General features: G+C 71.0%; 45 protein-coding genes and 4 tRNA genes (1 of these 49 only partly in view). 29 read left to right on the plus strand and 20 right to left on the minus strand.

Features of this window, described 5'->3' with window-relative positions; genetic code table 11:
* Positions 1 to 8: 8 nt before the first annotated feature.
* The 3 genes from disA to B3G12_RS09880 all read right to left on the minus strand — a co-directional run bounded on the left by disA (position 9) and on the right by B3G12_RS09880 (position 3887).
* The gene (gene disA / locus B3G12_RS09870) at positions 9 to 1085 is read right to left on the minus strand and encodes a DNA integrity scanning diadenylate cyclase DisA (protein WP_055082912.1); all 1077 of its coding nucleotides are present in this window, start codon (positions 1083 to 1085) and stop codon (positions 9 to 11) included.
* A gap of 101 nt (positions 1086 to 1186) precedes the next feature.
* Positions 1187 to 2671 (minus strand): DNA repair protein RadA, encoded by a 1485-nt coding sequence (radA, locus tag B3G12_RS09875; protein ID WP_055082910.1) that lies wholly within the window; start codon positions 2669 to 2671, stop codon positions 1187 to 1189.
* Positions 2672 to 2729: 58 nt separating this feature from the next.
* Complete coding sequence (locus tag B3G12_RS09880; protein ID WP_144943099.1) at positions 2730 to 3887, minus strand: FUSC family protein; 1158 nt, start codon at positions 3885 to 3887, stop codon at positions 2730 to 2732.
* 197 nt (positions 3888 to 4084) lie between these two features.
* Between B3G12_RS09880 and pstS the strand changes: the two genes are divergently transcribed.
* From pstS to pstB, 4 genes are all read left to right on the plus strand, one after another.
* The gene (pstS, locus tag B3G12_RS09885) at positions 4085 to 5191 is read left to right on the plus strand and encodes a phosphate ABC transporter substrate-binding protein PstS (protein WP_290500151.1); all 1107 of its coding nucleotides are present in this window, start codon (positions 4085 to 4087) and stop codon (positions 5189 to 5191) included.
* A 142-nt stretch (positions 5192 to 5333) separates the two neighbouring features.
* Complete coding sequence (gene pstC, locus B3G12_RS09890) at positions 5334 to 6281, plus strand: phosphate ABC transporter permease subunit PstC (RefSeq protein ID WP_144943101.1); 948 nt, start codon at positions 5334 to 5336, stop codon at positions 6279 to 6281.
* Positions 6281 to 7411: a phosphate ABC transporter permease PstA gene (gene pstA / locus B3G12_RS09895; protein WP_126874642.1), complete on the plus strand. Its 1131-nt coding sequence runs from the start codon at positions 6281 to 6283 to the stop codon at positions 7409 to 7411. Before pstC ends, pstA begins: the two co-directional genes overlap by 1 nt.
* Before the next feature lie 37 nt (positions 7412 to 7448).
* A complete protein-coding gene (gene pstB, locus B3G12_RS09900; RefSeq protein WP_144943102.1) occupies positions 7449 to 8228 on the plus strand; it encodes a phosphate ABC transporter ATP-binding protein PstB in 780 nt (259 codons plus the stop codon).
* Positions 8229 to 8391: 163 nt separating this feature from the next.
* Here pstB and B3G12_RS09905 read toward each other — a convergent pair whose 3' ends face one another.
* The 4 genes from B3G12_RS09905 to glsA form a co-directional block, all read right to left on the minus strand.
* The gene (locus B3G12_RS09905; RefSeq protein ID WP_144943103.1) at positions 8392 to 9420 is read right to left on the minus strand and encodes an inorganic phosphate transporter; all 1029 of its coding nucleotides are present in this window, start codon (positions 9418 to 9420) and stop codon (positions 8392 to 8394) included.
* 4 nt (positions 9421 to 9424) lie between these two features.
* Positions 9425 to 10042, minus strand: a complete 618-nt coding sequence (locus B3G12_RS09910) for a DUF47 domain-containing protein (RefSeq protein ID WP_144943104.1) — start codon at positions 10040 to 10042, stop codon at positions 9425 to 9427.
* A gap of 452 nt (positions 10043 to 10494) precedes the next feature.
* Complete coding sequence (locus B3G12_RS09915) at positions 10495 to 11115, minus strand: hypothetical protein (protein ID WP_055082896.1); 621 nt, start codon at positions 11113 to 11115, stop codon at positions 10495 to 10497.
* Between the two features lie 54 nt (positions 11116 to 11169).
* Positions 11170 to 13011 (minus strand): glutaminase A, encoded by a 1842-nt coding sequence (gene glsA, locus B3G12_RS09920; RefSeq protein WP_055082894.1) that lies wholly within the window; start codon positions 13009 to 13011, stop codon positions 11170 to 11172.
* A gap of 322 nt (positions 13012 to 13333) precedes the next feature.
* On the opposite strand from glsA, the gene B3G12_RS09925 reads away from it, so the two are divergent.
* The 3 genes from B3G12_RS09925 (at position 13334) to B3G12_RS09935 (ending at position 17572) form a co-directional block, all read left to right on the plus strand.
* A tRNA-Lys gene (locus tag B3G12_RS09925) sits at positions 13334 to 13406 on the plus strand.
* Positions 13407 to 14005: 599 nt separating this feature from the next.
* Positions 14006 to 16162, plus strand: coding sequence for a RecQ family ATP-dependent DNA helicase (locus tag B3G12_RS09930; RefSeq protein WP_144943105.1), 2157 nt, complete (start codon positions 14006 to 14008; stop codon positions 16160 to 16162).
* A 276-nt stretch (positions 16163 to 16438) separates the two neighbouring features.
* Positions 16439 to 17572, plus strand: a complete 1134-nt coding sequence (locus B3G12_RS09935) for a glycosyltransferase (RefSeq protein WP_290500158.1) — start codon at positions 16439 to 16441, stop codon at positions 17570 to 17572.
* Positions 17573 to 17590: 18 nt separating this feature from the next.
* On the opposite strand, the gene B3G12_RS09940 is transcribed toward B3G12_RS09935, so the two are convergent.
* Together B3G12_RS09940 and B3G12_RS09945 are read right to left on the minus strand one after the other, a co-directional pair.
* The gene (locus B3G12_RS09940) at positions 17591 to 19093 is read right to left on the minus strand and encodes a lipopolysaccharide biosynthesis protein (protein ID WP_290500159.1); all 1503 of its coding nucleotides are present in this window, start codon (positions 19091 to 19093) and stop codon (positions 17591 to 17593) included.
* A gap of 10 nt (positions 19094 to 19103) precedes the next feature.
* Positions 19104 to 20225 carry a glycosyltransferase gene (locus B3G12_RS09945; protein WP_290500161.1) on the minus strand — a complete coding sequence of 374 codons (1122 nt, stop codon included), beginning with the start codon at positions 20223 to 20225 and terminating at the stop codon, positions 19104 to 19106.
* Positions 20226 to 20410: 185 nt separating this feature from the next.
* Here B3G12_RS09945 and B3G12_RS09950 point away from each other — a divergent pair.
* A tRNA-Ser gene (locus B3G12_RS09950) sits at positions 20411 to 20500 on the plus strand.
* Between the two features lie 133 nt (positions 20501 to 20633).
* Here the strand turns inward: B3G12_RS09950 and B3G12_RS09955 are convergent.
* Positions 20634 to 22124: an MDR family MFS transporter gene (locus B3G12_RS09955; RefSeq protein ID WP_290500162.1), complete on the minus strand. Its 1491-nt coding sequence runs from the start codon at positions 22122 to 22124 to the stop codon at positions 20634 to 20636.
* 332 nt (positions 22125 to 22456) lie between these two features.
* On the opposite strand from B3G12_RS09955, the gene B3G12_RS09960 reads away from it, so the two are divergent.
* Together B3G12_RS09960 and B3G12_RS09965 are read left to right on the plus strand one after the other, a co-directional pair.
* Positions 22457 to 24433, plus strand: coding sequence for a S8 family serine peptidase (locus B3G12_RS09960; RefSeq protein WP_290500163.1), 1977 nt, complete (start codon positions 22457 to 22459; stop codon positions 24431 to 24433).
* 106 nt (positions 24434 to 24539) lie between these two features.
* Entirely contained in the window at positions 24540 to 26543 is a 2004-nt protein-coding gene (locus B3G12_RS09965) for an FAD/NAD(P)-binding protein (RefSeq protein WP_290500165.1), read from the plus strand.
* A gap of 255 nt (positions 26544 to 26798) precedes the next feature.
* On the opposite strand, the gene B3G12_RS09970 is transcribed toward B3G12_RS09965, so the two are convergent.
* Entirely contained in the window at positions 26799 to 27734 is a 936-nt protein-coding gene (locus B3G12_RS09970; RefSeq protein WP_290500166.1) for a sugar-binding transcriptional regulator, read from the minus strand.
* A 114-nt stretch (positions 27735 to 27848) separates the two neighbouring features.
* Positions 27849 to 29066, minus strand: a complete 1218-nt coding sequence (locus tag B3G12_RS09975) for a NupC/NupG family nucleoside CNT transporter (protein WP_145011549.1) — start codon at positions 29064 to 29066, stop codon at positions 27849 to 27851.
* A gap of 174 nt (positions 29067 to 29240) precedes the next feature.
* On the opposite strand from B3G12_RS09975, the gene B3G12_RS09980 reads away from it, so the two are divergent.
* The 3 genes from B3G12_RS09980 (at position 29241) to B3G12_RS09990 (ending at position 32990) form a co-directional block, all read left to right on the plus strand.
* Positions 29241 to 30536 (plus strand): thymidine phosphorylase, encoded by a 1296-nt coding sequence (locus tag B3G12_RS09980; protein WP_144943113.1) that lies wholly within the window; start codon positions 29241 to 29243, stop codon positions 30534 to 30536.
* Positions 30537 to 30630: 94 nt separating this feature from the next.
* Positions 30631 to 31287 (plus strand): deoxyribose-phosphate aldolase, encoded by a 657-nt coding sequence (gene deoC / locus B3G12_RS09985; protein WP_144943114.1) that lies wholly within the window; start codon positions 30631 to 30633, stop codon positions 31285 to 31287.
* Positions 31287 to 32990, plus strand: a complete 1704-nt coding sequence (locus B3G12_RS09990) for a phospho-sugar mutase (RefSeq protein WP_290500170.1) — start codon at positions 31287 to 31289, stop codon at positions 32988 to 32990. The genes deoC and B3G12_RS09990 overlap by 1 nt, the downstream gene beginning before the upstream one ends.
* A 78-nt stretch (positions 32991 to 33068) precedes the next feature.
* On the opposite strand, the gene B3G12_RS09995 is transcribed toward B3G12_RS09990, so the two are convergent.
* Positions 33069 to 33156: transfer RNA gene (locus tag B3G12_RS09995), tRNA-Ser, on the minus strand.
* 193 nt (positions 33157 to 33349) lie between these two features.
* On the opposite strand from B3G12_RS09995, the gene B3G12_RS10000 reads away from it, so the two are divergent.
* The 5 genes from B3G12_RS10000 to B3G12_RS10020 all read left to right on the plus strand — a co-directional run bounded on the left by B3G12_RS10000 (position 33350) and on the right by B3G12_RS10020 (position 40557).
* Entirely contained in the window at positions 33350 to 34333 is a 984-nt protein-coding gene (locus B3G12_RS10000; protein WP_290500172.1) for an NAD(P)H-quinone oxidoreductase, read from the plus strand.
* 202 nt (positions 34334 to 34535) lie between these two features.
* A complete protein-coding gene (locus B3G12_RS10005) occupies positions 34536 to 36821 on the plus strand; it encodes a carbon starvation CstA family protein (protein ID WP_290500174.1) in 2286 nt (761 codons plus the stop codon).
* Positions 36821 to 37045 carry a YbdD/YjiX family protein gene (locus tag B3G12_RS10010; protein ID WP_144943117.1) on the plus strand — a complete coding sequence of 75 codons (225 nt, stop codon included), beginning with the start codon at positions 36821 to 36823 and terminating at the stop codon, positions 37043 to 37045. The genes B3G12_RS10005 and B3G12_RS10010 overlap by 1 nt, the downstream gene beginning before the upstream one ends.
* A gap of 51 nt (positions 37046 to 37096) precedes the next feature.
* Positions 37097 to 37630 carry a hypothetical protein gene (locus B3G12_RS10015; RefSeq protein ID WP_290500175.1) on the plus strand — a complete coding sequence of 178 codons (534 nt, stop codon included), beginning with the start codon at positions 37097 to 37099 and terminating at the stop codon, positions 37628 to 37630.
* Between the two features lie 356 nt (positions 37631 to 37986).
* Positions 37987 to 40557: an HAD-IC family P-type ATPase gene (locus tag B3G12_RS10020; protein ID WP_144943119.1), complete on the plus strand. Its 2571-nt coding sequence runs from the start codon at positions 37987 to 37989 to the stop codon at positions 40555 to 40557.
* Positions 40558 to 40723: 166 nt separating this feature from the next.
* Here the strand turns inward: B3G12_RS10020 and B3G12_RS10025 are convergent.
* The 4 genes from B3G12_RS10025 to tmk all read right to left on the minus strand — a co-directional run bounded on the left by B3G12_RS10025 (position 40724) and on the right by tmk (position 44254).
* A tRNA-Thr gene (locus B3G12_RS10025) sits at positions 40724 to 40796 on the minus strand.
* Between the two features lie 91 nt (positions 40797 to 40887).
* The gene (locus B3G12_RS10030) at positions 40888 to 42456 is read right to left on the minus strand and encodes an alpha/beta hydrolase (RefSeq protein WP_144943120.1); all 1569 of its coding nucleotides are present in this window, start codon (positions 42454 to 42456) and stop codon (positions 40888 to 40890) included.
* A gap of 17 nt (positions 42457 to 42473) precedes the next feature.
* Entirely contained in the window at positions 42474 to 43601 is a 1128-nt protein-coding gene (locus tag B3G12_RS10035) for a DNA polymerase III subunit delta' (protein WP_144943121.1), read from the minus strand.
* Positions 43598 to 44254 carry a dTMP kinase gene (tmk, locus tag B3G12_RS10040; protein ID WP_144943122.1) on the minus strand — a complete coding sequence of 219 codons (657 nt, stop codon included), beginning with the start codon at positions 44252 to 44254 and terminating at the stop codon, positions 43598 to 43600. Before tmk ends, B3G12_RS10035 begins: the two co-directional genes overlap by 4 nt.
* A 115-nt stretch (positions 44255 to 44369) precedes the next feature.
* Between tmk and B3G12_RS10045 the strand changes: the two genes are divergently transcribed.
* A complete protein-coding gene (locus tag B3G12_RS10045) occupies positions 44370 to 45500 on the plus strand; it encodes a trans-sulfuration enzyme family protein (protein WP_126874655.1) in 1131 nt (376 codons plus the stop codon).
* A 9-nt stretch (positions 45501 to 45509) separates the two neighbouring features.
* The gene (locus B3G12_RS10050; RefSeq protein ID WP_055084115.1) at positions 45510 to 45860 is read left to right on the plus strand and encodes a DUF2516 family protein; all 351 of its coding nucleotides are present in this window, start codon (positions 45510 to 45512) and stop codon (positions 45858 to 45860) included.
* An 18-nt stretch (positions 45861 to 45878) separates the two neighbouring features.
* On the opposite strand, the gene B3G12_RS10055 is transcribed toward B3G12_RS10050, so the two are convergent.
* Positions 45879 to 46670 (minus strand): class I SAM-dependent methyltransferase, encoded by a 792-nt coding sequence (locus B3G12_RS10055; protein WP_144943123.1) that lies wholly within the window; start codon positions 46668 to 46670, stop codon positions 45879 to 45881.
* Between the two features lie 79 nt (positions 46671 to 46749).
* Between B3G12_RS10055 and B3G12_RS10060 the strand changes: the two genes are divergently transcribed.
* Positions 46750 to 47508: a phosphoglyceromutase gene (locus tag B3G12_RS10060; RefSeq protein WP_179229848.1), complete on the plus strand. Its 759-nt coding sequence runs from the start codon at positions 46750 to 46752 to the stop codon at positions 47506 to 47508.
* Positions 47509 to 47693: 185 nt separating this feature from the next.
* On the opposite strand, the gene phoU is transcribed toward B3G12_RS10060, so the two are convergent.
* Entirely contained in the window at positions 47694 to 48392 is a 699-nt protein-coding gene (gene phoU, locus B3G12_RS10065; RefSeq protein WP_055084109.1) for a phosphate signaling complex protein PhoU, read from the minus strand.
* Between the two features lie 223 nt (positions 48393 to 48615).
* Here phoU and B3G12_RS10070 point away from each other — a divergent pair, with 223 nt between their 5' ends.
* On the plus strand, positions 48616 to 49803 hold the full coding sequence (locus B3G12_RS10070; RefSeq protein ID WP_055084107.1) for a sensor histidine kinase: 1188 nt from the start codon (positions 48616 to 48618) through the stop codon (positions 49801 to 49803).
* Complete coding sequence (locus tag B3G12_RS10075) at positions 49800 to 50480, plus strand: response regulator transcription factor (RefSeq protein ID WP_094393525.1); 681 nt, start codon at positions 49800 to 49802, stop codon at positions 50478 to 50480. The genes B3G12_RS10070 and B3G12_RS10075 overlap by 4 nt, the downstream gene beginning before the upstream one ends.
* Positions 50481 to 50559: 79 nt before the next feature.
* On the opposite strand, the gene B3G12_RS10080 is transcribed toward B3G12_RS10075, so the two are convergent.
* Positions 50560 to 51096 carry a hypothetical protein gene (locus B3G12_RS10080; protein WP_055084103.1) on the minus strand — a complete coding sequence of 179 codons (537 nt, stop codon included), beginning with the start codon at positions 51094 to 51096 and terminating at the stop codon, positions 50560 to 50562.
* 207 nt (positions 51097 to 51303) lie between these two features.
* Here B3G12_RS10080 and B3G12_RS10085 point away from each other — a divergent pair, with 207 nt between their 5' ends.
* The 6 genes from B3G12_RS10085 to glgX form a co-directional block, all read left to right on the plus strand.
* Positions 51304 to 51789, plus strand: coding sequence for a CarD family transcriptional regulator (locus B3G12_RS10085; RefSeq protein ID WP_035960700.1), 486 nt, complete (start codon positions 51304 to 51306; stop codon positions 51787 to 51789).
* A 19-nt stretch (positions 51790 to 51808) separates the two neighbouring features.
* On the plus strand, positions 51809 to 52582 hold the full coding sequence (ispD, locus tag B3G12_RS10090; protein WP_055084098.1) for a 2-C-methyl-D-erythritol 4-phosphate cytidylyltransferase: 774 nt from the start codon (positions 51809 to 51811) through the stop codon (positions 52580 to 52582).
* Between the two features lie 4 nt (positions 52583 to 52586).
* Positions 52587 to 53087, plus strand: coding sequence for a 2-C-methyl-D-erythritol 2,4-cyclodiphosphate synthase (gene ispF / locus B3G12_RS10095; RefSeq protein WP_055084096.1), 501 nt, complete (start codon positions 52587 to 52589; stop codon positions 53085 to 53087).
* Positions 53088 to 53253: 166 nt separating this feature from the next.
* Positions 53254 to 54696, plus strand: a complete 1443-nt coding sequence (gene cysS / locus B3G12_RS10100) for a cysteine--tRNA ligase (RefSeq protein WP_094393526.1) — start codon at positions 53254 to 53256, stop codon at positions 54694 to 54696.
* An 84-nt stretch (positions 54697 to 54780) separates the two neighbouring features.
* Positions 54781 to 55749 (plus strand): 23S rRNA (guanosine(2251)-2'-O)-methyltransferase RlmB, encoded by a 969-nt coding sequence (gene rlmB, locus B3G12_RS10105; protein WP_055084092.1) that lies wholly within the window; start codon positions 54781 to 54783, stop codon positions 55747 to 55749.
* On the plus strand, positions 55736 to 57671 hold the 5' portion of the coding sequence (gene glgX, locus B3G12_RS10110) for a glycogen debranching protein GlgX (protein WP_144943125.1). The gene runs 284 nt beyond the window's last position; only the first 1936 of its 2220 coding nucleotides appear in the window; it begins with the start codon at positions 55736 to 55738; the stop codon falls past the right edge of the window. Before rlmB ends, glgX begins: the two co-directional genes overlap by 14 nt.

Below are 57671 nucleotides of genomic sequence, written 5' to 3' on the forward strand. Positions count from 1 at the left end.
GCAGCGGCTCACATGAAGCGGTCGAGCAGGCTCGTCTCTGCCATGCGGGAGAGGGACTCGCGGACCGTGCGGGCCCGCTGCTCGCCGATGCCCTCCACGGACATCAGGTCCTCGAGGTTCGCGGCCATCAGGGACTGCAGCCCGTCGAACTGCGCCACGAGTCGCTTGGCCACCGCGCGCGGCATGGACTTGATCCCCTCGAGCAGCCGGTAGCCGTGGGGGTGGAGGTCTGTCTCCAGGCTCCCCTGCGGTGCCGTGAGACCCGCGGCGGAGGCGACCTTCTGCAGGTCGATGAGGTCCGCGGAGGACAGCTCCGCCAGTCGCTCCAGGGCCGCGTCCAGCTCCTCGGCGGGGGTGGGGTCCGGGAGGTAGTCCCGCAGGACGACGTCCGGACCGGGACCGGTGCCGGCGGTGAGCTCCTCGAGCTGCAGGGAGATCAGCCGCCCGTCCTCGCCGAGCTCCAGCACGTACCACCCGATCTCCTCCGAAATGCGCCGGACCATCTCCATGCGCTGCAGGGTGAGGGCGACGTCCCGTGCGGTCACCGCCGCCTCGATCTCGAGGGCCGAGAGGGCCCCGAGCACCTGCTCCAGACGGTGGCTGTAGTGCTCGAGGGTCTGCAGCGCCTGGTTCGCCCGGGCCATGATGGCCTGCGAGCCCTCGATGACGTACCGGTAGTCGTCCACGTAGATGGTGATCACGCTCATCGACTGGCTCACCGAGATCACGGGCAGGCCGGTCTGCTTGGCGGTGCGCTCCGCGGAGCGGTGCCGCGTGCCGGACTCCTGAGTGGTGATTCGTGCATCCGGCATGAGCTGGACCCCGGCCTTCAGGAGGCGGGAGGCGTCCCTGTCGCACACGATCGCACCGTCCATCTTGGCGAGCTCGCGCAGCTTGGTGGGGGTGAAGTCCGTGTCGATGTCGAAGCCCCCGGAGCACAGCGACTCCATGGAGCGCTCGAAGCCGAGGACGATCAGCGCACCCGTGCGACCCCGCAGGATGCGCTCCAGCCCGGTCCGCAGCTCGGTCCCGGGGGCGACCCGCGCGAGGGTCTTCCGCAGAGCGGTTTCACGTGTCTTCACCACGACACCATTCTATGTACGGGTCTCTGTACGGGCCGCGCACAGCGTGGTGCAGGCTCTGCGGCCAGCCCGCGGCCCGTCCTCGCCCGCCGCGGCCCACGGGCTCAGCCGGCCCGCGGCGGGAAGAGCAGCTCCATGGCCTGGTTCACCGTGGTGACCTCCCGCACCGAGAACCCCGGCGGGATCTTCCCCGGGCCGCTGGGCGAGGCGGGGACGACCGCGTGGGTGAATCCCAGGCGGGCGACCTCCTGGATCCGACGGTTGATCTCCGGCACCGGCCGCACCTCCCCGGCCAGCCCGATCTCCCCGAAGCACACGAGCCGCTGCGGCAGCGGGCGGTCCTGCGCGGCGGAGGCCAGGGCCATGCACACGGCCAGGTCCGTGGCGGGCTCCGTGAGCCGCACCCCGCCCACCGTGGAGACGTAGCAGTCCATGGAGGCGAGGGCCACGCCGGCCCTGCGCTGCAGCACGGCCAGCAGCATGGCTACGCGGGAGCCGTCCAGCCCGGCGGTGGCCCGCCGCGGCTGCGCGGTGCTCGACTTGTCCAGCAGCGCCTGGACCTCGGCGAGCAGGGGTCGGCGGCCCTCCACCGTGACGCTCAGGCACGTGCCCGCCACCGGCACGGGGGTGCGGGAGACGAACAGTCCCGAGGGGTCCGAGACGGAGCGGATGCCGTTCTCCTCGAGGTCGAAGCACCCCACCTCGTCCGTGGGCCCGAAGCGGTTCTTGACGGCCCGCAGCAGCCGGATGCGCGAGTGCTTGTCACCCTCGAACTGGCACACCACGTCCACGAGGTGCTCGAGCAGCCGGGGCCCGGCGATCGAGCCCTCCTTGGTCACGTGGCCCACGAGCAGGGTGGTCATGTTCCTGGTCTTCGCGGCGTGGATGAGGCTCGCGGCCACCTCCCGCACCTGGCTCACACCGCCGGCGGAGCCCTCGATCTCCGAGCTCGCCAACGTCTGCACGGAGTCCACGACCAGCAGGTCCGGGGACAGCGCCTCGACTTGCGCCAGTGCCGCCGAGAGGTCCGACTCCGCCGCCAGGTACAGCGTGTCTGAGAGTGCGTTGATCCGCTCGGCTCTCAGCTTCACCTGCGCGGCGGACTCCTCCCCGGTCACGTAGAGCACGGTGCGAGGGGAGGCCCCGGACGACGTTGCCCGCGAACCGGACGCGCGTTCCGCGCCCTCGCCGGTACTGGCGTTCGGCCCCGCGGTGCGCATCGCCTCACCCGCGGCGCCCGCGGCAACCTTCGCGGCGGCGTCCAGCAGCAGGGTGGACTTGCCCACGCCGGGTTCACCGGCGAGCAGGATCACGGCGCCCGGGACGAGCCCGCCCCCGAGCACCCTGTCCAGCTCGGGAACCTGGGTGGGGGTGAACCGCGCGACGGAGGAGTCCACCTGGGAGATGGGCCGTGCCGGAGTGGCCACGGAGGACGCCGCTCGGGTGCGACCGTGCTCCTGGCTGCCGCCCATCTCCTGGACGGTTCCCCAGGCCTGGCACTCACCGCAGCGCCCCACCCACTTGGCGGTGGTCCACCCACACTCCGTGCAGCGGTAGGTCACGGAGGGCTTACGGGTCTTCGTGCTCATGGCCTCACCATAGGGGGCGGCTCCGACGCGCATAGGCGACCGGGCCGGCCCCGCCGCCTCACTGCCCGCCGAGCGCCGGGAGGCTCTTGGCGGCGGTCTCGTGGGAGACCCCTGCGGCCTCGAGCAGGTCCACCACCATGGGACGCAGCAGCAGCACGAGCGCCTCGCCCTCCATAGTGCGGATGCCCATGGCACCAGGTTCCAGACGCTGGGCCACGGAGAACAGCTCGTTGCGCGTCTGGCGCAGGTAGCTCTCCCTCGTCTGCTCGTGGCTCTCGGCCAGGGCGTGGCCCAGGCTCAGGACGGCGTCCGAGAGGTCGGCGAGGGCCCCGGAGAGGGAAGTCACGGCGTCGTCGGCGAGCGTGACCCTGTTGAGCACGGACGCGAGGCGGCGTGCGAAGACCCGGGAGTTGCGCACCGCGAGGTCGAGGTAGCGGATGCTCTCACTCAGCTCGTCGATCTCGTGGCGGTGGCGCCGGTAGAGGGGGGACGCGTACGTGATCTCGCGCGAGCCCATGAGCCCCGTGCGCACCGAGTCCACCAGCGGCTGGGTCTGGCGTCCCCGGACCAGAGCGTGCCACGCGAGCCGGGAGTCGGTGTCCGCGACGGCGTGCGAGCAGTCGGTGAGAATGCGCGTGAACTCGTCAATGAGCTTGCTGAGGTCCTGGCGGGGTTCGCGGCGCGGGTCCTGCGGCACGATGTACGCGAGCACGAGCGCGCACAAGCAGCCCACGACCGCGTCGAGCGAGCGGGCGAACACGCCGTCCTGGGAGGGTGGCAGCAGCACCACGAGCACAGACTGCAGACCCATCTGGGTGGTGAAGATGGCGCCGTTGTCCAGGAACCGGGCGAGCAGCAGGGACACGAGCAGGACGACGGCGGCCTGCCACTCCCCGGGACCCAGCAGGTGGATCAGGAGGTCGCCCACGACGATCCCGAGCGTGCAGCCGATGGAGACCTCGAGCACGCGGCGGTAGCGCAGCCCTCCCTTGGCGTAGCCGAGGGAGACGAGGGCAGCGGTGGCGGCGAAGATGGGGCCGTGGTGGCCCAGCAGCCGCTCGGCGATCACGTACGCCCCCACGGCGGCCACCGTCATCTGGACCGCCTGAAAGTAGCCTGCGGTCATCCGCACCCACCCGGTGCGGCCGCGACGGCCCGCGATCTCGGGGACACGGCGGAGTCGGGAGCGGTGGGTAGCTGCTTCCGAGGAGGCCATGAGGCCATCCTAGGCTCTCCCTCCGACAGCCCCTGTGCCAGTTGTTAATCGCCCGTTCACCTTCGTGGCCGACGCTGTCCACGTTCGATGCCTACGGTGAGCGCTGGGCGCACTGAGAGCGCTGCGGTGGTGCACGCCGAGACCCGTTCGGCCCCGTTCACCCGCTCCACCGGTACATGCTTTCGAAGGGAAAAACTGTGAAGCTTTCGCACGTCGGCCGCTCGGCCGCAGTCCTGGCCATTGGTGCCCTCGCCCTGACCGCTTGCGGCTCCGACAACCCCACCGGAAGTGCCGGGGGCGGCTCGGGGGAGCAGAGCGGGGTCTCCGGGACCCTGACCGGCATCGGCGCCTCCTCGCAGCAGGCCGCCATGACCGCGTGGCAGAACGGCTTCCAGTCCGCGAACAGCGGTGCCACGGTGCAGTACTCGCCGGACGGCTCCGGCGCGGGGCGCAAGGCGTTCCTGGCGGGCGGGGCGAACTTCGCCGGTTCGGACGCGTACCTCTCCGAGGACGAGGTCTCCCAGGCGAAGCAGCAGTGCGGGGACGCCGGGGCCATGGACCTGCCGGTCTACGTATCCCCGATCTCGGTGGCCTTCAACCTGCCGGGTGTGAAGTCGCTGAACCTGGACGCGCCCACGATCGCCAAGATCTTCAAGGGCGAGATCAAGAAGTGGAACGCGGACGAGATCAAGAAGCAGAACCCGGACGCCGACCTGCCGGACACCGCCGTGACCGTGGTGCACCGCAGCGACGACTCGGGCACCACCGAGAACTTCACGGACTACCTCTCCAAGGCCGCGCCCCAGGACTGGACGGACAAGCCAGCCCAGGCGTGGCCCACCAAGTACGCGGCCGAGAACAACAAGGGCACCTCCGGCGTGGTTTCCACGACCTCCAGCACCGAGGGCGCCGTGACGTACGCGGACTCCTCCGCCGTGGGGGACCTCGGCACCGCGGCCATCAAGGTGGGTGAGAAGTACGTGGCCCACTCCGCGGACGCCGCCGCCAAGGCGGTGGAGGTCTCCAAGCAGGTCGAGGGCCGCGGCGAGCACGACATGGCCATCGACATCGACCGCGCCACCACGGAGGCCGGGGCCTACCCGCTGGTGCTGATCTCCTACCACGTGGTGTGCTCCACCTACGACTCCCAGGAGACGGCGGACCTCGTGAAGTCCTTCGAGAAGTACGTGGTCTCCGAGGACGGCCAGAAGGCCGCCGCGGACTCCGCCGGCTCCGCCCCGCTGTCCCAGTCCCTGCGGGACGAGGCCAAGGCCGCCGTGGAGTCCATCTCCGCGAAGGGCTGACCCGCCCGCAGCGCACGGACGCGGCGTCGGCACCTCATGGGGAGCCGACGCCGCAGCCACGCCCCCCGGGGCCCACGAGCCCCTAGGCTGGGCGGTGGCCTTCGCCCAGCACGCACCAGACCTTGATCGAAGGGACTGTTCCATGTCCACCACCCTTAGCGCACGCAGACCCGGGACCAGCTCGTCCGCGGGCGGGCGTGCCGGTGACGCCGTCTTCTCCGGGCTCAGCCTGGCCGCGGGGATCCTGATCTTCGCGGTCCTGGCGGCCGTGGCGCTGTTCCTGCTGCTGCAGGCGCTGCCCACGTTCACCGCCCCCGCGGCCGAGATCACCGGGGGCGCCGGGTTCTTCAGCTACATCGGCCCGCTCGTGGTCGGAACGCTGATCGCCTCGGTGATCGCCCTGCTGATCGCCACGCCCGTGGGCATCCTCGTGGCCCTCTACATCTCGCACTACGCACCGGCGCGGATCTCCACCCCGGTCGGCTATGTGATCGACCTGCTCGCGGCGATCCCCTCCGTGATCTACGGCGCGTGGGGCGCCACCGTGCTCGCCCCCGCGCTCGTGCCGCTGTACACCTGGCTCAGCGAGCACGCCGGGTTCATCCCCTTCTTCACGGGCCCCGCGTCCCAGACCGGCAAGACCATGCTCACCGCGGGCATCGTGCTCGCCATCATGATCCTGCCCATCATCACGTCCATGTCCCGCGAGATCTTCTCCCAGACCCCCAAGCTGCACGAGGAGGCCGCGCTCGCCCTGGGCGCAACGCGCTGGGAGATGATCCGCATGTCCGTGCTGCCCTTCGCGCGCCCGGGGATCGTCTCCTCGATCATGCTCGCGCTCGGCCGCGCCCTCGGCGAGACCATGGCGGTGGCCCTGGTGCTCTCGTCCGGACCGATGATCGCGTCCCTCGTCAAGTCCGGCAACCAGACCATCGCGGCGGAGATCGCCCTGAACTTCCCGGAGGCCTACGGCCTGCGGCTGTCCGAGCTGATCGCCGCCGGGCTGGTGCTGTTCCTCATCACCCTGGTGGTCAACATGATTGCCCGCGCCATCATCGCCCGCTACAAGGAATTCTCGGGGGCCAACTGATGTCCACGTCCACGCAGACCTCCCAGCCCGGCCCCGGCGTCTCGCCGGTGCGCCGCTCCAAGCTCACGCGCGGGCAGCGGCCCCGCTGGCTCGTGCCCGTGGTGGGCGTCGTCGCCGTGGTGGCGGGTGCCGCGCTCGCCGCGCTGGTGGGCTTCGGCATCGCCCTGTGGGCGCTGTTCGCCGCGGTGATCTTCCTGGTGGTGGGACCGCTCGCCGTGGGGCTCATCGAGGGCTCCCGCGCCGGGAAGGACTCGCTGATGACCTTCCTGGTCTACACGGCCTTCGTCCTGGCGGTCATCCCGCTGGTCTCCGTGATCTGGACGGTGCTCGTCAACGGCGTCCCCGGGCTGACCGGCAACATGCTGTGGACCTCCATGAACGGGGTCACCGGCCTGCAGGACAACACCGCGGGATCCTCCGGCGAGGTGGTGGGCGGTGCGTACCACGCGATCGTGGGCACGGTGTCCATCACCTTCTGGGCCACGGTCATGTCGGTGCCGGTGGGCCTGCTCACCGCCATCTACCTGGTCGAGTACTCCCAGGGCGGCTGGCTCGGCAAGGCGATCACGTTCTTCGTGGACGTGATGACCGGCATCCCGTCCATCGTGGCCGGTCTCTTCGCCGCGGCCCTGTTCGGGATGATCTTCGGGCCCTCCACCCGCACGGGCTTCGTGGCCGCCGTGGCACTGACCGTGCTGATGATCCCCACGGTGGTCAAGAACACGGAGGAGATGCTGCGGATCGTGCCCAACGAGCTGCGCGAGGCCTCCTACGCGCTGGGCGTGCGCAAGTGGCGCACCATCCTCAAGGTGGTCATCCCCACCGCGATCTCGGGCATCGCGTCCGGCGTGACGCTGGCGATCGCGCGCGTGATCGGTGAGACCGCGCCCCTGCTGGTGACGGCGGGCTTCGCCACGGCCATCAACTGGAACTCGTTCTCCGGCTGGATGACCACGCTGCCCACGTTCATCTACTACCAGATCATGAACCCGACGTCGCCCACGAACCCCGACCCCTCGCTGCAGCGGGCGTGGGCCGCGGCCCTGATCCTCATCATCATCGTGATGCTGCTGAACCTCGTGGCGCGCCTGATCGCCCGGGCGTTCGCCCCCAAGACCGCCGGGCGCTGAGCGCGGCCCTAACCACCTGAGCGAAGGACTGACACCCATGTCGAAACGCATCGACGTCGAACACCTCAACGTCCACTACGGCGACTTCCTGGCCGTGCAGGACGTCAGCATGAACATCGAGCCGCGCTCCGTGACCGCCTTCATCGGCCCCTCCGGCTGCGGCAAGTCCACGTTCCTGCGCACCCTCAACCGCATGCACGAGGTCATCCCCGGGGCGCGCGCGGAGGGCAAGGTGCTCCTGGACGGGGACGACCTCTACGGCAAGGGCGTGGACCCGGTCACCGTGCGCTCCATGGTGGGGATGGTCTTCCAGCGCCCCAACCCGTTCCCCACCATGTCCATCCGGGACAACGTCCTGGCGGGCGTGAAGCTGAACAACAAGCGGATCTCGAGCAGCGACGCCGACGACCTCGTGGAGAGCTCCCTGCGCGGCGCCAACCTGTGGAACGAGGTCAAGGACCGGCTGGGCAAGCCGGGATCGGGGCTCTCCGGCGGGCAGCAGCAGCGCCTGTGCATCGCCCGCGCGATCGCGGTGAAGCCCGAGGTGATCCTCATGGACGAGCCGTGCTCCGCGCTGGACCCCATCTCCACGCTGGCCATCGAGGACCTCATCAACGACATCAAGACCGACTACACCGTGGTGATCGTGACCCACAACATGCAGCAGGCCTCGCGTGTCTCGGACAAGACCGCGTTCTTCAACATCGAGGGCACCGGCAAGCCCGGGCGCCTGATCGAGTACGCGCCCACGTCCGAGATCTTCAACACGCCGCAGAAGCAGGAGACCGAGGACTACGTCTCGGGGCGCTTCGGCTGATCCTCTGGATGGCGCGGCAGGGCACGACGACGTCGCATGGCCCCCGGGATGGGGCCGTGCCGCTATGGGTGCGGGGCCGGGTCACCCGTGGCTCGGGCTCAGGCTTCGGGCACGGGGACAGGGCAGTGGCGTCCGGACGTGGCCGTGCAGCGTCGTCGTCGGCTCAGAGCAGGGCGGGGAGAAGGGGAGACAGCGCGAGGAAGAGCATCCCCGAGACCAGCCCGCACAGCGGGGCGGTGACGATCCACGTGAGGAGCAGGCGCACCACGGTCTTGTGGTAGACGGTGCGGAACTTCTGGGTGGAGCCGGCGCCGAGGATCGCGCCCGTGCTCGTCTGCGAGGTGGACAGCGGGATGGGGGAGAGGAAGCCGCCCACGAAGAGCAGGGCGCCGGAGACCGTCTGGGCGATCGCACCGCGCAGGGGGTCCAGGGTGACCACGCGCGAGGAGAGCGTGTAGGCGATCCGCCACCCGCCCAGCAGCGTCCCGAAGCCCAGGCAGAGGCCCACCAGCAGGACCAGCCACACGGGGATGCTGCCGCGGGAGAAGCCGGAGCCGAGCACGAGCATCAGGACCATGAGGATCCACAGGGTGCGGCGGGCGTGCTGGATCCCGTGGCCGAAGTGGATGGCCGCGGCACCCGTGGCCTGCACCACGCCCGAGCGGAAGTTCACGCGCCCCGGCGTCTCGTGGCGGACCAGGTGCACCAGGGGCGGCACCAGCAGGTAGGCGGCAGTGAACGCGACCACCGGGGAGACGACCAGGGGCACCAGCACGTTCCACGAGAGGTAGGGGCCCACCGGCAGGGGGCCGTGGAGCAGCCCCACGGCGCGCGCCCCCAGCAGGGCACCCACCACCGCGCCGCCGATCGCCGCGGTGGAGGAGGACGGCATCCGCCACCACCAGGTGGCGAGGTCCCAGCCGATCGCGGTCACGAGCGAGCACAGCAGCGCCACGACCCCCACCACGTCCAACGGCACGGGGATCTCGAAGGTGATCATCCGGTTCAGCACCAGCCCCACGAGCAGCGCGCCCACGAGGTTGAACACCGCTCCCAGCCACAGCGCCACGCGCGGGGTGAGGGCGTTGAAGCGCACGGGCAGCGCCACGGCGTTGGAGGCGTCGTGGAAGCCGTTGACCACCGTGAAGACGAGCGTGAGGAGGATCCCCAGCAGGGCCAGCAGCTCGGTCACGGGCTCAGGACTCCGTCACGAGGATCCGGCCCACCTCGGAGGAGACCTGGCCGAGGGCCTGCGCGGCGTCGAAGAGCTGCTGGGCGGTGTCCATTCGGCGGATGGCCTGACCGGCCTTGAACTCGTCCAGCAGGCTGGCCCGGTAGCTGCGCTGGGTGCGCTCGGCCTGGCGGGTCAGCCGGATCATCTCGAACCAGTAGTCGTCGAGCTCCTCCAGGCTGGTCAGGCGGCCCATGGCCTTGAGCGTCATGTGGGCCATGTGCTGGATTACGGCGAGCTGCTCGGTGGCGTGGGAGCTGGGCCGTTCCACCTTGTACTGGCGGTGGAGCTCGGCGCACGCCACGAGGCACTGCACGGCGCGCAGCAGCCAGTGGCCCAGCACGTAGACGTCCTGGCGGGGGATGGGCACCACGTAGGAGGAGCGCGTGGTGGTCATCAGGGAGAAGTAGAGGTTGGTGCAGCGGTCCTCGGTGTCCAGGAGGTCCGGGATGGGCAGCTCCCAGACCTTGTCGATCTGCCCGAGGTGCTCCGAGAGCTGCTCCACCGCCGTCAGGACGCACTGGGCCATCTGGACCAGCAGGTCCGTGACGCGCTCGTCCTCCGGGAAGATCCGAAAGGCCATCCGTCCGTCCTCCCGCGTCCTGGGCTCCGTCAGCCTCGTTCTCGGCTTCGTGTCGGCGCAACTGTACCGAACGAAGGTTACAGGTGGGGAGTACCGTGACGGGGCACGGGTGGAGGCGCGCAAACCCGCGCGAAGAGAGGGGGAGAAGTAGGCGGTGCCGGACCGGGAGCGCCTCTCGGCGGAAGGCCGCTCGAAGCGGCTAAATGATGGAGCCCGGGGCTGCCACGGCCCGACACCTACACCCATCGTAGCGCGAGCCCCCGGGGCCGCCTCAACCCCGGTGGGGCGAGGCCCGATCCGCCGCACCGCGGCACCCCGTGGGCGGCACCAGGCGCGGCCCGGCGTTGCGGCCCGGCAACGTGGGCGTGGTGGGCGACGACAGCACGGCGTCGACGACGGCGTCCCCGGCGAGGCCGACGGCGCGGGCGCGGTGGGCGACGACGCCGCGGTGCCTACTCGAGCGAGCCGGCCCGCCAGGCCTGCGCGGCGGCCTCCAGGTCCTCGGCCGTGCGCAGCAGCCGGGGGATCCGCTCCCACGGATCGCGCACGCTGAGACCGGGCACGTCCAGTGTGTGCTCCTGGCCCGCGGCGACCACCCGGGCGAACGCCGCGAAACGCTCCAGGGCGACGTCGAACTCGCCCTCGAACGCGCCAGAGAGGATGGTGTCCGCGACGTCGCAGATCTCCTGCGCACCCGGCGGGTCCGCGACCCCGGCCACGACGTTCGGCACCTGCGCGGTGTACCGCCCGGCGGCGAACCAGCGGCTCATGCGGTCCGGGTCCTTGCGTGCGGAGGCACGCAGCGCGTAGAGGCGCCAGAGCGTGCCCGGCAGGGACACCGCGGGGGCCTCGGACCACATCTCGGCGATCCCCTCGAGGCCCTGCTCGTCCGTGAGGCGCACCAGGCGTTCCCGGACCGCAGGGTCCTGGGAGTCCCTGCCGCGGGAGACGAGGGCCTGGGCGGCGAGGTGCGCGGCCTCGGAGACCCGAGCGGGATCGGTCCCGCCCTCCTGGGCCTCGAACATCTGCGGTGAGAACTTCACGGGTGAGTGGTGAGTACGGCGTTCGGGCATGCGCCCGAGTGTACGCCCGGGGTCCCCGGCCGGTTCATGACCGCGGTCACGAGCTCAGCCGGCCGTGTGGGTCTCCCCGGCGCGCTGGCGCCAGCGCTCCTCGATGCGCAGCATCGCCTGCTGGCCTACGGCTCGCCACCAGCGCAGCGCCAGGCGCGGGTCCTCCTCCTCGATCTGCGCGATGGCCTCCGGGGACAGCCGCTGGGCGGTGACGTCCGACAGGGCCGTGAAGCTCACCAGGTGGCGCAGCCCGGTGCCCATGGCGATCTCGCCGAAGCTCATTCCCGGGCCGATGATCTCCAGCTCCACCCGGTCGCCCTGCGGGGAGCGGCGGGAGACCTCCACACGCCCCGAGGTCACCATGAACACGCCGTTGAACTTCTGGCCGGCGCGTAGCACGGTGGCGCCGGCGTCCCACGACACGGGCTCGGTGTGCGCGCGGATGCGGCGGACGTCCTCCTCGTCCATGGTGCTCAGCAGCTCGGAGCGGGTGGAGGCCACCTTGTCCGGAGTGCACTCGCCTCCGCCGAACTCCTCGAGGATCCGGTCCTCAGCCCAGGTGAGGGCCTCGGCGCGCGTGGTGAACACCGGCATGGGGTGCTCCAGATGCCCGGCGTGCTCGTTGCCCTTCTCCGCGATCAGCACCACGTGGTGGCCCGTGTTCTCCACCTGCTCCGCCGCGCGACCGAGCATGGGGATCACGAACCGAGCCATGTCGTCCACCTGGCGGATGTCCACGAGCACGTAGCGGGACTGCCGTGCGGCCTCCCGCACCGTGCGGACGGCGGTCTCCGCACCCGCGAAGCGCAGGTCCCCCTGCAGCTCGATGATCCGTGCGTCCTCACCGTGCTCCTCGAGGACCTCCGTGGCGGCCTCGTTGCGACGCACGAGGGACGGCGCCTCCGCGAGGGTGTACTCGGCGCGCACGGTGGAGTGTCCGTTGCGCTCGGTGCGCGCGAAGTGCAGGTCCAGGTCCTTGGTGAGCCGCTCGCACGCCGCCACGCCGCGCACCGAGTTTCCGTGCCGGTCCAGCGGCGGGGAGAACACCGCCACCGCGAGCTGGCCGGGCAGCACAGCGACGACGCCGCCGCTCACACCCGACTTCGCGGGCAAACCCACGCGCAGCGCCCAGCGCCCGGCGTCGTCGTACATGCCGCACGTGCTCATCACGGACAGGACGTCCGAGACCACCGGGGGCTCCAGCACACGCTCCCCGGTCACCGGGTTCCTGCCGCCCGCGGCGAGCGTGGCACCCATCCGGGCCAGGTCCACGCAGTTGAGCATCACCGCGCACTGGCTGAAGTAGTCTTCCAGGGCGCGTGTGGGATCGCCCTCGATGATCCCGCGGGAGGTCAGCAGCCAGCCCAGGGCGCGGTTGCGGTCCCCGGCCCGGCGCTCCTGTGCCTGCACGGTCTTGTTGATCCGCAGCTGCCGGCCGGCGCAGCGCGAGTACAGCCGCAGGATGCGCTCCATGCGCGAGCCGTGGGACGTGTTGCGCACCAGCGAGGTGGACGCGATGGCCCCGGCGTTGATCATGGGGTTGGAGGGACGTCCGGTGTCCGGCTGCAGGGATATCTCGTTGAAGGCGTCCCCGCTGGGCTCCACGTCGATCTTCTCGAAGACACCCTCCACACCGCGGTCCGTCAGCGCCTGCGCATACGTGAAGGCCTTGGAGATGGACTGGATGCTGAACTCCTGCTTGGTGTCACCGGCCTGGTACAGCGCGCCGTCCACGGTGGCCACGGCGATGCCCACGGTCGAGGGGTCCGCGTTCGCAAGCTCCGGGATCGAGGTGTTGACGGCGCCGCCCTCCACCTCGCGCAGGTCCGCCACGACGCGGCGCAGGTACTCCGTGACGGGCGAGGGGCCCAGCTTGGTCATGGGAACGGTGCTCACGGATCACTCCTGGGGATTGGGGGTCGGCCCGGGTACGGCGGTGGCGCGGCGGGCCGGGGCTGGCAGGACCCCGGTGGCGGGGCCTGCACGGCGGGTTCGGATGTTGCCCCAAGGATCCCACACCGTGCGGGTCCCACCGCGGGTTCCCCGCCGCCGGGATCCGCACTGCCTGGCACTTCCCACTGCCGCGCACCCCCACTTTAAGGCCCGTCGCAGCCGGAGGCACGAGGAGCGACGACGCCGCGCGGACGGGCGGAGCGAATCCGCGGCGTGCCTGCGGTAGAGTGGCGGTGCCCGATCGCCGCACCGCGAGATCGGGCACGCGCCTTTAGCTCAGTTGGTAGAGCAGTGGACTTTTAATCCATGGGTCGTGGGTTCGAGCCCCACAGGGCGCACCCTCCAGCCCCGTCCCGGTTCCGACCGGCGCGGGGCTTCTTCATGTGTGGCCTCCGGCGTCCTGCAGCGGGCCCACCGGTCGTTCGGTCTGTCCCCATTTTGCGGTACGTGCGCCGGGTCGGGCCGCCGCGGTGGCGGGGTTCGACCGCCTATAAACGGCTTCTGACATGCGTGAATATGCTTTGTAAGTGGCTTGTCCACAGAATTGTGATGGGTCTGCAGGTGCTTCCGCAGCGGTGGAAATCCCGGGAGTGACGTGTCAGCATGAAGTCATCGCACCACGGGAGAACGAGCGACGCGCGGTCATGACCGGGGGGAATACGGGCCGCGCAGATCGTCGTGATCCGGTCCCCTGACACGCTGGGGGCGTGACAGGACCGGGACGTCTTGTGGAGCGTTGCAACGGGGTCCACGCCGGGGGGCGTGTGCTCCGAGCGGATCTGATCCGCGCCGGTTACCGGCGTGTGCGTCCGCTGCACCGAGAGGACCGCTTCGGGGGAAGGGTCCGGGTGCAGCGGACGTATCACGTTAACGGGCAGCCCCGCGCCGGCACCGCAGGCCGCTTATTCGTGTCCGAGGCACCTGCGAGACTTCGCCCATGACCGAGACGGCGGAACACGGCACCACTTCGCTGCGCGAGCGCGCGCAGCGCCACCTGCGGGACCTCACGGGCAGCCCCGCGGCGGACTTCCACCCGGGGCAGTTCGAGGCCATCTCGGCGCTCGTCCAGGACCACCGCCGGGCGCTCGTGGTCCAGCGCACAGGGTGGGGGAAGTCCGCCGTCTACTTCCTTTCGGCGCTGCTGATGCGCGCCCAGGGCTTCGGGCCAACCCTCATCATCTCTCCGCTGCTGGCGCTGATGCGGGACCAGGTCTCCGCCGCGCAGCGCGCGGGTGTGCGCGCCGCGGCCATCTCCTCCGCCAACCCCACGGAGTGGTCCGAGATCAGCGCGGCACTGGACCGCGGGGAGCTGGATGTCCTGCTCGTCTCCCCGGAACGTCTCAACAACCCGCGCTTCCGAGACGAGCAGCTCCCGCAGCTCGTCTCCCGGCTCGGCCTGCTCGTGGTGGACGAGGCACACTGCATCTCGGACTGGGGACACGACTTCCGCCCGGACTACCGCCGGATCAAGGACATGCTCGCGGACCTGCCGGAGTCCGTGGCAGTGCTGGCCACCACGGCCACCGCGAACGAGCGCGTGATCGAGGACGTCCGCGAGCAGCTCGGCGTGGGCTCCGGATACCAGCAGGAGGTCTTCATGCTGCGCGGTCCCCTCTCCCGGGCGTCCCTGCGGCTCGGCGTGCTGAAGCTGCCCTCCGCCGCCATCCGGCTCGCGTGGCTGCTCCAGCACCTCGAGGAGCTGCCGGGCAGCGGGATCATCTACGCCCTGACCATCGGTGCGGCGGAGGACACCGCGCGGGCGCTGTCGGACGCCGGGCACGCCGTCGCCTCCTACACCGGCCGCACGGACGCCGCGGAGCGCGAGGAGCTCGAGGCCGCACTCAAGGAGAATCAGGTCAAGGCCCTCGTGGCCACGTCCGCGCTGGGCATGGGCTTCGACAAGCCGGATCTCGGCTTTGTGGTGCACCTGGGTGCGCCGTCCTCACCGGTCGCCTACTACCAGCAGGTGGGACGAGCCGGGCGTGCCACGGACAGTGCGGACGTCCTGCTGCTGCCCGGAGCCGAGGACCGGGAGATCTGGGAGTACTTCGCCACAGCCTCCATGCCCACGCAGGAGAAGGCCATGGCGGTGCTCACGGCGCTCGCGGAGCACGGCGGGCCGCTGTCGGTGGCCGCGCTGGAGCCCCGGGTCAACATCAAGCGCTCGCCCCTGGAGCTGCTGCTGAAGGTGCTCGCGGTGGACGGCGCCGTGGAGCGCGTGGCCGGCGGCTGGCAGAGTACGGGCAGGCCGTGGAGCTACGACGCCCCGCGCTACGAGCGCGTGCGGCGGGCTCGGGAAGCCGAGCAGCAGGCCATGCTGGACTACCAGGCCACCACCGAGTGCCGCATGCGGTTCCTCACCCGGCAGCTGGACGATCCCACGGCGCAGCCCTGCGGGCGGTGCGATGTGTGCGCGGGGCCCTGGTACGCCACGGGTGTCGACGCCCAGGCCTCGGACGCCGCGGACGCCGCTCTGCACCGGGCAGGCCTGCCGGTCGAGCCGCGTGCCCAGTGGCCCACGGGCATGGACAGGCTTGGGCTGCCGCTGAAGGGGAAGATCCCGGAGACGGAGCGGGCCGAGCGTGGCAGGGCGCTGGCACGGCTCACGGATCTCGGCTGGGGCCAGCGGCTGCGGGAGGTCTTCCGGGCGGGGGAGGACGGTGCACCCGTGGACTCCGAGGTCACGGCGGACCTCGGGCGGGCGAGCATCTCCGTGCTCGCCCAGTGGGACTGGCAGCGGCGGCCCACCGCTGTGGTGGCCATGCCGTCCGTGTCCCGGCCGCGGCTCGTGGACTCTCTCGCCCGCGGGATCGCCTCCGCCGGGCACCTGCCGTACTGGGGTGCGCTAAATCTGAATCCGGACATCCCCCGGGGCAGCCACGGCGGCAACAGCGCCTACCGGCTGGCAGAGGTGTGGGACCGTTTCGTGGTCCCGCCGCAGCTTGCCGAGCAGCTCGGGTCCGCCCCACAGGCGAGCATCCTGCTGGTGGACGACCTCGTCGACAGCCGGTGGAGCCTCACCGTCGCGGCCCGGGAGCTGCGGAGAGCGGGGGCGGAGGCGGTCCTGCCGTTCGTGCTCGCGTCCCAGGGCTGAGTCGAGCCAGGCTCCCTCGGCACGGGACGCCCCGCGCGGAACCGAGGCGCACAGAGGCTTGGATGTTCAGGCGCCGACGCGGCAGGCGAACGACGTGCCCGGGCGTCCTGGGGCAGACGCCCCACGGGGTAGACCTGCCCGTGTGCCCGTGTGCCCGTGTGCCCGTGTGCCCGTGTGCCCGTGTGCCAGGGGTCAGATGTGCCGAGGCGCCCTCCCGAAGGGGTCCACGAGGATCGGCTGGCGGTTCCCCGGACGGGGCTCAATTATCCTGGTGGCATGCTCGAACACCCGGCTCATCCGCTCGTGGACATCGTGATCCCCGTCCACTCCACCTCGCGACCGCTCGCACGCGCCGTGGCCTCAGCATGGCTGGCCGCCCGAGGGGCTGCGCCGGGTCAGTGCCGCGTGACCGTGGTGGCCCACCACCTCACCGGGGACCAGGTCCGAGAGATGCTGCCCCCGGAGCACCGTGCGGCCGTGCAGGTGCTGGAGTGCGAGGACCGGGGAACCACCGCCGCAGTCCCGCGCAACGAGGCGCTGCGCCGCACCACCGCCCGCTACGTCAGCTTCCTGGACAGCGACGACACCCTTGACCCGGGCGCCGTGACCCGCTGGATCGGGATCGCGGAGCACCGGGGAAGCGACCTCGTGATGCCGTTCCAGCACCACGAGAACGACCGCGTGGACATCACCCCCATCACCCGTCCGTTCCGCTCTGCCCGGCTCGATCCCGTCAGGGACCGGCTGGCCTACCGGAGTTCCGCGTTCGGTCTGGTGCGCGTGGCCATGGCCCGCCGTCTGAGCGCGTACTTCGACGAGGACGTCCGTACCGGTGAGGACCAGTCCTTCGTCGTGGCGCTCTGCACAGGGGCGCGCCGGGTCGACCTTGCCCCGGGGACGCCGGGCTATCTGGTCCACACGGATGCGGATGCGAGGGTCTCCCGGCAGCCCCTTCCCATCCGGGACGAGGTGGCCGCGGCCCTGGACCTCGCACTCAAGCCCTGGTTTGCCGGGGTGTCCGCTGCGTTCCGCACCTCGTTCGTCCTGAAGTACGTCCGCGTGAACTTCTTTCCCGCCGTGGAGCGCTCGGTGCGTTCAGGACAGTGGGGAGAGGGGAGGGCCCAGGCCACGAAATCAGTGGCCGCGGAGCTCCTGGGCTTCGCCCCGCACGTCGCGGACCAGCTCTCGCGTGCAGACCGGCGCGTGCTCAGCCTGCTCGAGGGCACTGCGGAGGAGGGGGAGCTGCTCGCGGCCCTCGAGGCGCGACGACGGTTCGGGACTCCTGCGGCACTGCTCACCGAGGGCCCGCGCTGGCTGCTTGCACGGCAGGCACCTGTGCGCGTGGCCGTGGCCAGCGCCGTGCAGATCGCGAGGTACCGGCGAGGACTCGTAAAGTGTTGCCGTCCCTGAGGCCGGTACGGCCGTGGCTCAGGAGCGCCGCAGCCTGCGGGCCACCATGGCCATCCGCGGGGCGAGGTCGCGCCACGAGATCGCGCACCAGGCAACGAGGAAACTCAGGGTCGCCACCACGGTGGTGCCCAGACCCGGCAGGGTGAGGATGAACCACAGGGCCGCCAGGATCAACAGGTAGCCCAGGGCCACCCGCGTCATCAGCCCCGCCCAGTGCATGCGGTCGTGGATCCACACGATGACCAGGGGCCCCAGGGAGCTCACGAGGCACCCGACCAGGTAGCCCAGCGCCGCTGACATGATTCCGAGGCTCGGCCCCCACCACAGGACGGTGGCGATGCCGAGGACCAGACCCAGGGCGTTGCAGCCGGCGAGCGCGCGGACACCCCAGCTCTCCCCGCCGTTGAGGCGCGAGTTGGAGGCGTTGAAACTGGTGGCGGACACGGCGAAGAACAGGACCATCAGCAGGGGTACGGCGCCCTCGAACTCGTGGGCCCGGGCGTTGTAGAGCAGATGGATCACAGGTCTGGCCCACAGGATCCCCACCCCGAACACCGGCAGGAACACGAGCACCATCACGCGCAGGATCGAGTCGAGCTGGCGCTGGACTCCCGCCATGTCCCCGGCGGTGTACATGCGGGCGACGGCGGGTGCCAGGGCCACGAGCATGGACGAGGAGAGCATGCTCGCGGGGGTCGCGATGCTCACCGCGGCCGAGTACTGCCCGACGGCCAGCGGGGTGTCGTAGTGCTTGCCGAGCATCATGGACAGCTGCAGCAACCCTGACGCCGTGATGATGTTGACCGCGGCCCACGCGGTGAACGAGTTGATCTGCCGCTTGAGGGACGCGGGCAGCTGGCCACCGGAGCGTCGGGGCCAGCCAGGGACGGCGTAGCAGAGGTAGCCGATGCTCAGGGGCAGGAGCAGCAGCGGCGTGAGGCCGCCCAGCAGCACTACCAGCAGCAGGGTGAGGGTGATGCCGGAGCTGATGCAGTCCCAGATGGCGGTGGTGACGAACTGGTTGTTGCCGGTGCGCACGCCGCGCACGAAGTTGTACGCGGACAGGGCGACCACGAGCAGACCCGCGGAGAGCGCGTAGCTCAGCGGCAGGTGCAGGAACCAGGTGGCGATCACCACGGCGGCGACGGCCAGGACCGCTGAGGCGAGGGCCGCGGTGCGGGAGGTGTAGACCGCCACGGACAGCTGCTCCTCGCGGTGCTGCTGCCCGCGCGCCATGGCGATGAACTTCGAGGCCGCGTTGCCGGAGGCCTGGGGCCACAACAGCACCAGGAACAGCGCGAGGGAGATGGCCAGGTTGACCTGTCCCAGGATCTCGCTGCCCAGGACGTTGCCCACCAGCAGGCTGTACCCGAAGCGGGATAGCCCCTGCACGAAGACCGCAATCACGGTCAGGACGAATGAGGACCCGAGGGGGTTGTCCCGGTTCTCGTGGTTGGGCGGGGGGAAGAGGATGCCCCGCCAGCGGCCGGAGGACGTGGCGGGGGCGGGGGTTTTCGTCACGCCCTGGAGTTTATCGACTCGACGCCGTGCGAGGGTCCCCGCCCGAGACCGCGCGGTAGAGCCTCGAGAACAGGGTTCCGACCTCCGCACGGGAGAAGCGGGACCGCACGGTGCCCGCGATCTCCGCGGGGGAGGAGTGGCGGAACCGCTCCCAGGCGGTCTCGACGGCGTCGGCGAGGACCGGCACGTCCCAGCTGTCCGTGAGGACGGAGTTATCGGGCGTGCAGTAGTCGTCGAAGCCACCGCTCAGCGGCACGGCGGCGGGGCGGCCAGCGGCAATGGCTTCCGCGACAGCGGTGAAGAAGTTCTCCTGCTCGCTCGGCAGGAAGAAGATGTGGGCGGCGGAGAGCCGGTCTGCTACCTCCGCCGGGGGGATCGGACCGGTGAGCTCCACCCGGTCCTCGATGCCCAGGCTGCGGGCGGTATCCCGCAGGGTCTGCATGAGCGGGCCGTTCCCCACGAGGGTGTAGTGCACGTCCACGCCGCGGCCCACGAGCTCGGCCACGGTCTCGAGCGCGCGGACGGGCTGCTTGCGGTCGATGAGCGCGCCCACGCCCACGAGCCGGATCGGGGGCGCTGCGGGGAACTCCCGCGCCGGGTGGGGGTTCTCGACGACGCATGGCACCACGTGGGTGGCGCCGGGGCGCGAGAAACGGGCCATCTCCCGGCACAGCTCGCCGGTCACTCCGGTGACGGCGTGCGGCAGCCGCAGTGCATGGCGCAGCCACGCGGTGCGTTCCCACAGGGGCCCCACGCTGGCCGGGTTGACCACGCCGTTCCAGTGCTCGGTGTGCACCCACGGGATTTGTCGGGTCAGCCAGGGCACCGCTGCGAAGAGGACGGCGGAGAAGGCCATGGTGTGCAGGACGTCCGCCCCGCGCAGGCCGGTGGCGATCAGGCGCTCCACCCGCAGGTAGCTCAGGGGATCCGCGATGTTGAGCGCGACCCTGGTCACGGGGATGCCCTGGTAGACATCCTGGGACGTGGGCGCCGAGGCGCGGCCGATAGTGATGTGGACGACGGCGACGTCGTGCCCCGCCTCCTGCAGGGCCCAGCAGTGCTCCACGACGAACGGGGTTCGGCTGGGGGTCTGCGCGTCGGGGAACCAGGCGGTGACGACGAGTGATCGCACGGGAGGAGGACCTTTCGGGCGGCGGGGACTGAGCGGGACGCTCACGCACCATGACTACCACGGAGCCATGGGACGGTGCTGGATCTCCTACCGCTTTGACCGCCCATGCACCCGGCCGATACTATGACATCCGTTGTTTTGTGGTGAGCCACATCCTTCGGGGGTGGTGCATCACGGACGGCCGAGGAGACGTGCCAGAGCGGCCGAATGGACTTCACTGCTAATGAAGGGCTCGGTTTAACCCCGGGCCGGGGGTTCAAATCCCCCCGTCTCCGCCGGTGTCCGTCCCTGCGAGTTCGCGGGGCGGACCACGAAAGCCGCGGGTCCACGAGAGTGGACCCGCGGCTTTCGTGGTGTCCGGGGGCTTCAGCGGGCCGCGCCCCCGGGAGATCACGCGACCCCGGGGCCTCAGGCTGCGGTGTCGTCACCCGTCCGGGAGAGCTCCGTGTGCTCGCCACGGCGCATGAAGCAGGTCAGCACCATAACGGCCACGGCGATCACGGTGGCCGTGACGAACGCGGCGTGCACACCGGGGATGGAGTCCGTGACGGTGCTGCCGTCCGCGCGCCGCGAGACCACAGTGCCGGCCTGCAGCACCCCCACGAGCAGAGCCGTACCGGCGCCGCCGGCCACCTGCTGCAGCGTGGAGAGCGTGGCCGAGCCGTGCGAGTACAGGTGCGGGGGCAGTGGGTTCAGTCCGGCGGTGAAGGCCGGGGTGAAGATCAGCGCCAGGCCCACGGACATCGCGATCTGCAGGGTCACGATCCACCACACGGGGGTGTCCGCCTGCAGTCGGGAGAAGCCGAACATCACGAGCGCCAGCAGGGCGGCGCCGGGAACGGACAGCGGACGGGGGCCCCACGCGTCGAACAGGCGTCCGACCACCGGGCCCAGCAGCCCCATGACCAGCCCTCCGGGCAGCAGGATCAGACCCGTCTCGAGGGTGTCCAGACCGCGCCCGGTCTGCAGGTACAGCGGCAGCACGATCACGCCGCCGAACAGCGTCATCATGCCCAGCGCGAGCACCGCGACCGACACGGTGAAGTCCCGGTGGCGGAACGTGCGCATGTCCAGGAAGGGCTCGTCGCGCCGCTGCAGGACGAGCTGACGCCACACGAACAGCGCCACGAGCACCACTCCGAGCACCAGCACGGTGATTCCGCCGGCGGTCGAGGAGAGCCAGCTGGTGTGCCCGCCGGTCTTGGAGCCGGCCGCGCCCACGGCGGAGAGCCCCTGCACGAGGGACCCGAAGCCCACCACGGAAAGCGCCACGGAGACCAGGTCCAGAGTGAGCGTGCCGCGCTCGCTGACGTCCTTGAGTCGCACGAGCCCGATCACCAGCGCCAGCAGGGAGATGGGCAGCACGAACCAGAAGATGGTGCGCCACGGGAAGTGCGCCAGGATCACGCCGGACAGTGTGGGGCCGAGCGCGGGCGCCACCGAGATCACGATGGACACGTTGCCCATCACCACACCGCGCCGCTGCCTGGGCACGAGCATCAGGATGGTGGTCATCAGCAGGGGCAGCATGATCGCAGAGCCGAAGGCCTGGACCACGCGGGCCAGGATCAGCACACCGAAGCTGGGGGTCAGGGCGGCGAGCAGTGTGCCCAGGGAGAAGCTGCCCATGGCCAGGGCGAAGACCGTGCGGGTGCCGAAGCGCTGCAGCAGGAACCCCGTGGTGGGGATGACCACGGCCATGGTGAGCATGAAGGAGGTGGTCACCCACTGGACGGTCGCCGCGCTCACGGCCATGTCCGCCATGATGTGCGGCAGGGCCACGTTGAGGACGGTCTCGTTGAGGATCACCACGAACGCGGCCACAAGCAGCACGGCAATGGTCGCGGTGGTCCCGGCGGTGGACTGCGGGCGTTCGTCGGTCGGTGCGGCAGAGGGCATGAGGGGGCTCCGAGCGGTGAGAGGAGGCGGCATCCGCCCGCACGGAAGACCGGCGGGGGCCGCGCAAGCATAGCGGTGTGTCGCCACAGCGGCAAGAAAGTCACGGGCCTCAGGGAGGGGCGAGCAGCGGTGTGTCCCGAACCGTCTCCGCTCACGGGCTGGACGCCGTCCGCGGCCCCGGGAGACTCGGGCCCCCTTCACAATTCGGGGAACTCCGTGTTTGCTCTCGCATATCTACGCGGATGGATACACTTCGGAAGCAGCACCAGGTCCACCCCCACCCGCCTGGGTACGAGGCGTACCGGGCCCGGGTCTGAGCAGGAGGAGCGGGTATGGGCAACGCACGAGTGCGCGGTTGGATTGCTGCGGGACTGTCGGCGGCCGTGATCGCCACGGCGGGACCCGCAGCGGCGGCACCCCCGGGCGGAGCGACGTCGTCGGGGGAGCAGGCCGCGCAGGTGCAGCCGGCGGTGGGTGGAGGAGTGGCATCCCTGGGACGGGGTCCGGCGGGGCAGGGGCGTGTGCTCCCGGAGACCGACCGGTTCGTCGTGGAGTACAAGCAGGATGTGCCCCAGGAGCGCCGCAGCGCCGCGCTCGCGCAGGCCGCCCAGGCAAGCGACCTCCCCCGCGCGAAGACGGTCCGGACCACGGGCAGCGGCGAGGACGTCGTGGAGACGGACACCATGCTCTCCCCGGCGGAGCAGAAGGACATGGTGGCCGCCATCGAGGCGAACCCCGCCGTGGAGTCCGCCGAGCCCGACCAGATCGTGGTGGGGGCGCTCGCCGCGACACCTCCCGCCACCCCGAACGACACGAACTGGAACTACCAGTGGGGTCCGCGAAACATCGGCGTGCCGAACGCATGGTGGCAGGGCACCGGTCAGGGTGTGGTGATCGGCATTGCGGACACTGGCCAGACCGACCACCCGGACCTCAACGCCAAGACGGTGCCCGGCTACGACTTCCTCTCGGACACCTACCACTCACGGGACGGCAACGGACGTGACGCGAACCCGCAGGACCAGGGGGACTGGAGCCCGGGGCGGCCGTCCTGGTGGCACGGTTCGCACGTGGCAGGCATTGCCGCCGCCCAGACGAACAACCGGGCGGGGATCGCCGGCGTGGCCCCCGACGCGAAGATCCAGCACGCGCGCGTGCTCGGGGCGGATGGCCGCGGGTACGTCTCGGACATCGCGGACGGCGTGATGTGGTCCGCGGGCATCCCCGTCCCCGGAGTGCCCAGGAACGCGAACCCGGCAAAGGTGGTCAACCTCTCGGAGGCGTGGGACTCCGGGACGTGCCCCGCGGTGATGCAGAACGCCATCAACCGGATGCACGCGATCAACGTCCCCCTCGTGGTGGCGGCCGGCAACGCGGCCAAGAGCGCGAACCTGGCCTCGCCCGCCAACTGCGGTGGCGCCATCGTGGTGGGAGCCACGTCCTACCGTAACCAGCTCACGGGATACACGAACTGGGGGCCCATGCTCGACGTCGTGGCACCCGGAGGAGACGCGAGTTCCCCCATCTGGTCCACGGTGAACACGGGCACCTACTCGATCGGCAGACCCGCCTACGGGGACCTCAGCGGAACCTCCATGGCTGCTCCGCACGTGGCCGGGGTGATCGCGATCATGAAGGAGCGCAACCCGGACCTGGGGGTGGAGGCCATTCGCAACACCCTGCGCAGCACCGGTTCGAACGTCAGCGGCTACCGGAAGGTGAACGGCGCCGCCGCGGCCCGGGCTGTGGCCAGGGCGAAGCCCACCGTGCACGGGGCCATTGCCACCTACTACAACGCGCACGGAGGCGCCGCAGCCATGGGTGCCCCGACCACCTGGGAGCTGAGCACGGGAGTGGGTGGGGTGGTGCAGACCTTCACGAAGAACGGCAGGGCCACCAGCATCTACTGGTCCCACGAGACCGGCGCGCACAGGGTCGAGACCTGGAAGGGCATCGGGACCCGCTACTCGCGACTGGGCGGTCCGGCCGCCTTCGGGCTGCCCGCCAAGGACGAGCTGCCCACGAGCACCGCAGGGGCCTACCAGAACTTCGTGCGCCCGGGGACGACGCAGACCACCAAGATCATCTGGAGTGCGGCGACCGGGGCGCAGCCCGTCGTGGAGACGTCGGCCATCGGCAAGCAGTGGGCCCGCGACGGCCACGAGGCGGGCAGCGGCTACCCCACCTCGCCCGAGGTGAAGACCGCCGCGGGTGCCTACCAGCGCTTCCGCACCGTGAAGACCGGTGAGATCACGCAGTACACCTGGACGCGGAGCACCGGGAAGGTGGTCCGCGCCGCGCTCCGCTGACGGGAACCCCGCCCGGGCCGTTGCCAGGGCAAGGGAGGACACGACGCCGCGGTCGCCCGCCCGCGCCCCGCTCCCGGAGGTGTGCGGCGTCGATATCCTGGACGGCATGGGTATTGAGCAGCGTGTGGTGGTGGTGGGGGCCGGCCCCCGGGGTCTGTCGGTGGTGGAACGACTCGCGGCGCACTCGGCCAGCAGCGGCGCCCGTGTGCACGTGGACCTCTTGGACCCCTTCCCGCCGGGGCCGGGCCACGTGTGGCGTACCGACCAGTCCGAGCTGTTCCTCATGAACACCCCGTCCCTGTTCCCCACGGTCCTCGCGGGACAGGGCGTGCTGGACGTGCCCTCGCCGGAGCCGCTGCGGGGGATGAGCTTCGAGAGGTGGCGCCGCGGCGTCGTCGACGGCCGGATCACGCCCACCACGCCGTTGGCGGAGGAGCAGGTGCGGGCGCTCGCCGAGCTCTCGCCCCAGGGGTACCCGCCGCGGGCCGTCTACGGGCGCTACCTGGAGTGGGTGTTCGAGACCCTGCGGCAGAACCTTCCCGCGGGCATGGTGCTGGAGGTGCACCGCGGTGAGGCCGTGGACGCGTGGGTCCGCTCGGACGGCCGGCACCGGTACGCGGTGGAGCTCGCGGGCGGCCACGTGCTGCCCGCGGACGCCGTGGTCCTCGCCCTCGGCCACCTGGACGCGCACCTGCGGCCCTCCCAGAAGGACCTCGTGGACGGCGCTGCCGAGCACGGGCTCACGTACTGGCCTCCCACCGTGCCGGCCGATGCGTGGTGGTCCGAGGTGCCCAGCGGGGAGACAGTGCTGGTGCGGGGTATGGGGTTGAACTTCTGCGATGCGCTCGCCCAGCTCACGGAGGGCCGCGGCGGCACTTTCACCTCGGTCCCGGACAACCCGCAGCGATTGGTCTACCACCCGTCGGGTCGCGAACCGCGCATCGTCGCGGGATCCCGGCGCGGCACCCCGTACCGTGCCAAGCCGGCGCTCGCGGGCTACTACGCGCAGTCCCTGCAGACCCGCTTCTTTACGCTCGACGCCGTGCGCCGCTTGGCGGAGGAGGACGGCACGCCCCTGTCCTTCGACCGCCAGCTGTGGCCGCTGATCCGTAAGGACGTGAACTGGAACTACTACGCGGTCCTGGCCCGCACCACCCCGGAGGCGTTCACCGCGGACCCGGGCGAGTTCCTGCGCCGCCTGGACACCATTCTCACGGACCCCGACGGTTCCCACTGGTCAAGCCGCATCGACGCCCTGGTCTCGGAGGCAGTGGTGCCCGGCAGGCAGCTGCAGCAGGCGCGTCTGGCGCGGCCGTTCGAGGACGTCAGCTTCGCGAGCCACGACGAGTACGCGGCGGCGGTGGTCCACCACCTCGACCGGGATGTCAGCGGCTCCCTGCGCGGCGAGGACGACCCCACCAAGATGGCCATCGCCTCCCTGAACGCCGCGCGCACGGTGCTCAAGTGCGTGCTCGCGGAGATCGGGATCTCCGACTCCTCCTGGGTGCACGAGTTGCGCCGCGCGTTCGAGCCGCTCGTGGAGGGGCTCGCGTCCGGGCCGCCGGTGCTGCGGATCCAGCAGCTCGCCGCACTGACCCGTGCCGGGGTGGTCCGGTTCCTGGGCCCCGAGCCGCGCTTCGTGGTGGACCGCACCCAGGGCTGCTTCGTGGCGGCGTCCCCGTGGGTGGAGGCCGCGCCGGTGCGCTCGCGCTGGCTGATCGAGGCCATGTCACCCACCAACGACGTCCACCGCAACATCTCCCCGCTGCTCACCCACATGCACGAGCGCGGGCTGGTGCGCGGCAGGCTCATGGAAACCCGCGACGGTGCCAGCCCCGAGACCAGCACGGGTCTCGACGTCCGAGCGGAGCGCGCCCGCGGGGCGGGGCAGGGCGACGCCGCAGCTCCCGGTTTCGTCTACCGCGCCGTGGGCGCGAAGGACACCGCGGAGCAGAGCATCTATGTGCTCGGTTTGCAGCTGTCCTCGGTGCAGTGGGGCGTGGCCATCGCTGCGGAGGCCGAGGCGCCAGCGCGCCTCGGTGCACGCACGCTCGCGGACGCGGACCAGATTGCCCGGGACATCCTCGCGGGGGTGCGCGCCGGGGCGTGAGCCGCGGCGGGTTCGAAGTGCAGCGGCGCTCTGCCGGGTTGCCGCGGTGAGTGAGGCCGCCACGGGTGGCGACGTCGCGGCAGGTGGGGGGGGGGGACGACGTCGACCGGGGCGCCGAGGACCGGGGCGCCGAGGACAGACGCCGGGACCCGGCTGGGCACCAGCGCGCGGGCGTCGCAGCGCTGTCCCGCGCGGGACGGCACGAACTGGTCAGTGCGGAGGTCCCGGGCGGCGTCGCCGAACCCCGCGGGGGACTCAGCCCAGGAGGGCCCGGGCGGTGCGCTCGTCCGTGACCAGGTGGGAGACGTACCCGGCCTGCAGGGCGGCGCGCAACACCGGGACCTTTCCGGCCCCGCCGGCCACGCAGATACGGATCTCCTTCTCACGCAGGTGCGCCAGGGGGATCGAGACGGTGCGCTCGTCGAGCTCCGGTACCGCGGGGCGGCCCTGGGCGTCGATGAAGTGCGAGCACAGGTCTCCCACTGCGTGCCGGGCGATCGCCGTGCGCTCCGCCTTTGTGAGGTAGTCACGCCCCAGCAGCGGCGCGTCCTGCGTCACGGAGCCCACCGTGAAGATGGCGGAGCGGGCGCTGCGGCCGAGATCCAGGACGTACTCGATGTGCCGGTCCTGCTCCACGAGTCGCTTGACGCCAGGGCTGTCGAAGAGCACGGGCAACGGCAGCGTGTGGGGGTAGGCGTTGAAGGCCGCGCACAGCAGCCGCACGGTCTCGTGGTGGCCCGCGAGAGGAGACCCCAGACCGCTGCTGCCCTTGAGCTGGACCAGCTGCACCCCGCTGCGCGGCTGAGGCGTGAGGGCAGCTGCCAGGGCCCGCATGGTGCGGCCCCACGTGATGCCCACGAGGTCTCCGTCCGCAACGTTCTCCTCGAGTACCTGGGCGCCCATGCCGCCGAGCTCGTGGAGCAGCTCGTCCTCGGTCCCCGCAGCGGCGACCACGCGGGCGTCGGTCAGCCCGAACGTCGCGCAGAGCCTGCGGCCCACGGTCGAGGAGACCTCCCGGGGATCGTGGATCTCGATGGTCACGAACCCGCGGTCCTTGGCGTGCTGGACCAGTTTGGACACCGTGGGCCGGGAGAGCGAGAGCTGCCGTGCCACCTCTGCCTGGGACAGCCCCCGCTGGAAGTACAGCCGGGCCACCTCCAGAGACTGGGCATCACGGGGGTTCAGCTCCATGCCGCCGGCCACCTCCTCCGGGTGGGGGCGTGGGCCCGGGTGCGCGGCGAGGCCAACGGGGACGACATCGTCGCCGTCGTGGGCGTCAGCGGTCGCCTCGTGCGTGCAGGCACGTCACAGCCCCATGATCACGCCGACGAGTGCGGCGTTGAGCATGTTGGTGAGGAACCCGGCCAGCAGGGCGAACATGCCCATCTGTGCAACGTCCCCGCGCCGGTCCGGGGCCAACCCGCCGAAGGAGCCGATCTGGATGGCGATCGAGGAGAGGTTCGCGAAGCCGGCCAGGGCGAAGGTGGTGATGAGGACGGACTGCGGGTCCATGTCCGGGATCGCGGGTCCGAACGAGGTGTAGCCCACGAACTCGTTGAGGATGGTCTTCTGGCCGATGAAGTTGCCCACCTGGGCGGCGTCCTGCCACGGCACGCCGATGGCCCACGCGAGCGGCGAGAAGATGATGCCGAACAGCCCCTCCAGGGACCAGCCCTCGAAGCCGAACAGAGAGCCGACCCAGCCGAGCACGGCGGAGCCGAAGGCGATCAGCGCGATGAACGCGATGAGCAGGCAGCCGACGACCACGGCGATCCGTCCGCCGTTCAGGGCGCCGGTGCCGATCGCGTCGATCACGTTCTTGGACTCGGTGTCCCGCACCTTGAGGACGTTGACGGAGGCCTCGGACTTCTCGGTCTCGGGCATCAGCGCCTTGGCGATCAGCAGCGAGCCGGGCGCGTTCATCACCGAAGCGGCCAGCAGGTACGGCAGCGGGGCGCCCAGCAGCGAGTAGCCCACCAGGGTGGAGCCGGCCGCCGCGGCGAAGCCGCCGGTCATGCACGCGAACAGCTCGGAGCGGGTGAGCTTGCTCAGGTAGGGCTTGATCATCAGGGGAGCCTCGCTCTGCCCAAGGAAGATCACGGTGGAGGCGAACACGGACTCAATCTTGGAGGTGCCCATGATCTTGTTGAGCACGGTGCCCAGCACGTGCACGAAGACCTGGATGATCCGCAGGTAGTAGAGGGCGCTGATGAGTGCGCCCAGGAAGATGATCACGGGGAGCACGTTGAGCGCGAAGACGAAGCCGCTGTTCTCGCCCATGAGCCCGCCGAAGACGAACTTGGTGCCCTCGTTGGTGAAGCCGATCAGCCCCTGGACCAGCCCGGAGAACCACTTCAGGGCCTCGTAGCCCGGCCCCCACTTCAGGATCAGCAGCGCCACCCCGATCTGCAGGGCCAGGCCCACCACGAGCGTGCGCCACTTGATGGCGCTGCGGTGGCGGGAGAGAAGGATGATGATGCCCAGGATCAGTGCGATCCCGATCAGGCCCTGGAAGCGGTCCACGGCGACCTCGGCTTTCGACTCCGGCGCGATGGCGACTCTGCCCCCGCGCGAACATTTGTCAAAACTATAGTTGACATTTTTTCCGACACGCCGCCTAGGATTGCTGGTGAACCGTGTCGCGGGTTCCGCACTCGCAAGGGCGCGGCGCCGTATCTACACGAGGGAGTGAGAACGATGGTCGAGGCGTTCGATGCCGTGGACGTGATCCGCATGAAGAGGGACCGCGAGACGCTGTCCCCGGAGGCCATCGACTGGGTGGTGGACGCGTACACGCGCGGCGTGGTGGCGGACGAGCAGATGTCCGCGCTGGCCATGGCCATCTTCCTCAACGGCATGGACCGTCCGGAGATCTCCCGCTGGACCCAGGCCATGATCGACTCCGGCGAGCGCATGAACTTCTCGGCGCTCTCCCGGCCCACCGCGGACAAGCACTCCACCGGTGGTGTGGGGGACAAGATCACCCTGCCGCTCGCCCCCCTCGTGGCGAGCTTTGGGGTGGCCGTTCCGCAGCTCTCCGGCCGCGGTCTGGGGCACACCGGCGGCACGCTCGACAAGCTCGAAGCCATCCCGGGGTGGCGCGCGGACCTCTCGAACGAGCGGATGATGGAGATCCTGGACACCGTGGGCGCAGTGATCTGCGCAGCCGGCAGCGGCCTGGCCCCGGCGGACAAGAAACTCTACGCCCTGCGGGACACCACCTCCACGGTCGAGTGCATTCCCCTGATCGCGTCCTCGATCATGTCCAAGAAGATCGCCGAGGGCACCGGCGCTCTCGTGCTGGACGTCAAGACCGGTCCCGGTGCGTTCATGAAGTCGGAGCAGGACGCCCGTGAGCTGGCCCGCACCATGGTGGACCTCGGCAAGGACCACGGGGTGGACACCGTTGCGCTGCTCACGGACATGTCCCGTCCCCTGGGGCGCACGGTGGGCAACGCCCTGGAGGTGCGCGAGTCGGTGGAGGTGCTGGCCGGCGGCGGGCCGAGCGACGTCGTCCGCCTGACCGTGGCGCTGGCACGGGAGATGCTCTCGGCGGCCGGCGTGGAGGACGCAGACCCGGAGGCTGCGCTGCAGGATGGCCGCGCCATGGACACCTGGAAGCGGATGATCACCGCACAGGACGGGGATCCGGACGCACCCCTGCCCCGGGCGAAGCACACGCAGGAGGTGCTGGCCGAGACCGAGGGCGTGCTCACCGAGCTGGACGCCATGTCCGTGGGGGTCGCCTCGTGGCGGCTCGGCGCGGGCCGGGCCCGGCAGGGGGACCCCGTGCAGGCGGGGGCCGGCGTGGAGATCCACGCGGTGCCGGGCGAGCGCGTGCGCAAGGGACAGAAGCTGTTCACCCTCCACACGGACACCCCCGAGCGCTTCGACCGTGCGCTCGAGGCCATTGCCGAGGGCGCCATGATCGACCCGGACGCGGCCGAGGGCACCGGCGCCCGGGAGGACGTCGTCCTGGACCGGATCGCCTGAGCACGCGCCCGGCGCACCCGTGCGGGCAGGGCGCCCCACGACCGCCGTTGGCGCGCACCGCGCCGCGGCACCAAAAACCACTAAGGAGAAGCACATGATCACCCGCGCAGAGCTCGCCGCCATGGTCGACCACACCCTGCTCAAGCCCGAGGCCACCGCCCAGCAGGTCGCGGACCTCGCCCGCGATGCCTCCGAGCTCGGGGCGTACTCGATCTGCGTGTCGCCCTCCCGTCTGGACGTGGAGCTGCCCGACGGCGTGAAGCTCGCGACCGTGTGCGGCTTCCCCTCCGGCGCGCACCCCTCCGAGGTCAAGGCCGTGGAGGCCGCGGACTCCGTGGCCCAGGGTGCGGACGAGGTGGACATGGTCATCAACCTCGGGCTCGCCATGGACGGCAACTGGGACGGGGTGCGCGAGGACATCGAGTCGGTGCGTGCGGCGTGCCCGGAGCCCACGGTGCTGAAGGTCATCATCGAGTCCGCGGCGCTGAGCGACGAGCAAATTGTGGCCGCGTGCCGGGCCGCGGAGGCCGCCGGTGCGGACTTCGTGAAGACCTCCACGGGCTTCCACCCCGCCGGTGGTGCGAGCGTGGAAGCCGTGCGGCTCATGGCGGAGACGGTCGGCGGCCGTCTGGGCGTGAAGGCCTCGGGTGGCATCCGCACCACGGAGGCCGCACTTGCCATGGTCGACGCCGGGGCCACCAGGCTGGGGCTCTCCGGCACGGCATCGGTACTGGAAGGACTGGATTCCTGATGAACCAGCAGCTTGCAGACCGCGTCGAGCAGTGGCTTGACCATGACCCCGACGAGCGCACCCGGGCCGAGCTGTCCACCGTGCTGGAGAAGGCCCAGGGTGGGGACGAGTCCGCGCTGACGGAGCTGGAGTCCCGCTTCGAAGGACCGCTCATGTTCGGCACCGCGGGGCTGCGTGCGGCGGTCGGCGCGGGGGAGTCCCGGATGAACCGCGCCGTGGTGATCCGGGCGAGCGCCGGGCTGGCCTCGTTCCTCGTGGAGCGGGTGGGCCCGGAGCCCCTCGTGGTGGTCGGTTGCGACGCCCGCCACGGCTCGGAGGACTTCGCCGCGGACGCCGCGGCTGTCTTCGCCGCGGCCGGTTGCCGCGCGGTGCGCCTGCCCGCCCAGCTGCCCACGCCCCTAGTGGCCTACGCCGTGCGTGAGCTCGGTGCGGACGCCGGCGTGATGGTCACGGCGTCCCACAACCCACCCGCGGACAACGGCTACAAGGTCTACCTCGGTGGGCGGGCCGTGGCTGGCGACGACGAGAAGGGCGTGCAGATCGTGCCGCCGGACGACGCCCGGATTGCCGAGCGCATCGCGGCGGCGCCCTTCGCGGATGAGGTCCCCCGCGACCCCGGGGCCGTGACCACCGCCGACGACGCCGTGCTCGACGGCTACGTGCGCCGCGCCGCCTCGCTGCGGGCCGGGGAGGGCGGGGGCCAGGACATCTCGATCGCACTGACCGCCATGCACGGCGTGGGCCTGGGCACCGCCCTGCGGGTGCTGGACGAGGCGGGATTCCCCAACGTCTCGGTCGTGGCCGAGCAGGCCGAGCCGGACCCGGACTTCCCCACCGTGGCGTTCCCCAACCCCGAGGAACCCGGTGCCATGGACCTCCTGATGGCGCTCGCGGCCCGCGAGGGATCGGACGTGGCCATCGCCCTGGACCCGGATGCCGACCGCTGCGCCGTGGCCGTCCCCGCCGGCGCGGGCACCGGCGATCCGCTCCAGGACTGGCGACGACTGAGCGGTGACGAGCTCGGAGCGCTGCTCGGTGAGGACGCCGCCTCGGACCCGGACCGCGCGGGGGACACCCTCGCGTGCTCGATCGTCTCCGGCCGCCTGTTGGGCCGCATTGCCGCGCAGCACGGTCTCACTTTCCGGCAGACCCTCACGGGCTTCAAATGGATCGCCCGCACGCCCGGGCTGAGATTCGGCTACGAGGAGGCCATCGGCTACTGCACCGATCCCACGGCCGTGCGCGACAAGGACGGTGTCTCCACGGCGGTGCGCGTTGCCTCGCTCGTGGCCCGGCTCAAGGAGCGGGGCACCACGGTGCAGGACGAGCTGGACCGGCTCGCCCGGCAGCACGGGCTCTACGCGACCGCTCCGCTGACGTTCCGGGTGGCGGACCTCTCGCTCATCGCCCGCGGCATGGCCCGGCTGCGCGAGCACCCGCCCGCGGAACTCGCGGGCTCCCCGGTTGCGGAGTTCGTGGACCTCGCCGAGGGAAGCCCCGAGCTGCTGCCCACTGAGGGCGTTCTGATCCGCACGGAGGCGGACGACCGCGTGATCGTGCGCCCCTCCGGCACGGAGCCCAAGCTCAAGTGCTACCTCGAAGTGGTGCTGCCCGTTGCCGAGGGACAGGACGTCCCGCGCGCGGAGGCCGCCGAGCGGCTGCGGGCGATCAGCGAGCAGCTGCGGGAGGTCGTGGGGCTCTGAGCCCCACTGACCCCCGCGGTACCAACCACGAAGCCCCCGTCCCCTGAATGCTCAGAGGACGGGGGCTTCGTGGTTCCGCGGAAGGTAAGGGATTTGAACCCTTGGCACGGGGTTACCGCACACTGGTTTTCAAGACCAGCTCCTTAGGCCGCTCGGACAACCTTCCAGCTGTGCTCGGCACCGGGCTGGCCCGGGCGAACGAGTCGTCATTATTCCACGCCCCGCGCCCGGGGTGCCACCGGGGGGGGGGGGGCAGACGGGCGCGCCCGTCCACGTCGGCGCGCGGGGTCGCCTGGCGCTCGCCGGGGCTGCGGCAGGAGAATGGGGTGAGACCCAGACAGCGAGTGGAAGGACGTCCCATGCGAGCCGTACGAGATCTGCGTTCCGGTGGCCCCGAGGTGCTCGAGGTGGGGGAGGCCCCAGAACCGAGCATGACCCCGGACGGGGTGCTGATCGAGGTGACGGCCGCGGGCATCAACCGCGCGGACGTCCTGCAGCGCCAGGGCAACTACCCCGTCCCGCCGGGTGCCACCGATGTCTTCGGGCTCGAGGTCTCGGGGACGGTCACTGCGCTGGGTGCGGACGTGCCCGACGCCGCCGGGCTGGCGGTGGGGGACAGCGTCGTCGCGCTCGTGGATTCGGGTGGATACGCGGAGCGCGTCGTTGCGCCGTGGCCGCAGGTGCTGCCGCTGCCCGACGGCGTGGATCCCGTGGCCGCCGCGGGTCTGCCCGAGGTGGCCGCGACCGTGTTCTCCAACGTCTTCATGGCGGCGGCCGCGCGTGAGGGCGAGACCCTGCTGGTCCACGGCGGCGCCGGGGGGATCGGTACCCACGCGATCCAGGTGGCCCGGGCGCTCGGCATGACCGTGCTGACCACGGTGGGCAACGAGGAGAAGGCGCGCGTGGTGCGCGAGCTGGGTGCCCAGGCCATCAACTACCGGGAAGAGGATTTCGTGGAGCGCGTGCACGAGCTCACCGGGGGACGGGGCGCGGACGTGGTCCTCGACGTCGTCGGCGCCGCGTACCTGGGCCCGAACCTCGAGGCCCTCGCGACGAACGGGCGGATCGTGATCATCGGCACGCAGGGCGGAGCCAAGGGGGAGCTGAACGTCGGTCGGCTGCTGCAGAAGCGCGCGGCGGTCATCGGCACCACGCTGCGCGCCCGGCCCGCGGCGGAGAAGGCGAGCATCATGGCCGCGGTGCGCGAGCACGTCTGGCCGCTCGTGGCCTCGGGGCGGGTGCGCCCGCTCGTCTCCCGTGCGTTCCCCCTGGAGCAGGCGCGTCAGGCCCACGAGTACTTCGACTCCGGCTCCCACGTGGGCAAGGTGCTGCTGACGCTGTGACGGGGCGCGGGCCGCCCGTGGGCCCGGCCCGACGACGCCGCGCGGCGGTCGGCGGGATTGCGCATGGTGCGCGCCGGGAGCCAGCCCCGACCGTCCAGCGCTCTGACCCCCTGGCCGTGGGCGTGGCGCACCTCGCATAGACTCGTGTCCGCCATCACACGCGGCACCCAGGGTGCCGGCACGAGATTCGGAGCCTTCCCCTATGAGCACAACGCACCGCCACCCGGCGGAGTCCCCGCAGCCGAGCCAGGGAGGCAGCGCCGAGCTCCCGCCCAACCATGTGACCCCCGAGGTCCTGGAACGGGAGCAGACCCGGTGGACCCCGTTGCGGATCGCCCTGTGGGTGGGCATCGCCCTGCTCGGGGGTGTGGCGTGGGTGATGATCGCCTTCGCCCGCGGCGAGTCCGTGAACGCCATCTGGTTCGTGTTCGCGGCAGTGTGCAGCTACTTCATCGCCTACCGGTTCTACTCCAAGTTCATCGAGCTGAAGCTGACCCGCCCGGACGACCGGCGTGCGACCCCCGCGGAGTACCACGCGAACGGCAAGGACTACATGCCCACCGACCGGCGGGTGCTCTACGGGCACCACTTCGCCGCGATCGCAGGCGCCGGTCCGCTCGTGGGCCCCGTGCTCGCGGCGCAGATGGGCTACCTGCCCGGGACCATCTGGATCATCGTGGGCGTGATCTTTGCGGGAGCCGTCCAGGACTACCTGGTGCTGTTCTTCTCGATGCGCCGCGGCGGCCGGTCCCTCGGCCAGATGGCCAGGGAGGAGCTCGGCGTGGTGGGTGGCTACGCGGCGATCGTCGCCACGCTGGCCATCATGATCATCATCGTGGCCATCCTCGCGCTCGTGGTGGTCAACGCCCTGGGCGAGTCCCCGTGGGGCGTGTTCTCGGTGGGCATGACCATCCCGATCGCCCTGTTCATGGGCGTCTACCTGCGCTACCTGCGCCCGGGCAGGGTCATGGAGGTCTCGGTCATCGGCTTCGTGCTGCTGATGCTCGTGATCGTGGCCGGCGGCTGGGTGGCGGACACCGAGCTCGGCTCGCAGCTGTTCACCCTGGACCGGGTGACCCTGGCGTGGTGCGTGATCGGCTACGGCTTCGTGGCCGCCGTGCTGCCCGTGTGGCTGCTGCTCTCCCCGCGCGACTACCTCTCCACGTTCATGAAGGTGGGTACCATCCTGCTGCTCGCCGCCGCCATCGTGGTGGTGCGCCCGGAGATCACAGTGCCCGCGGTCAGCGAGTTCGCCGGCCGCTCGGACGGTCCCGTGTTCACCGGGTCCCTGTTCCCGTTCCTGTTCGTCACCATCGCGTGCGGTGCGCTCTCCGGGTTCCATGCCCTGATCGCCTCCGGCACAACTCCCAAGATGATCGAGAAGGAGCGCCAGGCGCGCTTCATCGGCTACGGCGGCATGCTCATGGAGTCCTTCGTGGCCATCATGGCGCTCGTGGCGGCCGTGTCCATCGACCGCGGCATCTACTTCGCGATGAACGCCTCTCCGGCAGCCACGATGGGAACCGTCGAGGGTGCGGCGGCGTTCGTGAACTCCCTGGGCTTGTCCGGCGTGCACGTGACCCCGGAGCTGCTGCAGGGCACCGCAGACGCCGTGGGGGAGGAGACCATCGTCTCCCGCACCGGTGGCGCACCCACCCTGGCTGTGGGCCTCTCCCACATCATGCAGCAGTGGTTCGGGGGAGTATCCATGATGAGCTTCTGGTACCACTTCGCCATCATGTTCGAGGCGCTGTTCATCCTCACTGCCGTGGACGCCGGCACCCGCGTGGCCCGCTTCATGCTCACCGACACCCTCGGCAACTTCTTCCCGCGCTTCCGGGACGTCAACTGGCGCACCGGTGCGTGGCTGACCACCGCGATCATGGTCGCGGGCTGGGGCACCATCCTGATCCTCGGCGTCACCGACCCGCTGGGCGGGATCAACACGTTCTACCCCCTGTTCGGCATCGCCAACCAGCTGCTTGCCGCGATTGCGCTCGCGGTGTGCCTGGCCATCGCGGCGAACCTGCACCGCTTCAAGTACCTGTGGATCATCATGCTCCCGCTGCTCTTCGACGTGCTCGTGACCGTCACGGGGTCGTGGCAAAAGATCTTCTCGTCCGACCCCAAGGTGGGTTACTGGGCCAACCACGGCGCCTTCAAGGACGCGCTGGCCCAGGGCAAGACGAGCTTCGGCACGGCCAAGAACGTGGAGGCCATGGAAGCCGTGGTCCGCAACACGTTCGTGCAGGGGACGCTCTCGGTGCTCTTCGTGGTGCTCACGATCGTGGTGGTGGTCATGGGTGTCGTGGAGACGGTCAAGGCCCTGCGGGGCCGGGGGCGCGGCACGCACGAGGACCCGGTGGTCGAGTCCCGGTTCTACGCGCCGTCGGGCCTGGTGGCCATGCCCTCCGAGAAGGCACTTGAGAAGCAGTGGAGGGCGCTGCCGCTGGAGGAGCGCACCCCCACGGGTGGGGGGCACCACTGATGACCGGGGCCGTGGAGCAGGCGGGGCGGGGCCGCTCGGGGTTCCTCGACTGGTGGCGCGGCGCGGTGCGTTTCGGCAACGGAGTGCTCGGCGCGGACAGGTACGAGCGCTACCTGCAGTACCACCGCGCCACCGGGTGCGAGTCCGAGCCGCTCACCGAACGGGAGTTCTGGCGGGACTGGCAGGACTGGCAGGACGCCCACCCCGAGGGCCGGTGCTGCTGAGACGGTAGGATGGACCGCCGCCTGCGGATAGTGGACGGGAAAGGGATGTCGGTGGGTTTCTTCAGTGACTACAGGGCCACGCGCCGTGACGAGCGGGAGCTGGGCGAGGGCGTCTGGCGCCGGGCCCACGACCGCTTCAAGCGGGGGCTGGACCGGTACCACCAGATCCTCGAGTCCGTCCGCGACCCCGAGCTGCGCGCCATGGCCGTCCCCGTGGCGAACGAGCTCGCGGACCTGCTTCCGCGGGTGCGCGCCGTGTGCGCGGAGGCCCACTTCCGGGCACCCTCGCAGACCCAGGACATCCCGCACTCCCCGGACGGCTACGTCTCGGACGTCCACCGCCAGCTCTCCCGGGCTGGCAACTCCATGGCACAGACCGCGGAGGCCCTGACGATGGCGCGGTTCTCCGCGCGCGGCACCGCCCCGAGCGCCGTCGCCGCCCCCGGGGACGACGATGCGTCGCCCGTCCGATCGCCCCTCGCCGACCCCGCCCCCATCCAGCGCAGGGCGGCTGTCGTGGCGCAGTACGTACTGGCGGCCGAGGATCTCATGGCGGCCCGCTCCGTCAGACGCGGCCAGTACTGACCCGTGGCTGCCGCCGTTCTCCAAGCGCCGCGTCACGGGCCGGCAGGGTGGAACGGGTGGGGAGCGGGTCATGGGCTGGCTGAGCACGGAGCGGGGCCGCGGAACCCCCGGGGGCCCGCGGCCCTTCCGGTCGTGGAACCCCCGGGGTTCGCGTGCGTCCCCTGTCCGGATCATTGGGCAAGCCAGAGCCGCAACGTCCTGCTCCCATGTTATAGAGCGCTGTTCTCGCGCAACAGAGCCTCGTGGAATGGTTGTGCTCCCGCCAGGGTTCCCACCCCGGGCCCGGCAAGGCGTCACGCACCCGGGGAGTCCCCACTCATAGACTGGGGACCAACGACGAGCCCGCAAGGATATCCATGCCCCACCGGACCACGAGCCCCGCACGCACCCCCGGACGGGCCGATGACGGGACGCTGCCCCGGGAAGGCCTCAGCTCCCAGGAGGTCGCCGAGAGGGTGGAGCTCGGGCTGACGAACGCGCAGCCCAACAGCACCTCTCGTAGCCTGTGGGCGATCGTCCGCACCCACCTGTTCACCCTGTTCAACCTCGTGCTGGGTCTGTGCGGTGCCGTGGTGATCGCACTCGGGCGCTGGCTGGACCTGCTGTTCCTCGTGGCGGCTGTGAGCAACGTGGTGATCGGCTTCGTGCAGGAGTTCTCGGCCAAGCGACAGCTGGACAAGATCGCGCTGCTGCGCCGGGACCCCGCAAGCGTGCGCCGTGACGGCGTACTCACCAAGGTTCCCCTCGAGGAGATCGTGCTGGACGACGTCCTACTGCTCTCCCGCGGGGACCAGGTCCCGGCAGACGGCGAGGTGCTTGAGGCGGACGGCTTGGACATCGACGAGTCCCTGCTGACCGGCGAGAACGACCCCGTGGTGAAGCAGCCCGGGGACAAGGTCCTCTCTGCCTCGAGCGTCACCAGCGGTTCCGGCACGGTGCGTGTCACGGCCGTGGGCGGGAAGTCCCACGCCTCCAAGCTCGCCAACGAGGCCCGACAGTTCGCCCCCATCCGCTCCGAGCTGCGCGATTCCCTCGCCCGGGTGGTCCGGTGGCTCTCCACTGCCCTGGTCCCCATCATCGCGGTGGTGCTCAACGGGCAGATGCGCGCGGCCGGGGGCTGGCAGCACGCGTTCGACACGGGGGCGTGGCAGGACGCCCTGGTGGCCTCGGTGTCCTCCGTGGCCTCGATGGTGCCCCAGGGCCTCGCCCTGATGACCACGATCACCTTCGCCGTGGCCGCAGTGAAGCTGGCTCGCCAGGAGGTGCTGATCCAGGAGCAGCCCGCCGTGGAGGTACTCGCGCGCGTGGACACGGTGTGCTTCGACAAGACCGGGACCCTGACCGAGGGCGGCGTCTCCTTCGACGCCGCCCGCTGCCTCACGCCGTCGGCCCCCTCTGACACTGCCCACGAGGCGCCCGCTGCCGCCCCCGACGACGCCGCGGACCTCGCCGCTACTCGTGCGGACGTGGTCGAACCGTCCCCGGAGGCCGCCGCCGCGCTCGCGTGGTTCGGCGCGGATCCGCACGCGAACCCCACGGCCGCCGCACTGGCCGAGGGCTACGAGCACCCCAACCCGCACGAACCGGTGGCGGTGCTGGGCTTCTCCTCCGCGAACCGCTTCTCCGGCGTGGAGTTCCCGGACTCCGGCGCGTGGATCCTGGGTGCCCCGGAGGTGCAGCTTGCGGACGCAGAGCATCGTGAGGCGCGGGAGCACGCGCAGGACCTCGCCACCGCCGGGATGCGCACGATGGTGCTCTCCCGCGCCGAGCACCTGGTCCTGGCGGAGCCGGGCAAGGACGGCCGCAGACGCGCGGCTCAGGAGCTGCCGCCCGACGTGAAGCCGCAGCTGCTGCTGACCTTCCGTGAGCAGGTCCGCTCGGACGCCCGCGAGACGCTGGCGTACTTCACCGAGCAGGGGATCGATCTCAAGGTCCTCTCCGGGGACAACCCCGCCACGGTGGCCGCCGCCGCCAGGACGGCCGGGATGGACGTCTCCCACGGTGCGGTCGACGCCACCCAGCTGCCGGACGACGGCGAGGAGCTGCACCGCGCCGCGCGGGAGCACAGCGTGTTCGGCCGCGTGTCCCCGCACCAGAAGAAGAACATGGTGCTGGGCCTGCAGGAGGGCGGGCGCGTGGTCGCGATGACCGGTGACGGAATCAACGACGCCCTCGCGCTGAAGCACGCGGACCTCGGAATCGCCATGGGCAACGCGGCGCCGGCCACCAAGGCCGTCTCCCGTCTGGTGCTGCTGGACGGGCAGTTCTCGCGGCTGCCGTCCGTACTCGCTGAGGGACGGAAGATCATCGCCAACATCGAGCGCGTCACGCACCTGTTCCTCACCAAGACCGGGTTCTCGGTGCTGATGGGCGTGGTCCTGGGCCTGCTCGCCTGGACCTTCCCGTTCCTGCCCCGCCAGTACTCCACGGCGGACTTCCTGATGCTGGGCGCGCCGTCCTTCATCCTGGCGATGCTCCCCAACAGCCGCCGCTACGTCTCCGGATACCTCAAACGGGCCCTGCACTTCTCCGTGCCGAGCGCCGTGGTCGTGGCGCTGTGCGTGGTGGGGCTGAACCTCTACGAGCGCACCGTGGACCACGCGAGCTCCACGCGGGAGTTCCAGACGTCGAGCTTCCTGGTGTTGGTGCTCGTGGGGCTGTGGATCCTGTGCGTGGGCTCCCGCCCGCTGACCCGGATCCGGCTGGCGCTCGTGGTTGCGATGTACGCGGGGCTCGTGCTGGTCGTGGTGGTCCCGCTCTCCCTGACGTACCACCAGTTCGAGGTGCCCCACGCCTCCCTGCTGTGGGCCTCGCTCGCCTTCGCGTTCGTGGGTTCCGTGCTCGTGGAGATCAACTTCCGGGTGCACACGCGGTGGCTGCGGCGCACGCAGCCCGCGGCCTTCGAGGCGGCTGCCCGGGCCGAGTAGGCCTTGGGCTCCAGTCACGACGGCGTTCGGCGGGGGCGTCCCGTCCCGTGGAGGCCACCGAAGCTGTGGAGACCGCCGCAGCGGTTCGGCGCACGGGGGATGGCCGCGAGGCCTGGCCGCGAAACGGGAGAGGCCCCGTCACCTGGTGGTGACGGGGCCTCTGCGGAGCCGCCTGCCGGAATCGAACCGGCGACCTATTCATTACGAGTGAATCGCTCTACCGACTGAGCTAAGGCGGCGTGACCGGGGATGCGAGAACCCCAGATGCACGCCGAAACAGTATCAGATCGCGGCGCGGCACCACCAATCAGCTGCCCGCCCCAGCGGGCCTCAGCTCGCGTCGCACACGGCCCCCTCATCGGGCAGGGCGCCGTTCAGGAGGTAGCCGTCCACGGCGCGGGTCACGCACGTACTGCCCGAGGTGTAGGCGGTGTGGCCGTAGCCCTCGTGAGTGAGCAGTCGGGCCTCGCCGAGCTGCTTCACCAGGGACTGCGCCCACGGGTAGGGCGTGGCCGGGTCGTGGGTGGTGCCCACCACGAGGGCGGGGGCCTCCGTGTCCGCGTGGAAGTCCACGAGGGGGGTCACGGGTCGGTCCGGCCACCCCTGGCACGCGGCCGCACCGTAGCCGAGGTAGGGGCCGAACGTGGGGGCCTTGGTGGCCATCTCCTTGGCGGCGTCGGCCATCTGCGCGTCGCTGATGTCAGCGGAGTCCGTGTCCAGGCAGCTCACCGCGGTGAAGGCCATGGATACGTTGCTCGTGTACTTGCCGGAGGAGTTCCGCCCGTGGTTGGAGTCCGAGAACGCCATGAGGGCCTCGTACTTCCCGTCGAACGCCTCCTGCAGGGCACTGTCGAGCTGCGGATAGCCCGCGGTCGAGTAGAGGGGCACCAGGATCCCCTCCAGCGCGTTGGTGGCCGTCAGTGTGCGCCCGTCGGACACGGCGGTGCGGCCCTCCGAGACCTTTCGCAGCATCTCCCTGATCTTCGTCATCCCGGCGTCCACGTCGTCCTCGCCCACGGCGCACCCCCGGGTGTTCTCCTGGCAGTCCGCCACGAAGTGCCGCAGGTTGTCCTCGAACCCCTCCGCCTGGGCCAGCGCGGAAGCACGCTCGTCGAGGGTCGGGTCCACGGCGCCGTCGAGCACCATGCGTCCCGTGCGCGCGGGAAACAGGTGCGCGTACGTGGCGCCGATCTCCGTGCCGTAGGAGAAGCCCAGGTAGTGCGTCACGGGCTGGCGCAGCACGGCGCGCAGGACGTCCAGGTCCTTCGCCACGCTCTGGGTGTCCATGTGGGAGACCACGGTGGAGGAATTGCGGTGGCACTTCTCGCCGATCTCGCGGGAGCTCGTGCGCACCTCGTCCAAGGACTCCTTGGCGGGATCGAAGGCCGGCTCCTGCCGCCACTCGTCCATCTCGCGGTCCGAGAGGCAGCGGATGCCGTCCGACCGGCCGACCCCGCGCGGGTCGAAGCCCACCAGGTCGAACTCCTTGCGCACTTCCTTGGACGTGAAGTAGTCCGTGGAGGCCATCATGTCCACGCCGGAGCCGCCCGGCCCACCGGGGTTGAGGAACAGGGCGCCCTCGGGCGAGGAACCGGTGGCCTGCAGCCGGGCGATCTCCACCTGCGTGTTCCCTCCGGACGGGTTCGCGTAGTCCACGGGGACCGTGACCGCCGCGCACTGGACATCCTCCGGCAGCTGCTGGCCCTCGCTGGTGGTGCCGCAGCCAGCCCAGTCGAGGGACTGCGTGTAGTAGGACTCCAGCGCAGGGTCCGCGCTCGCCGTGACGTCGGGGTCCGCGGACCCCCTGGCCTCCTGGGGACCGCCCCCGGAGCAGGCCGTGAGGAACAGGGCGACGGCGCCGAGCAGCACGGCGGCGCGGCGGGGACGGGAGTTGTGCACGGGGTCCTCTCGGGGGGTCAGACGATGGAGACCATCATGGCCTCGAACGCGAGTTGGGCACTCACGTTGGTGCGGATGCGCTGCCGGGTCTCGCTGATCACGTCGATCTTCTCCAGCGTCTGCTCCGCGGACGAGTTCGTCGCGTAGCCCCGGATCTGTTCCCCCAGGTGCTCGTTGACCAGGGGCATCCCGGTGCCCAGCTGGACGCTCAGCACGTCCCGGTAGAACGTGGTGAGGTCGATCAGGAACCGGTCCAGGGTGTCCGTCTGGATCCGGCGGGAGCGACGCTTCTGGTCCGCCTCCAGCCGGTTCAGCGCACCGCGGATGGCCGGTGGCACGCGGCCGGTCTCCGGGGCGCCCATGGACACGAGCAGCTGGGCCCGCTCCTCGTCGTTGCGGGCCTCCGCGTCCGCCGCGGACTCGTCCACCGCCAGGCGGTGCAGCCGGTCCGCGGCCCGCACGGCCTGGGTGACCCCGTGCATGGACAGGGGCAGCGAGACCACTTCCTGGCGGCGGGTGCGGGCGTCGTCGTACAGGGCGAGGCGGGTGGCCACGCCCACGTGGCACTGGGCGAGCCGTGCGCACTGCTCAGCGCGCTGCTCCGGCACACCGTGGCGGGCCACGAGCAGCCGGGCGACGTCCTGCGCGGACGGGACCTTCAGCGTCACCGCGCGGCAGCGCGACCGGATGGTCACGAGCACGTCCATGGGGGAGGGCGCACACAGCAGCCAGATGGTGTGGGGAGGCGGCTCCTCGATGCTCTTGAGCATCACGTTGGAGGTGCGCTCCGTCATGCGGTCCGCGTCCTCCACGATCATGATGCGCCACGAGCCCACCGAGGGCCGGTCCTGCGCCTTGACCACGAGTTCGCGGGCTTCCTCGATGCTGATCTGCGGGTTCTCCGTGACGAAGTTCGTGACGTCCGCGTGCGTGCCGGCGAAGGCGGTGCGGCACGCGTGGCACTGGCCGCAGCCGGTGCCGTGCTCGCACAGCAGGGCGGCGGCGAGGGCGCGGGCCGCGGTCGAACGGCCCGAGCCGGGAGGTCCCGTGAACAGCCAGGCGTGGGTGGGGTCCTTGTCCTGCGCGGCGCGTTGTAGCTGCTCGACGACGCGCGGCTGGCCCACCACCTCGTCCCACACGCTCATCCGGCCACCTCGTCACGCACGGGAACCACACCGCGCACGCGGTCGAGCACCAGCTCCGCGATCCGCTCCGGGGGCTGGGCGGCGTCGAGCACGAGGTAGCGCTCCGGCGCCCGCTCGGCGAGCCGACGGAAGGTGGCGTTCACGGCGTCGTGGAAGGCCCTGGCCTCGGACTCCATGCGGTCCGCGGCCAGTCCCCGCAGGCCGCGCCGGGCCTCTGCGGTGTCCTGGTCCACGTCCAGCACCACGGTGAGGTCCGGTACGAGCCCGCGCAGCGCCCACTCGTTGAGCTGGAGCACGCGCTCCACGCCGAGCCCGCGGCCCGCTCCCTGGTACGCCACGGAGGAGTCCACGAACCGGTCGCAGACCACCACCTCCCCGCGCTGCAGGGCCGGGCGGATCAGACGCGCCACGTGGTCCGCGCGCGCCGAGGCGAAGAGCAGCGCCTCGGTCTCCGCGTCCACGGGGGCGTGGGCGGGATCGAGCACGAGGGAGCGTACCGACTCCGCCAGGGGGGTGCCACCGGGTTCGCGCGTGCACGTGACGGTGGCGCCGGACTCGCGCAGGGCCCTGGTGAGCGCCGCGACCTGGGTGGACTTGCCGGCGCCGTCACCGCCTTCGAACACGATGAGCGCCCCGCGCGTTGTTTGCTTCACGCGCACCACTGTAGCCACCGGTCCGGACACCCACAGCGGACGGTGCGGGGTGGGCAGGGCGCACCGCACGGTGGGCCGCCGCCGGGCCGGACGGGGGCCGGACTAGGGTGGAGGGATGCGAAAAGACACCGTGGTGGTTGCCGGCGGGCGCCCCGCACACGAGCACGACGCCCCCGTGAACCCTCCCGTGGTGCTGACCTCCACCTACCGGGGGGTGGGTGAGGTCGCGGACACGGACCGTTCCTACGCCCGGCAGACCAACCCCACGTGGGAGGCCTTCGAGGAGGTGCTCGCCGCGCTCGAGGAGTCCCCGTGCCCCGCGCTGTCCTACGCGTCCGGGCTCGCGGCCATCACCGCCGCGCTCACGCTCGTACCCGTGGGCGGCACGCTCGTGCTGCCGCGGCACAGCTACCAGGGAAGCATGCAGCTCGCCCGGGCGTGGGAGCAGCGCGGGATCTTCTCCGTGCGCACCGTGGACGTCGCGGACACCGGCGCCACCCTGGACGCCCTCGACGGCGCCGACATGCTGTGGATCGAGAGCCCCACCAACCCCATGCTGGAGGTCGCGGACCTGCCCGCTCTGCTGAGCGGTGCGCGGCAGCGGGGCGTGCTCACGTGCGTGGACAACACCTTCGCCACGCCCCTGCTGCAGCGGCCCCTGACCCTCGGCGCGGACCTCGTGGTGCACTCGGCCACCAAGTACATCGCGGGGCACTCGGACGTGCTGATGGGCGCGGTGCTGTGCGCCACGCCGGAGCTGCGCGAGCGGCTGCACGCCCAGCGCACCCTCGAGGGCGCCGTTCCCGGCCCGTTCGAGGCGTGGCTCGCCCTGCGCGGTGTGCGCACCCTGGCGCTGCGCGTGGAGCGCTCCATGGCCAGCGCCGCGGAACTCGCCCGCAGGCTCTCGGAGCACCCGGCCGTGGCGGAGGTCCGCTACCCGGGCCTTCCACAGGATCCCGGCCACGAGCGGGCCGCTGCCCAGATGGCCGGCGGCTTCGGGTCGGTGGTCTCGGTGGTCCTCGACGACGACGCCGCCGCGGCCGAGCGCCTCGTCGCCGGGCTGCGCGTGTGGACCCCGGCCACCTCGCTGGGCGGTGTGGAGTCCCTCGTGGAGCGGCGGCGGCGCCATCCGGAGGAGCCCGCCAGCGTCCCGGAGTCCCTGCTGCGGCTGTCCGTGGGGATCGAGAACGTGGAGGACCTCTGGGAGGACCTGCTGCCCGGGCTCGACGCGCTCGCGGATCGGTAGACTGCTCCCGTGACTTCCTACCCCTGGGCCCTCGTACTGGCGAACTACCTGGACTACGCCATCACCCTGGTGGTGGCGGTGCTCGCGCTGCTTGCCGCGCTGGACTGCGTGCGCCGTTCCGCGGTGCAGTTCGAACGCGCCTGGAAGCGCACCAAGACGTTCTGGCTGGCCCTCACCGGCGGTGCCGCCGTGGTCTCGGTGTTCAGCGCGGTCTTCTCCACGCTGCAGCTCGTGAGCTTCGGTGTTCCTCGCTCGGGCTCGCTGATCCTCATGCTCGTGGCCGCCACGATCGCGGGCGTGTACTTCGCGGACGTGCGACCCGCCGTGGCGGGGGAGTCCCGCAACCCCGGCCGCTGGTAGGGCCCGGAGCGTCGAACCTCAGGAGGGGGCGACGGCGTCCCAGGACACCGTGAGCTCCCCGAGCCGCCACCGCCGCGGCCCGTGCATGACGGGCCACCCGCCGGCCTTCAGGTCCTGGCACGTGGCGATCCAGCGTCGGCGCGGACCGAACGGGGACAGCGCGGCGTTGACGGACCACGCGGCGTCGGCGGCGGCCAGGAAGTCGTGCACGCGCTCGCCGGGCACGTTGCGGTGGATCAGGATCTTGGGCAGCCGCGCCGCCACGTCCGACGGCAGGGCGTAGCTGCCCGGGCGCATGCTCACGGTGAACGTCTGCGGCCCCTCCCCGGTGACGCAGATCCAGGTGGCCAGCCGCCCGATCTCGTCGCACGTCCCGTCCATCAGCACTCCGCCCGGCGCGAGCCGTGAGCACGCGAGCTCCCAGGCACAGGGCACCTCCTCCACGGGGTACTGCCGCAGCACGTTGAAGGCCCGCACGAACACGGGCCGGCGCGGACCGGTGGGGATCTCGAAGCCTCCGCGCCGGAACTCGAGACCCGGGCGGGTGTGGACCCGGGCGGCGTCGACCCGTTGCGGGTCGATCTCCACCCCCACGAGCGTCACGTCCGGGCGCGCCGTGCGGGCGCGCTGCAGCAGCTCCACGGTGGTCACGGGGGCCGCGCCGAAGCCGAGGTCCACAAGCAGCGGATCCTGCGCGCGGCGCAGCAGCGGTGCGAGCACTCCGGTGAGGTAGCGGTCCGCGCGGCGCAACCGGTTGGGGTTGGTGGTGCCGCGGGTGATGGACCCCACGGGGCGGGACTGGGCTGGCACACGCACACTGTACTGGCACCGGGTCCGCTGCCGGGCGACACCCGTTCCCCCTGCGCGCGCTGGGTGGGACAATGGGGGCATGGCTAACGATTCAGTGACCCACAAGCTCATCCTCCTGCGCCACGGCCAGTCCGAGTGGAACGAGAAGAACCTCTTCACCGGCTGGGTGGACGTGCCGCTCACCGACAAGGGCCGCGCCGAGGCCACGCGGGGCGGTGAACTGATCGCGGAGAACGACCTGCTGCCGGACGTGGTCCACACGTCCCTGCTGCGCCGCGCCATGAACACCGCCAACCTCGCGCTCGACGCCGCGGACCGGCTCTGGATCCCCGTCAAGCGCTCCTGGCGTCTCAACGAGCGCCACTACGGCGCCCTGCAGGGCAAGAACAAGGCGGAGATCCGCGAGGAGTACGGCGAGGAGCAGTTCATGACCTGGCGCCGCTCCTACGACACCCCGCCGCCCGCCATCGACGACTCCTCCGAGTGGTCCCAGGCCGGGGACCCCCGGTACGCGGACGTCGTGGACCTGCCCCGTACCGAGTGCCTCAAGGACGTCCTCGAGCGCTTCCTGCCCTACTGGGACGAGCAGATCGTCCCGGACCTGCAGGCCGGGAAGACCGTTCTGGTGGCCGCGCACGGCAACTCCCTGCGTGCGCTCGTGAAGCACCTGGACGGCATCTCGGACGACGACATCGCCGGGCTGAACATCCCCACGGGCATCCCGCTGTACTACGAGCTCGACGAGAACTTCCGGCCCGTGACCGCCGGTGGCCGCTACCTGGACCCGGACGCCGCGGCCGAGTCCATCAAGGCCGTGGCGAACCAGGGCAAGAAGTAGTCCTTCGCCCGACAACGCGGAATCCCCGTCACCCCACGTGGGGTGACGGGGATTCCGTCGTCGTGGCCGGGATGGGCCGGGATGGGGTGGCGTCGCGGACCGCGCTCGCGGTCCGGTGGGCGTGCCGGGCGCCGGGAGGGGGCGACGTCGCCGCGTCACCGGACGCCGCGCCGTCGCCCGCCGCGTCACTCGCCGGCGTCGGTGCCGATGTGGCCGTGGCCGGTGGGGCGGGAGTCGGTGGCGGGGGCCCAGTCGCCGGTGACCAGGTAGGAGACCTTGCGGGCCACGGAGACGCCGTGGTCACCGATCCGCTCGAGGTAGCGCGAGGCGAGGGTGACGTCCACGGCGGTGGGGACCGAGGAGTTCCAGCTGGGGTCCGCGAGCATCTCGAAGACCTGCTGGTGCTTGACGTTGAGCTCGGACTTCAGGGCGAAGATCTCGTCCGTCTCACTGATGTCGCGGTCCTCCAGCGCCGTGATCACGCGGGCGATGAGCTTGAGGTCGATGTCGAACATCTGCTCGAAGTGACCCCGCATGGACTCCGGGAGCACGGGCTCCGGGAAGCGCAGGCGGGCAAGCTGCGCGAGGTGCCGGGCGAGGTCGCCCATGCGCTCCAGCGAGGCGCTCATGCGCAGCGCACCCACGATCATGCGCAGGTCCGAGGCCACGGGGGACTGCAGGGCGAGGATGTCGATCGAGCGCTCATCCAGGTCGTTCTGCAGGAAGTCGATCCGGGCGTCGTTGGAGATGACCTCCTCCGCCACCTGGATGTCTGCGTCGAGGAAGGCCGTGCGGGCGCTGCCGAGGGCCTGCTGCACGAGCGTGGCGATCTGGATCAGCTCTTCGCCGACCTGGTGGAGTTCAGCCTGGAAAACCTTGCGCACAGGGCGTCCTTTCGTTCAGGGCAATTCTTGGTCCCAGAGCTTACGCGTCCAGGAGGGCACGGCTGCCACCGGGGGAGACGGCACGACGGATTCGCACACCTCCGCCCAGGTTCACAGGCGGGAGTGAACGCGCCACCATGCCCAGGTGAACGTTGGCTGAACCACCGCGCTGCGGGCAGGGATCCCGGGCCCCGCCGCGGATCCGGGCGTCTAAGCTGGCCCCGTGAGCGAGACGACGATTGCCCTGCTGGCCGGGTTCATCGGTTTCCTGCTCGGCATCAGCGGGCTGATCGCCGTGCGGGCAAGCCAGCGCCGTCGCCACTTCCTCGCGGACGTCCAGGAGCCCACACTGCCCGAGGGCACCGCGGAGATCCTCGCGGCTCTGGGCCTGGCGTACGTGGTGGTCGACGGCGTGGACGGAGTCGTGAAGGCCTCTCCCGCCGCGTACGCCTACGGTCTCGTGCGCGGGCACACCGTGGTTCACGACGAGCTGCTGGAGATGGTGCGCAGCACCCGGCGCAACGGAGTGGTCGAGGAGAGGCGCCTCGAGCTCTCGCGGGGCCAGCTGCAGCGGGGCTCCATCGTGCTGGACATGCGCGTGGTGACCATCGCGGACGAGTACATCCTGCTGCTCGCGGACGACCAGACCGAGATCGTGCGGGCCCAGTCCATCCGCAACGACTTCGTGGCCAACGTCTCCCACGAGCTGAAGACCCCCGTGGGCGCCGTCAGCCTGCTCTCCGAAGCCATCGAGGACGCCGCCGAGGACCAGGACGCCGTGCGGCACTTCGCCGCGAGCCTGCAGCGGGAGTCCGCCCGGCTGAGCGCGATGGTGCAGGACATCATCGAGCTCTCCAGACTGCAGGGCACGGACGTTGTCGCCAAGGGCACGGCGGTGGACGTCAACCGCACCGTGCAGGAGGCCGTGGAGCGCAGCAGGCTCGCCGCGGAGAGCAGGAACATCTCCCTGAAGGTGGGGGGCCACGTGCAGATCCCTGTGTTCGGGGACCCGGACATGCTGGTGACGGCGGTGCGCAACCTGATCGACAACGCCGTGCGATACTCGCCGGAGGACACCCGCGTGGGTGTGGGGCTGCGGGAGCGCGGGGGAATGGTGCAGGTCACGGTCACGGACCAGGGCCCGGGGATCTCCGATGCGGAGCAGGACCGGATCTTCGAGCGCTTCTATCGGGTGGACAGTGCGCGCTCCCGCCAGACCGGCGGCACGGGGCTGGGGCTGAGCATCGTCAAGCACGTCATGGCGCAGCACGGCGGCGAGGTGTCTGTGTGGTCGCAGCCGGGGCGTGGCTCCACGTTCACACTGCTGCTGCCGCCCATGGACGACCCCGAGGACCAGGCGGAGCCCGCGAGCGGCGGGCAACGCGACGATCGAGTGGAGGAACGCGCGTGACCCAGATTCTCATGGTGGAGGACGAGGAGTCCCTGAGTGATCCGCTGGCCTACCTGCTGGGCCGGGAGGGCTTCGACGTGAGCGTTGTTGCGGACGGGATCAGCGCCGTCGCCGAGTTCGACAGGGCCGGCGCGGATCTCGTGCTGCTGGACCTCATGCTGCCGGGGCAGTCCGGCACCGAGGTGTGCAAGCAGATCCGGCAGCGCTCGAGCGTTCCGATCATCATGCTCACCGCCAAGGACGCGGAGATCGACAAGGTTGTGGGCCTGGAGCTCGGGGCGGACGACTACGTGACCAAGCCCTACTCCTCCCGGGAGCTCGTGGCCAGGATCAGGGCGGTGCTGCGCCGCAGGGCCGAGCCCGAGGAGCTGCTCACCGCCACGGTCTCGGCCGGGCCCGTGCGCATGGACGTGGAGCGCCACGTGGTGCACGTGGGCTCCGAGACCGTGGCCATGCCGCTGAAGGAGTTCGAGCTGCTCGAGATGCTGCTGCGCAACGCCGGCCGCGTGCTCACCCGCGGGCAGCTGATTGACCGGGTGTGGGGCTCCGACTACGTGGGGGACACCAAGACCTTGGACGTCCACGTCAAGCGGCTGCGCTCCAAGGTGGAACCGGATCCGTCCTCACCGCGGCACATCGTCACCGTACGGGGTCTCGGGTACAAGTTCGAGCCGTGAACCGGTGCGGGCACGAGAAGAGGACCGTGACCTTTGGGGTCACGGTCCTCTTCTCGTCAGGCGAGAGGGCCGGGAGCGGTCAGTGACCGCCCTCGGCCTTCTCCGCGTTCGGTGTGTTGGAGGGGTTCGCCGGGGTGGAGGGCACGCCGCCGGGCATGAAGCTCGCGTAGCGGGGGTAGGTGTAGTCCAGAACGGGCACCGAGACGGTCTCGTCGTCGCTGCCGGCGCGGAAGGTGGTGTCCACCATCAGACCCGGGTTGGCGCCGGCACGCTCGAGCATCACGGGCTCCGACTTCTCCAGGACGACCTCCTTGTTGGCGGGAACGTCGATCTTCACCGTGGAGCCGCTCGCGTCCATGGTGAGTGTCTGCGCGGCATCGTCGTTGTTGATGACCGTGCCGAGCACGCGGCCCTCGGAGTTTGCATCCTTGGCGACCACCAGGACGTTGCGCAGCTTGAGGTCCCCGAGGTCCATCTGGATGCCGTCCGCCGGGGCGAAGCTGTCCGTGGTGGCCTGCGGGCTGATGTACGCGCAGCCGCTTACGCTGGTCAGGACGGCAAGCGCTGCCGCACCCAGTCCGAGGTGCTGCAACTTCTTGTGGGCGGCGTTCTTCACGGCACGAACTCCTCGGGCTCTCTGACAGCGTGTGGCAATTTGAGGTCAGTCTATCGGTTTGGCCACGGATCGTCTGCATCCCGGGCTCGTCCGTGGCGCGGCTCGGCGGCTGTGCGGGGCCGCAGGCCCGGCGTTCGAGGGGCGTCCCAGCACAGGGTGGCGAATCATACACCGTGGTAGACTTGGTGGGCTGAAAGGGGTTTGTGCATGGTATTTGAGGTTGGCGAAACGGTTGTCTATCCGCACCACGGTGCTGCAACCATCGAGGAGATCAAGACTCGCACCATCAAGGGCGAAGAGAAGATGTACCTCCGGCTCAAGGTCACCCAGGGAGACCTGATGATCGAGGTTCCCGCGGAGAACGTGGACCTCGTGGGCGTCCGGGATGTCGTGGACGAGGACGGCCTCAAAGAGGTCATCGCGGTGCTGCAGGCCCAGGACGCCGAGGAGGCCTCCAACTGGTCCCGCCGTTACAAGGCCAACCTCGAGAAGCTTGCCTCCGGGGACGTCCTGAAGGTCGCGGAGGTCGTGCGCGACCTCTGGCGTCGCGACCGCGGCAAGGGACTCTCCGCTGGCGAGAAGCGCATGCTGACCAAGGCCCGGCAGATCCTCACCTCCGAACTGGCCCTGGCCAAGAAGATCGACGAGGAAGAGGCGGAGAAGCGCCTGGACGACATCCTGTCGGCTGCCTGAGCCACCCTCTCCTCTCCTGATGAGACACCCTGATGTTGCGAGCCCGTCCACTGCGGACGGGCTCGCCGTCGTCGTGGTGGCCGCCGGCTCCGGCACGCGGCTGGGGTACGGGATGCCCAAGGCGCTCGTCCCCGTGGCAGGCAGACCCCTGCTCGCCCACGCCCTGCGCACCGTGCGTGAGGCACTGCCCGCCGCGGCCGTCGTCGTCACCGTGCCGGAGGGGGACACCGAGCTAAGCTCGCTCGCCCGTGCCGTGGGAGCGCGAGCGGTGACGGGCGGCGCCACCCGTGCGCAGTCCGTGGCCCGCGCTCTCGCGCAGCTGCCGGAGAACACGGAGCACGTCCTGGTGCACGACGCCGCCCGCTGTCTCACCCCGCCCGTCGTCTTCGCGCGCGTGGTCGCCGCCCTTCACAACGAGGCCTCGGCGGTTGTGCCCGTCACGCCCGTCACGGACACGGTGCGCGGCGTGGACGAGGCCGGTGCGAGCACCGGGACCGTGGACCGCGCGGGCCTGCGGTCCGTGCAGACCCCCCAGGGCTTCGACCGCGCCCTGCTCGTGAGGGTCAACGCGGCTGCCGGCCTGCTTCCGGTGGAGTGCGAGGCGGACGCGGCCTCGACCCCGGGTCCCGAGGGCATCACGGACGACGCCAGTCTCGTGGAGCGCCACGCCCCCGAGCACACGGTGTACTTCGTCGAAGGCCACGAGGAGTCCTTCAAGGTCACCCGTCCCCTGGACCTGCTGCTCGCACGGGCAGTGGTGGCGGCCCGCTCCGGCGTGGAACGGAGAGAATGAGCGCATGAGCACCTTGAGCCCCCTTCCGTACCCCCTTCCCCTGACCGGCATCGGCGTGGACGTCCACGCGTTCGGCCCGGAGGGGACCCCCCTGTGGATCGCAGGGCTCCTGTGGCCCGGCGAGCGCGGTCTGAGCGGGCACTCGGACGGGGACGTCGTGGCGCACGCGGCCGCGGACGCTCTGTTCTCTGCAGCCGGGGTGGGGGACCTCGGCGCCCACTTCGGCACGGACCGTCCGGAGATGGCGGGGGCCTCCGGCGTCGCGATCCTCTCCGAGGCCGTGCGCACCGTGACCACGGCCGGCTTCCGGGTGGGCAACGTGTCCGTGCAGCTGATCGGCAACCGGCCCAGGTTCGCACCCCGGCGCGAGGAGGCCGCCGCCGTGCTCACGGAGGCGGCCGGTGCTCCTGTGCACCTGAGCGCCACCACCACGGACGCCCTCGGCCTCACGGGCCGCGGGGAGGGTATCGCGGCGATCGCCACGGCCCTCGTGCTGCCGGCCTGAACGTCGGGCCCGTCCAAACGTGCCGAGCACCTGGACGTGCCGTGGGTCCGCACGCCCCGACCGCCTGAACGTCCCCGCCATCTGGACGTACCGCTGGTCCGCCTGTCCGGACGTCCTGGGCGTCCGGCGTCACGGGCCGCACGGGCGTCCCCGTTAGACTGGTCCGGTGACTCTGCGCTTCTACGACACTGCGTCCGCGACCACCAGGGACTTCGTCCCCGTGCACCCCGGCGAGGCCGGGCTGTACTACTGCGGTGCCACGGTGCAGGGGGCGCCGCACATCGGACACGTGCGCTCCGCTCTCGTCTTCGATGTCCTGGCCCGGTGGCTGCGCTTCCGCGGCTACCGCGTGACCACGGTGCGCAACGTCACGGACATCGACGACAAGATCCTCGCCAACTCGGCGGCCTCCTATCAGGAGGGCTTCACCGGAGAGCACCCGCTGGAGCAGTGGTGGGCGCTGGCCTACCGGTTCGAGGGGGTCTTCGGACGGGCCTACGCCGCGCTGGGGATCGACCGGCCCACCTACGAGCCGCGGGCCACGGGGCACGTCCCGGAGATGCACGCCCTGATCCAGGAGCTGGTCGACGCCGGGCACGCGTACCCAGCCCTCGACGATTCCGGGGACGTCTACTTCGACGTCCGCTCCTGGCCCCGCTACGGGGAGCTCACCCGGCAGCGGGTGGAGGACATGCAGGACGCCCCGGACGCTGATCCCCGGGGCAAGCGGGATCCCCGTGACTTCGCCCTGTGGAAGGGGCGCAAGGAGGGCGAACCCCTCACGGCGTCGTGGGACTCTCCCTGGGGCAGGGGCCGTCCGGGCTGGCACCTGGAGTGCTCGGCGATGGCCCACAAGTACCTGGGCGCGCACTTCGACATCCACGGCGGCGGGCTGGACCTGCGCTTCCCGCACCACGAGAACGAGCTGGCCCAGTCCACGGCGGCCGGGCGGGAGTTCGCGAACTTCTGGCTGCACAACGGGCTCGTGACGTACCAGGGCGAGAAGATGTCCAAGTCCATCGGCAACACCGTCTCGCCGGAGGCCATGCTCGAGCAGGCGCGCCCGCTCGCCGTGCGCTACTACCTGGGACAGGCGCACTACCGGTCGGTGCTGGACTACCGGCCCACGTCCCTGCAGGAGGCCACCGCCGCCGTCGAGCGCGTCGAGGCGGTCCTGGTCGCCGCGCTCCGCGCCGGACTCGCGCTGGACTGGACCCCGCAGGACGTGCCCGAGGCGTTCTCGGAGGCCATGGACGACGACCTCAACGTCCCCCGGGCGCTCGCCGCGCTGCACGAGTCGGTGCGCGCCGCCAACTCGGCACTCGCCGGTCCGGAGCCGGCGTCGGCGCGGTCCGCGGTCGCGGCCGTCGCGGGGATGAGCGACGTCATGGGCCTGCTGCAGCTGATGGACCTGGACGGCCCACAGGACGCCGACGGCGCGGAGCACCGCGCGCTCGACTCGCTCGTGCAGGACCTCCTGGTCCAGCGCGCGGCCGCGCGGGAGGCGAAGGACTGGGCCCTGGCGGACACGATCCGGGACCGGCTGGCGGCCGCAGGCGTCGTCGTGCAGGACGGCCCCCAGGGCGCGGAGTGGTCCGTGTGCTCCTGACGCTGACCTAAACTGGAGCGAAATCGCCGACCACCCCGGGGCGGCCCCGTGCCGTGACCCGTGACAGACACGGAGTGCTGACCCATGGCCCAGAACAACCGAGCCGGAGCCGTCCGCAAGAAGAAGAAGGGCGCGGTCGTCGGCAGCGGCGGTCAGCGCCGCAAGGGCCTCGAGGGCAAGGGCCCCACGCCCAAGGCCGAGGACCGCGTCTACCACAAGGCGTACAAGGCCAAGCAGGCTGCGGCCCGCAGGCAGCAGAGCTCCCACGGCAGGTCCCAGCGCTCGGGTGGCGGGCCCATCAAGGAGGACCTCGTGACCGGGCGCAACTCGGTGCTCGAGGCCCTGCGCGCGGGCGTTCCCGCGAAGACGCTGTTCGTGGCGACCAAGATCGAGGTGGACGACCGCGTCAAGGACATCCTGCAGCTGTGTGCCGAACGCCAGGTGCCCACGCTGGAGGCCTCCCGCTCGGAGCTGGACCGTCTCTCCGCGGATGCCATCCACCAGGGCGTGGTGCTGCAGGTTCCCCCGTACGAGTACCCGGACGCGGACGAGCTCGCGAGCTCCCTGATGGCACGCCGCGACGAGAGCCACCCACCTCTGCTGGTGGCGGCGGACGGCATCACGGACCCGCGCAACCTCGGCGCCATCATCCGCAGCGTCTCCGCGTTCGCAGGGGACGGCGTGATCCTTCCCGAGCGCCGCTCGGCGGGCGTCACGGCCACGGCCTGGAAGACCAGCTCCGGTGCCGCCGCACGCGTTCCCGTGGCCAAAGCCACGAACCTCACCCGCACTCTCGAGAACTGCAAGAAGCAGGGTTACTTCGTGGTGGGCCTGGACGGCGGCGGGGACATGTCCCTGCCGCAGCTCGAACTGGCGACAGAGCCCCTCGTGGTGGTCGTCGGCTCCGAGGGCAAGGGCCTCTCCCGGCTCGTCACCGAGCACTGCGACGCAATCGTCTCCATTCCCATCGAGTCCGCCATGGAGTCGCTCAACGCGTCCATGGCCGTGGGGATCACGCTGTACGAGATCGCGCGTCGCCGTGCAAGCGCGTAGCCACCCGCTGGGGGTCCACCCCTCGCCGTCCGGTGACGGCACCGCCAACGTGGCGGTCTACGCCCCCGGGCTGGACGAGGTGGACCTGGTCTTCGCCCGGCCGGGCGAGGCCTGGCAGCGGCTGCGCCTGGACGGCGTGAACCACGGAATCCACTACGCCACAGTGCCCCGGCCCCGGGGCGTGGCCTCGCTGAGCATGAGCGCTCAGGAGCTCGCGCGCGACGTGTCCCCTGCCATGCCGGCGGGCACCCGCTACGGGTTCGTCCCGGCCCGGGCGCACGGCACCCCCGTCCCGGACCCGGCGCTGGAACCGGTCCTGCTGGACCCCTATGGAAGGGGACTGACCCGCGTGGCCCCGCCGGGCGACGTTGTGGACCCCGGTCCGGACGCCTACGGCGGGATGTACGTCAGCGAGGTCGTGGCGCAGGACCACGAGTGGCACGACGAACCCCGCCCCGCCCACCCCTGGCGGGACACCGTGATCTACGAGGCGCACGTCAAGGGCCTCACCATGCTCCACCCGGAGATCCCCCACGAGCTGCGCGGCACGTACGCCGGGCTCGGGCACCCGGCGGTGCTCGAGCACCTGCGTGGGCTGGGGGTCACCGCCGTGGAGCTGCTGCCGGTGCACGCGCACCTGGACGAGGCGCACCTCACGGCCAACGGACTCACGAACTACTGGGGCTACAACACCCTGGGCTTCTTCGCCCCGCACGCCTGCTACGCCACGCGCGCGGCCCAGCAGGCGGGGCCCACCGCGGTGCTGGACGAGTTCAAGGACATGGTGGACGCCCTGCACCGCGCCGGGCTGCAGGTCTACCTGGACGTCGTGTACAACCACACGGCCGAGGGCGGTCCGGACCAGCGGGCCTACTGCTGGCGGGGGCTGGGTGAGGGCGAGTACTACCGGCACGACGAGCACGGCAACTACGTGGACGTCACCGGCTGCGGGAACTCCGTGAACTTCGCAGACGCACAGGTGGTGCGGATGACCCTGGACTCACTGCGGTATTGGGTGGAGGAGTGCCACGTGGACGGCTTCCGCTTCGACCTCGCGCCGGAGCTCGGCCGGGACGAGCACCACCACTTCACCCGCAACCACCCGTTCTTCGTGGCCGTGGCCGCGGATCCGGTGCTGCAGGGAGTCCGGATGATCTCCGAGCCGTGGGACGTGGGGGTCGGCGGCTGGCAGACCGGCCGCTTCCCCGCGGGGTGGGCGGACTGGAACGACCAGTACCGGGACACGGTCCGCGACTTCTGGCTCTCCGGCCAGCGCACGATGCGCCGCGGGGGAGGGGGCGGCACCGCCGCGCGGCTCGCGGGGGCCATGTCCGGCTCCGCGGACCTCTTCGCACCGAACGGGCGCACCACGCTGGCCTCGGTCAACTTCATCACTGCGCACGACGGCTTCACGCTCTACGACCTCACGGCCTACGACAGCAAGCACAACGAGGCCAACCGTGAGAGCAACGCCGACGGCACGAACGACAACCACTCCTGGAACCACGAACACGAGGGCTTCTCCCCTGACGTCCGCGTCCGCTCCGCGAGGGCGGCCACGGCGCGGAACATGATGGCCACCCTGCTGTTCTCCCAGGGCGTGCCCATGATCACTGCGGGGGACGAGCTGCTGCGCTCGCAGGGCGGCAACAACAACGCGTACTGCCAGGACAACCGGCTGTCGTGGGTGGACTGGGCCCTCACCCCGTTCGACCGCTCGATGCTGCACATCACGCAGCGCCTCGTCCGGATCCGCCGCGCGTTCCTCGCGGGACAGCCCCACGAGTTCCCCACGCGGCCGCAGGACGTGGTGCTGAACTGGTACGCGAACTCAGGGGAGCCCATGACGGCGGAACTGTGGCAGACGGACGGGGAGCGCGCCCTGCAGGTCGCACTCGCCGCCCGCGGCGGGCGAGTGGCCG

It is taken from the genome of Kocuria sp. UBA5001 (assembly GCF_002398425.1).
GTDB lineage: Bacteria > Actinomycetota > Actinomycetes > Actinomycetales > Micrococcaceae > Kocuria > Kocuria salsicia.

Bases quoted from the DNA above. Each gene is read 5' to 3' on its own strand.
- radA (WP_055082910.1), bottom strand. From the start codon at position 2,671: ATGAGCACGAAGACCCGTAAGCCCTCCGTGACCTACCGCTGCACGGAG.
- B3G12_RS09880 (WP_144943099.1), bottom strand. From the start codon at position 3,887: ATGGCCTCCTCGGAAGCAGCTACCCACCGCTCCCGACTCCGCCGTGTC.
- pstC (WP_144943101.1), top strand. From the start codon at position 5,334: ATGTCCACCACCCTTAGCGCACGCAGACCCGGGACCAGCTCGTCCGCG.
- pstA (WP_126874642.1), top strand. From the start codon at position 6,281: ATGTCCACGTCCACGCAGACCTCCCAGCCCGGCCCCGGCGTCTCGCCG.
- pstB (WP_144943102.1), top strand. From the start codon at position 7,449: ATGTCGAAACGCATCGACGTCGAACACCTCAACGTCCACTACGGCGAC.
- B3G12_RS09910 (WP_144943104.1), bottom strand. From the start codon at position 10,042: ATGGCCTTTCGGATCTTCCCGGAGGACGAGCGCGTCACGGACCTGCTG.
- B3G12_RS09915 (WP_055082896.1), bottom strand. From the start codon at position 11,115: ATGCCCGAACGCCGTACTCACCACTCACCCGTGAAGTTCTCACCGCAG.
- B3G12_RS09930 (WP_144943105.1), top strand. From the start codon at position 14,006: ATGACCGAGACGGCGGAACACGGCACCACTTCGCTGCGCGAGCGCGCG.
- B3G12_RS09935 (WP_290500158.1), top strand. From the start codon at position 16,439: ATGCTCGAACACCCGGCTCATCCGCTCGTGGACATCGTGATCCCCGTC.
- B3G12_RS09955 (WP_290500162.1), bottom strand. From the start codon at position 22,124: ATGCCCTCTGCCGCACCGACCGACGAACGCCCGCAGTCCACCGCCGGG.
- B3G12_RS09960 (WP_290500163.1), top strand. From the start codon at position 22,457: ATGGGCAACGCACGAGTGCGCGGTTGGATTGCTGCGGGACTGTCGGCG.
- B3G12_RS09965 (WP_290500165.1), top strand. From the start codon at position 24,540: ATGGGTATTGAGCAGCGTGTGGTGGTGGTGGGGGCCGGCCCCCGGGGT.
- B3G12_RS09970 (WP_290500166.1), bottom strand. From the start codon at position 27,734: ATGGAGCTGAACCCCCGTGATGCCCAGTCTCTGGAGGTGGCCCGGCTG.
- B3G12_RS09980 (WP_144943113.1), top strand. From the start codon at position 29,241: ATGGTCGAGGCGTTCGATGCCGTGGACGTGATCCGCATGAAGAGGGAC.
- deoC (WP_144943114.1), top strand. From the start codon at position 30,631: ATGATCACCCGCGCAGAGCTCGCCGCCATGGTCGACCACACCCTGCTC.
- B3G12_RS09990 (WP_290500170.1), top strand. From the start codon at position 31,287: ATGAACCAGCAGCTTGCAGACCGCGTCGAGCAGTGGCTTGACCATGAC.
- B3G12_RS10000 (WP_290500172.1), top strand. From the start codon at position 33,350: ATGCGAGCCGTACGAGATCTGCGTTCCGGTGGCCCCGAGGTGCTCGAG.
- B3G12_RS10005 (WP_290500174.1), top strand. From the start codon at position 34,536: ATGAGCACAACGCACCGCCACCCGGCGGAGTCCCCGCAGCCGAGCCAG.
- B3G12_RS10010 (WP_144943117.1), top strand. From the start codon at position 36,821: ATGACCGGGGCCGTGGAGCAGGCGGGGCGGGGCCGCTCGGGGTTCCTC.
- B3G12_RS10020 (WP_144943119.1), top strand. From the start codon at position 37,987: ATGCCCCACCGGACCACGAGCCCCGCACGCACCCCCGGACGGGCCGAT.
- B3G12_RS10035 (WP_144943121.1), bottom strand. From the start codon at position 43,601: ATGAGCGTGTGGGACGAGGTGGTGGGCCAGCCGCGCGTCGTCGAGCAG.
- B3G12_RS10045 (WP_126874655.1), top strand. From the start codon at position 44,370: ATGCGAAAAGACACCGTGGTGGTTGCCGGCGGGCGCCCCGCACACGAG.
- B3G12_RS10060 (WP_179229848.1), top strand. From the start codon at position 46,750: ATGGCTAACGATTCAGTGACCCACAAGCTCATCCTCCTGCGCCACGGC.
- B3G12_RS10085 (WP_035960700.1), top strand. From the start codon at position 51,304: ATGGTATTTGAGGTTGGCGAAACGGTTGTCTATCCGCACCACGGTGCT.
- ispD (WP_055084098.1), top strand. From the start codon at position 51,809: ATGAGACACCCTGATGTTGCGAGCCCGTCCACTGCGGACGGGCTCGCC.
- ispF (WP_055084096.1), top strand. From the start codon at position 52,587: ATGAGCACCTTGAGCCCCCTTCCGTACCCCCTTCCCCTGACCGGCATC.
- rlmB (WP_055084092.1), top strand. From the start codon at position 54,781: ATGGCCCAGAACAACCGAGCCGGAGCCGTCCGCAAGAAGAAGAAGGGC.